This window comes from Hyphomicrobium sp. 802, from assembly GCF_000526135.1.
GTDB lineage: Bacteria > Pseudomonadota > Alphaproteobacteria > Rhizobiales > Hyphomicrobiaceae > Hyphomicrobium_B.
Window position 1 is genome coordinate 2,796,739 of sequence record NZ_JAFM01000001.1, and the last position, 47,512, is coordinate 2,844,250.

General features: G+C 59.5%; 80 protein-coding genes and 1 tRNA gene (2 of these 81 running past the window's edge). 30 read left to right on the plus strand and 51 right to left on the minus strand.

Features of this window, described 5'->3' with window-relative positions:
• The 9 genes from HYP802_RS0114095 to HYP802_RS0114140 all read right to left on the minus strand — a co-directional run.
• Positions 1-212, minus strand: partial view of a hypothetical protein gene (locus HYP802_RS0114095; protein WP_024275977.1) — the 5' portion only. Its footprint begins 130 nt before the window's first position; 212 of the gene's 342 nt are visible here — the first part of the coding sequence; it begins with the start codon at positions 210-212; its stop codon lies off the left edge, out of view.
• Entirely contained in the window at positions 209-466 is a 258-nt protein-coding gene (locus HYP802_RS0114100; RefSeq protein ID WP_024275978.1) for a hypothetical protein, read from the minus strand. Before HYP802_RS0114100 ends, HYP802_RS0114095 begins: the two co-directional genes overlap by 4 nt.
• Before the next feature lie 310 nt (positions 467-776).
• Positions 777-1,022, minus strand: a complete 246-nt coding sequence (locus tag HYP802_RS0114110) for a hypothetical protein (protein ID WP_024275980.1) — start codon at positions 1,020-1,022, stop codon at positions 777-779.
• Positions 1,019-1,276 carry a hypothetical protein gene (locus tag HYP802_RS0114115; protein ID WP_024275981.1) on the minus strand — a complete coding sequence of 86 codons (258 nt, stop codon included), beginning with the start codon at positions 1,274-1,276 and terminating at the stop codon, positions 1,019-1,021. The genes HYP802_RS0114110 and HYP802_RS0114115 overlap by 4 nt, the downstream gene beginning before the upstream one ends.
• Positions 1,277-1,325: 49 nt before the next feature.
• Positions 1,326-1,598: a hypothetical protein gene (locus HYP802_RS0114120; protein WP_024275982.1), complete on the minus strand. Its 273-nt coding sequence runs from the start codon at positions 1,596-1,598 to the stop codon at positions 1,326-1,328.
• 366 nt (positions 1,599-1,964) lie between these two features.
• Positions 1,965-2,552 (minus strand): hypothetical protein, encoded by a 588-nt coding sequence (locus HYP802_RS0114130; RefSeq protein ID WP_024275984.1) that lies wholly within the window; start codon positions 2,550-2,552, stop codon positions 1,965-1,967.
• 73 nt (positions 2,553-2,625) lie between these two features.
• Positions 2,626-2,865, minus strand: a complete 240-nt coding sequence (locus tag HYP802_RS0114135; protein ID WP_024275985.1) for a hypothetical protein — start codon at positions 2,863-2,865, stop codon at positions 2,626-2,628.
• Positions 2,862-2,999, minus strand: a complete 138-nt coding sequence (locus tag HYP802_RS23660; RefSeq protein WP_155831229.1) for a hypothetical protein — start codon at positions 2,997-2,999, stop codon at positions 2,862-2,864. The genes HYP802_RS0114135 and HYP802_RS23660 overlap by 4 nt, the downstream gene beginning before the upstream one ends.
• The gene (locus tag HYP802_RS0114140; RefSeq protein ID WP_024275986.1) at positions 2,999-3,196 is read right to left on the minus strand and encodes a hypothetical protein; all 198 of its coding nucleotides are present in this window, start codon (positions 3,194-3,196) and stop codon (positions 2,999-3,001) included. Before HYP802_RS0114140 ends, HYP802_RS23660 begins: the two co-directional genes overlap by 1 nt.
• Positions 3,197-3,539: 343 nt before the next feature.
• Between HYP802_RS0114140 and HYP802_RS0114150 the strand changes: the two genes are divergently transcribed.
• The 3 genes from HYP802_RS0114150 (at position 3,540) to HYP802_RS0114160 (ending at position 4,564) form a co-directional block, all read left to right on the plus strand.
• Positions 3,540-3,818, plus strand: a complete 279-nt coding sequence (locus HYP802_RS0114150) for a hypothetical protein (protein WP_024275988.1) — start codon at positions 3,540-3,542, stop codon at positions 3,816-3,818.
• Between the two features lie 159 nt (positions 3,819-3,977).
• Positions 3,978-4,259 (plus strand): type II toxin-antitoxin system RelE/ParE family toxin, encoded by a 282-nt coding sequence (locus tag HYP802_RS0114155; protein ID WP_024275989.1) that lies wholly within the window; start codon positions 3,978-3,980, stop codon positions 4,257-4,259.
• 14 nt (positions 4,260-4,273) lie between these two features.
• Complete coding sequence (locus HYP802_RS0114160) at positions 4,274-4,564, plus strand: HigA family addiction module antitoxin (RefSeq protein WP_024275990.1); 291 nt, start codon at positions 4,274-4,276, stop codon at positions 4,562-4,564.
• An 86-nt stretch (positions 4,565-4,650) separates the two neighbouring features.
• Here HYP802_RS0114160 and HYP802_RS23665 read toward each other — a convergent pair whose 3' ends face one another.
• The gene (locus tag HYP802_RS23665) at positions 4,651-4,797 is read right to left on the minus strand and encodes a hypothetical protein (RefSeq protein ID WP_155831230.1); all 147 of its coding nucleotides are present in this window, start codon (positions 4,795-4,797) and stop codon (positions 4,651-4,653) included.
• Positions 4,798-5,354: 557 nt separating this feature from the next.
• Between HYP802_RS23665 and HYP802_RS0114170 the strand changes: the two genes are divergently transcribed.
• On the plus strand, positions 5,355-5,909 hold the full coding sequence (locus HYP802_RS0114170) for a hypothetical protein (RefSeq protein WP_024275992.1): 555 nt from the start codon (positions 5,355-5,357) through the stop codon (positions 5,907-5,909).
• A gap of 14 nt (positions 5,910-5,923) precedes the next feature.
• Here HYP802_RS0114170 and HYP802_RS0114175 read toward each other — a convergent pair whose 3' ends face one another.
• From HYP802_RS0114175 to HYP802_RS0114270, 20 genes are all read right to left on the minus strand, one after another.
• Entirely contained in the window at positions 5,924-6,277 is a 354-nt protein-coding gene (locus HYP802_RS0114175; RefSeq protein ID WP_024275993.1) for a DUF4031 domain-containing protein, read from the minus strand.
• Between the two features lie 229 nt (positions 6,278-6,506).
• Positions 6,507-6,923 (minus strand): hypothetical protein, encoded by a 417-nt coding sequence (locus HYP802_RS0114180; RefSeq protein WP_024275994.1) that lies wholly within the window; start codon positions 6,921-6,923, stop codon positions 6,507-6,509.
• A complete protein-coding gene (locus HYP802_RS23855; RefSeq protein WP_197022729.1) occupies positions 6,920-7,444 on the minus strand; it encodes a hypothetical protein in 525 nt (174 codons plus the stop codon). Before HYP802_RS23855 ends, HYP802_RS0114180 begins: the two co-directional genes overlap by 4 nt.
• Entirely contained in the window at positions 7,444-7,752 is a 309-nt protein-coding gene (locus HYP802_RS0114190; RefSeq protein WP_024275996.1) for a hypothetical protein, read from the minus strand. Before HYP802_RS0114190 ends, HYP802_RS23855 begins: the two co-directional genes overlap by 1 nt.
• Positions 7,753-7,773: 21 nt before the next feature.
• Entirely contained in the window at positions 7,774-8,157 is a 384-nt protein-coding gene (locus HYP802_RS22960) for a hypothetical protein (RefSeq protein ID WP_024275997.1), read from the minus strand.
• Complete coding sequence (locus tag HYP802_RS0114200) at positions 8,154-8,513, minus strand: hypothetical protein (RefSeq protein ID WP_024275998.1); 360 nt, start codon at positions 8,511-8,513, stop codon at positions 8,154-8,156. The genes HYP802_RS22960 and HYP802_RS0114200 overlap by 4 nt, the downstream gene beginning before the upstream one ends.
• On the minus strand, positions 8,510-9,127 hold the full coding sequence (locus HYP802_RS0114205) for a hypothetical protein (RefSeq protein WP_024275999.1): 618 nt from the start codon (positions 9,125-9,127) through the stop codon (positions 8,510-8,512). Before HYP802_RS0114205 ends, HYP802_RS0114200 begins: the two co-directional genes overlap by 4 nt.
• Positions 9,124-10,179: a hypothetical protein gene (locus tag HYP802_RS0114210; protein ID WP_155831231.1), complete on the minus strand. Its 1,056-nt coding sequence runs from the start codon at positions 10,177-10,179 to the stop codon at positions 9,124-9,126. Before HYP802_RS0114210 ends, HYP802_RS0114205 begins: the two co-directional genes overlap by 4 nt.
• A complete protein-coding gene (locus HYP802_RS0114215; protein WP_024276001.1) occupies positions 10,176-10,409 on the minus strand; it encodes a hypothetical protein in 234 nt (77 codons plus the stop codon). The genes HYP802_RS0114210 and HYP802_RS0114215 overlap by 4 nt, the downstream gene beginning before the upstream one ends.
• Positions 10,409-10,801 carry a hypothetical protein gene (locus HYP802_RS0114220; protein ID WP_024276002.1) on the minus strand — a complete coding sequence of 131 codons (393 nt, stop codon included), beginning with the start codon at positions 10,799-10,801 and terminating at the stop codon, positions 10,409-10,411. The genes HYP802_RS0114215 and HYP802_RS0114220 overlap by 1 nt, the downstream gene beginning before the upstream one ends.
• Complete coding sequence (locus HYP802_RS0114225) at positions 10,798-11,013, minus strand: hypothetical protein (protein ID WP_024276003.1); 216 nt, start codon at positions 11,011-11,013, stop codon at positions 10,798-10,800. The genes HYP802_RS0114220 and HYP802_RS0114225 overlap by 4 nt, the downstream gene beginning before the upstream one ends.
• Positions 11,010-11,219 (minus strand): hypothetical protein, encoded by a 210-nt coding sequence (locus tag HYP802_RS0114230; RefSeq protein ID WP_155831232.1) that lies wholly within the window; start codon positions 11,217-11,219, stop codon positions 11,010-11,012. Before HYP802_RS0114230 ends, HYP802_RS0114225 begins: the two co-directional genes overlap by 4 nt.
• 9 nt (positions 11,220-11,228) lie before the next feature.
• Positions 11,229-11,633 (minus strand): GapR family DNA-binding domain-containing protein, encoded by a 405-nt coding sequence (locus tag HYP802_RS0114235; RefSeq protein WP_024276005.1) that lies wholly within the window; start codon positions 11,631-11,633, stop codon positions 11,229-11,231.
• A 16-nt stretch (positions 11,634-11,649) separates the two neighbouring features.
• Positions 11,650-11,961 carry a hypothetical protein gene (locus tag HYP802_RS0114240; protein ID WP_024276006.1) on the minus strand — a complete coding sequence of 104 codons (312 nt, stop codon included), beginning with the start codon at positions 11,959-11,961 and terminating at the stop codon, positions 11,650-11,652.
• The gene (locus HYP802_RS22965; protein WP_024276007.1) at positions 11,921-12,682 is read right to left on the minus strand and encodes an SAM-dependent methyltransferase; all 762 of its coding nucleotides are present in this window, start codon (positions 12,680-12,682) and stop codon (positions 11,921-11,923) included. The genes HYP802_RS0114240 and HYP802_RS22965 overlap by 41 nt, the downstream gene beginning before the upstream one ends.
• Entirely contained in the window at positions 12,669-12,998 is a 330-nt protein-coding gene (locus HYP802_RS0114250) for a hypothetical protein (RefSeq protein ID WP_024276008.1), read from the minus strand. The genes HYP802_RS22965 and HYP802_RS0114250 overlap by 14 nt, the downstream gene beginning before the upstream one ends.
• Entirely contained in the window at positions 12,995-13,324 is a 330-nt protein-coding gene (locus HYP802_RS0114255) for a hypothetical protein (RefSeq protein ID WP_024276009.1), read from the minus strand. The genes HYP802_RS0114250 and HYP802_RS0114255 overlap by 4 nt, the downstream gene beginning before the upstream one ends.
• On the minus strand, positions 13,321-14,454 hold the full coding sequence (locus HYP802_RS0114260; protein WP_155831234.1) for a helix-turn-helix domain-containing protein: 1,134 nt from the start codon (positions 14,452-14,454) through the stop codon (positions 13,321-13,323). Before HYP802_RS0114260 ends, HYP802_RS0114255 begins: the two co-directional genes overlap by 4 nt.
• 120 nt (positions 14,455-14,574) lie before the next feature.
• On the minus strand, positions 14,575-15,297 hold the full coding sequence (locus HYP802_RS0114265; RefSeq protein ID WP_155831235.1) for a hypothetical protein: 723 nt from the start codon (positions 15,295-15,297) through the stop codon (positions 14,575-14,577).
• Between the two features lie 130 nt (positions 15,298-15,427).
• A complete protein-coding gene (locus HYP802_RS0114270) occupies positions 15,428-15,700 on the minus strand; it encodes a helix-turn-helix transcriptional regulator (RefSeq protein WP_024276012.1) in 273 nt (90 codons plus the stop codon).
• 116 nt (positions 15,701-15,816) lie between these two features.
• Between HYP802_RS0114270 and HYP802_RS22400 the strand changes: the two genes are divergently transcribed.
• From HYP802_RS22400 to HYP802_RS0114340, 14 genes are all read left to right on the plus strand, one after another.
• Complete coding sequence (locus tag HYP802_RS22400; RefSeq protein WP_024276013.1) at positions 15,817-16,422, plus strand: helix-turn-helix transcriptional regulator; 606 nt, start codon at positions 15,817-15,819, stop codon at positions 16,420-16,422.
• A 259-nt stretch (positions 16,423-16,681) separates the two neighbouring features.
• Positions 16,682-17,035, plus strand: coding sequence for a hypothetical protein (locus HYP802_RS0114280; protein WP_155831236.1), 354 nt, complete (start codon positions 16,682-16,684; stop codon positions 17,033-17,035).
• Positions 17,032-17,274: a hypothetical protein gene (locus HYP802_RS0114285; RefSeq protein WP_024276015.1), complete on the plus strand. Its 243-nt coding sequence runs from the start codon at positions 17,032-17,034 to the stop codon at positions 17,272-17,274. Before HYP802_RS0114280 ends, HYP802_RS0114285 begins: the two co-directional genes overlap by 4 nt.
• Positions 17,271-17,684, plus strand: a complete 414-nt coding sequence (locus HYP802_RS0114290) for a hypothetical protein (RefSeq protein WP_024276016.1) — start codon at positions 17,271-17,273, stop codon at positions 17,682-17,684. Before HYP802_RS0114285 ends, HYP802_RS0114290 begins: the two co-directional genes overlap by 4 nt.
• Positions 17,681-17,923 (plus strand): hypothetical protein, encoded by a 243-nt coding sequence (locus HYP802_RS0114295; protein ID WP_024276017.1) that lies wholly within the window; start codon positions 17,681-17,683, stop codon positions 17,921-17,923. Before HYP802_RS0114290 ends, HYP802_RS0114295 begins: the two co-directional genes overlap by 4 nt.
• Positions 17,923-19,929 (plus strand): ParB/RepB/Spo0J family partition protein, encoded by a 2,007-nt coding sequence (locus tag HYP802_RS0114300; protein ID WP_024276018.1) that lies wholly within the window; start codon positions 17,923-17,925, stop codon positions 19,927-19,929. The genes HYP802_RS0114295 and HYP802_RS0114300 overlap by 1 nt, the downstream gene beginning before the upstream one ends.
• A 5-nt stretch (positions 19,930-19,934) precedes the next feature.
• Complete coding sequence (locus HYP802_RS0114305) at positions 19,935-20,465, plus strand: hypothetical protein (protein ID WP_155831237.1); 531 nt, start codon at positions 19,935-19,937, stop codon at positions 20,463-20,465.
• Between the two features lie 11 nt (positions 20,466-20,476).
• Positions 20,477-20,623, plus strand: a complete 147-nt coding sequence (locus tag HYP802_RS23670; RefSeq protein ID WP_155831238.1) for a hypothetical protein — start codon at positions 20,477-20,479, stop codon at positions 20,621-20,623.
• The gene (locus tag HYP802_RS0114315) at positions 20,620-20,880 is read left to right on the plus strand and encodes a hypothetical protein (RefSeq protein WP_155831239.1); all 261 of its coding nucleotides are present in this window, start codon (positions 20,620-20,622) and stop codon (positions 20,878-20,880) included. The genes HYP802_RS23670 and HYP802_RS0114315 overlap by 4 nt, the downstream gene beginning before the upstream one ends.
• Entirely contained in the window at positions 20,877-21,134 is a 258-nt protein-coding gene (locus tag HYP802_RS0114320; RefSeq protein ID WP_024276021.1) for a hypothetical protein, read from the plus strand. The genes HYP802_RS0114315 and HYP802_RS0114320 overlap by 4 nt, the downstream gene beginning before the upstream one ends.
• The gene (locus HYP802_RS0114325) at positions 21,131-21,397 is read left to right on the plus strand and encodes a hypothetical protein (RefSeq protein WP_024276022.1); all 267 of its coding nucleotides are present in this window, start codon (positions 21,131-21,133) and stop codon (positions 21,395-21,397) included. Before HYP802_RS0114320 ends, HYP802_RS0114325 begins: the two co-directional genes overlap by 4 nt.
• Before the next feature lie 5 nt (positions 21,398-21,402).
• Entirely contained in the window at positions 21,403-21,906 is a 504-nt protein-coding gene (locus HYP802_RS0114330) for a hypothetical protein (protein WP_024276023.1), read from the plus strand.
• On the plus strand, positions 21,903-22,223 hold the full coding sequence (locus HYP802_RS0114335; RefSeq protein ID WP_024276024.1) for a hypothetical protein: 321 nt from the start codon (positions 21,903-21,905) through the stop codon (positions 22,221-22,223). Before HYP802_RS0114330 ends, HYP802_RS0114335 begins: the two co-directional genes overlap by 4 nt.
• The gene (locus HYP802_RS0114340; RefSeq protein WP_024276025.1) at positions 22,210-23,316 is read left to right on the plus strand and encodes a tyrosine-type recombinase/integrase; all 1,107 of its coding nucleotides are present in this window, start codon (positions 22,210-22,212) and stop codon (positions 23,314-23,316) included. Before HYP802_RS0114335 ends, HYP802_RS0114340 begins: the two co-directional genes overlap by 14 nt.
• Positions 23,317-23,331: 15 nt before the next feature.
• Here the strand turns inward: HYP802_RS0114340 and HYP802_RS0114345 are convergent.
• The 6 genes from HYP802_RS0114345 to HYP802_RS22405 form a co-directional block, all read right to left on the minus strand.
• Positions 23,332-23,408, minus strand: a tRNA-Arg gene (locus tag HYP802_RS0114345).
• A gap of 110 nt (positions 23,409-23,518) precedes the next feature.
• A complete protein-coding gene (locus HYP802_RS0114350) occupies positions 23,519-24,319 on the minus strand; it encodes a glycosyltransferase family 2 protein (protein ID WP_024276026.1) in 801 nt (266 codons plus the stop codon).
• 338 nt (positions 24,320-24,657) lie between these two features.
• Positions 24,658-24,918: a GlsB/YeaQ/YmgE family stress response membrane protein gene (locus tag HYP802_RS0114360; RefSeq protein ID WP_013948065.1), complete on the minus strand. Its 261-nt coding sequence runs from the start codon at positions 24,916-24,918 to the stop codon at positions 24,658-24,660.
• Positions 24,919-25,140: 222 nt separating this feature from the next.
• On the minus strand, positions 25,141-27,603 hold the full coding sequence (locus HYP802_RS0114365) for a TonB-dependent receptor (RefSeq protein ID WP_013948066.1): 2,463 nt from the start codon (positions 27,601-27,603) through the stop codon (positions 25,141-25,143).
• A gap of 96 nt (positions 27,604-27,699) precedes the next feature.
• Complete coding sequence (locus tag HYP802_RS0114370) at positions 27,700-28,074, minus strand: DUF2946 family protein (RefSeq protein ID WP_013948067.1); 375 nt, start codon at positions 28,072-28,074, stop codon at positions 27,700-27,702.
• A gap of 35 nt (positions 28,075-28,109) precedes the next feature.
• Positions 28,110-28,682: a hypothetical protein gene (locus HYP802_RS22405; protein ID WP_348623486.1), complete on the minus strand. Its 573-nt coding sequence runs from the start codon at positions 28,680-28,682 to the stop codon at positions 28,110-28,112.
• Between the two features lie 308 nt (positions 28,683-28,990).
• Here HYP802_RS22405 and HYP802_RS0114380 point away from each other — a divergent pair, with 308 nt between their 5' ends.
• From HYP802_RS0114380 to HYP802_RS0114395, 4 genes are all read left to right on the plus strand, one after another.
• On the plus strand, positions 28,991-29,527 hold the full coding sequence (locus HYP802_RS0114380; RefSeq protein WP_013948069.1) for a hypothetical protein: 537 nt from the start codon (positions 28,991-28,993) through the stop codon (positions 29,525-29,527).
• 102 nt (positions 29,528-29,629) lie between these two features.
• Positions 29,630-30,151 carry an isopentenyl-diphosphate Delta-isomerase gene (gene idi / locus HYP802_RS0114385; protein ID WP_013948070.1) on the plus strand — a complete coding sequence of 174 codons (522 nt, stop codon included), beginning with the start codon at positions 29,630-29,632 and terminating at the stop codon, positions 30,149-30,151.
• 260 nt (positions 30,152-30,411) lie between these two features.
• Complete coding sequence (locus HYP802_RS0114390) at positions 30,412-31,740, plus strand: ammonium transporter (protein ID WP_013948071.1); 1,329 nt, start codon at positions 30,412-30,414, stop codon at positions 31,738-31,740.
• Between the two features lie 140 nt (positions 31,741-31,880).
• Complete coding sequence (locus HYP802_RS0114395) at positions 31,881-32,558, plus strand: UdgX family uracil-DNA binding protein (RefSeq protein WP_013948072.1); 678 nt, start codon at positions 31,881-31,883, stop codon at positions 32,556-32,558.
• A gap of 14 nt (positions 32,559-32,572) precedes the next feature.
• On the opposite strand, the gene HYP802_RS0114400 is transcribed toward HYP802_RS0114395, so the two are convergent.
• Both HYP802_RS0114400 and HYP802_RS0114405 read right to left on the minus strand, forming a co-directional pair.
• Positions 32,573-32,932 carry a hypothetical protein gene (locus HYP802_RS0114400; protein WP_013948073.1) on the minus strand — a complete coding sequence of 120 codons (360 nt, stop codon included), beginning with the start codon at positions 32,930-32,932 and terminating at the stop codon, positions 32,573-32,575.
• Positions 32,933-33,042: 110 nt separating this feature from the next.
• Entirely contained in the window at positions 33,043-33,240 is a 198-nt protein-coding gene (locus HYP802_RS0114405) for a CsbD family protein (RefSeq protein WP_013948074.1), read from the minus strand.
• Between the two features lie 466 nt (positions 33,241-33,706).
• On the opposite strand from HYP802_RS0114405, the gene HYP802_RS0114410 reads away from it, so the two are divergent.
• The 3 genes from HYP802_RS0114410 (at position 33,707) to HYP802_RS22410 (ending at position 36,080) form a co-directional block, all read left to right on the plus strand.
• Positions 33,707-34,147, plus strand: a complete 441-nt coding sequence (locus HYP802_RS0114410; protein WP_013948075.1) for a hypothetical protein — start codon at positions 33,707-33,709, stop codon at positions 34,145-34,147.
• 372 nt (positions 34,148-34,519) lie between these two features.
• A complete protein-coding gene (locus tag HYP802_RS0114420) occupies positions 34,520-34,699 on the plus strand; it encodes a hypothetical protein (RefSeq protein ID WP_013948077.1) in 180 nt (59 codons plus the stop codon).
• A 268-nt stretch (positions 34,700-34,967) separates the two neighbouring features.
• On the plus strand, positions 34,968-36,080 hold the full coding sequence (locus HYP802_RS22410; RefSeq protein ID WP_024276030.1) for a mechanosensitive ion channel domain-containing protein: 1,113 nt from the start codon (positions 34,968-34,970) through the stop codon (positions 36,078-36,080).
• 42 nt (positions 36,081-36,122) lie between these two features.
• On the opposite strand, the gene HYP802_RS0114430 is transcribed toward HYP802_RS22410, so the two are convergent.
• From HYP802_RS0114430 to HYP802_RS0114475, 9 genes are all read right to left on the minus strand, one after another.
• Entirely contained in the window at positions 36,123-36,650 is a 528-nt protein-coding gene (locus tag HYP802_RS0114430; protein ID WP_013948079.1) for an HD domain-containing protein, read from the minus strand.
• A 171-nt stretch (positions 36,651-36,821) separates the two neighbouring features.
• On the minus strand, positions 36,822-37,772 hold the full coding sequence (locus HYP802_RS0114435; RefSeq protein ID WP_013948080.1) for a patatin-like phospholipase family protein: 951 nt from the start codon (positions 37,770-37,772) through the stop codon (positions 36,822-36,824).
• 319 nt (positions 37,773-38,091) lie between these two features.
• Positions 38,092-38,286 (minus strand): hypothetical protein, encoded by a 195-nt coding sequence (locus HYP802_RS0114440; RefSeq protein ID WP_013948082.1) that lies wholly within the window; start codon positions 38,284-38,286, stop codon positions 38,092-38,094.
• A gap of 478 nt (positions 38,287-38,764) precedes the next feature.
• Positions 38,765-39,025: a hypothetical protein gene (locus HYP802_RS0114450; protein ID WP_244421020.1), complete on the minus strand. Its 261-nt coding sequence runs from the start codon at positions 39,023-39,025 to the stop codon at positions 38,765-38,767.
• 133 nt (positions 39,026-39,158) lie between these two features.
• The gene (locus HYP802_RS0114455) at positions 39,159-39,521 is read right to left on the minus strand and encodes a PRC-barrel domain-containing protein (RefSeq protein ID WP_013948086.1); all 363 of its coding nucleotides are present in this window, start codon (positions 39,519-39,521) and stop codon (positions 39,159-39,161) included.
• A 96-nt stretch (positions 39,522-39,617) separates the two neighbouring features.
• Positions 39,618-40,052, minus strand: a complete 435-nt coding sequence (locus HYP802_RS22415) for a low affinity iron permease family protein (protein ID WP_013948087.1) — start codon at positions 40,050-40,052, stop codon at positions 39,618-39,620.
• 106 nt (positions 40,053-40,158) lie between these two features.
• On the minus strand, positions 40,159-40,401 hold the full coding sequence (locus HYP802_RS0114465; protein ID WP_013948088.1) for a PsiF family protein: 243 nt from the start codon (positions 40,399-40,401) through the stop codon (positions 40,159-40,161).
• Positions 40,402-40,556: 155 nt separating this feature from the next.
• The gene (locus tag HYP802_RS0114470; protein ID WP_013948089.1) at positions 40,557-40,886 is read right to left on the minus strand and encodes a hypothetical protein; all 330 of its coding nucleotides are present in this window, start codon (positions 40,884-40,886) and stop codon (positions 40,557-40,559) included.
• Between the two features lie 243 nt (positions 40,887-41,129).
• Positions 41,130-41,357, minus strand: coding sequence for a hypothetical protein (locus HYP802_RS0114475; protein WP_155831240.1), 228 nt, complete (start codon positions 41,355-41,357; stop codon positions 41,130-41,132).
• A gap of 254 nt (positions 41,358-41,611) precedes the next feature.
• On the opposite strand from HYP802_RS0114475, the gene HYP802_RS0114480 reads away from it, so the two are divergent.
• Together HYP802_RS0114480 and HYP802_RS0114485 are read left to right on the plus strand one after the other, a co-directional pair.
• Positions 41,612-41,962, plus strand: a complete 351-nt coding sequence (locus tag HYP802_RS0114480) for a hypothetical protein (protein WP_013948091.1) — start codon at positions 41,612-41,614, stop codon at positions 41,960-41,962.
• A gap of 88 nt (positions 41,963-42,050) precedes the next feature.
• Positions 42,051-42,236 carry a hypothetical protein gene (locus tag HYP802_RS0114485; protein ID WP_013948092.1) on the plus strand — a complete coding sequence of 62 codons (186 nt, stop codon included), beginning with the start codon at positions 42,051-42,053 and terminating at the stop codon, positions 42,234-42,236.
• 87 nt (positions 42,237-42,323) lie between these two features.
• Here HYP802_RS0114485 and HYP802_RS0114490 read toward each other — a convergent pair whose 3' ends face one another.
• From HYP802_RS0114490 to HYP802_RS0114500, 3 genes are all read right to left on the minus strand, one after another.
• On the minus strand, positions 42,324-42,677 hold the full coding sequence (locus HYP802_RS0114490) for a hypothetical protein (RefSeq protein ID WP_013948093.1): 354 nt from the start codon (positions 42,675-42,677) through the stop codon (positions 42,324-42,326).
• A gap of 245 nt (positions 42,678-42,922) precedes the next feature.
• A complete protein-coding gene (locus tag HYP802_RS0114495) occupies positions 42,923-43,582 on the minus strand; it encodes a response regulator transcription factor (RefSeq protein WP_013948094.1) in 660 nt (219 codons plus the stop codon).
• Positions 43,579-44,955 (minus strand): sensor histidine kinase, encoded by a 1,377-nt coding sequence (locus tag HYP802_RS0114500; protein ID WP_013948095.1) that lies wholly within the window; start codon positions 44,953-44,955, stop codon positions 43,579-43,581. The genes HYP802_RS0114495 and HYP802_RS0114500 overlap by 4 nt, the downstream gene beginning before the upstream one ends.
• Positions 44,956-45,159: 204 nt before the next feature.
• Between HYP802_RS0114500 and HYP802_RS0114505 the strand changes: the two genes are divergently transcribed.
• Together HYP802_RS0114505 and yghU are read left to right on the plus strand one after the other, a co-directional pair.
• Complete coding sequence (locus HYP802_RS0114505; RefSeq protein ID WP_013948096.1) at positions 45,160-45,615, plus strand: hypothetical protein; 456 nt, start codon at positions 45,160-45,162, stop codon at positions 45,613-45,615.
• A gap of 233 nt (positions 45,616-45,848) precedes the next feature.
• Complete coding sequence (gene yghU, locus HYP802_RS0114510; protein ID WP_024276035.1) at positions 45,849-46,718, plus strand: glutathione-dependent disulfide-bond oxidoreductase; 870 nt, start codon at positions 45,849-45,851, stop codon at positions 46,716-46,718.
• A 35-nt stretch (positions 46,719-46,753) separates the two neighbouring features.
• Here yghU and HYP802_RS0114515 read toward each other — a convergent pair whose 3' ends face one another.
• Positions 46,754-47,053, minus strand: coding sequence for a hypothetical protein (locus HYP802_RS0114515; protein ID WP_013948098.1), 300 nt, complete (start codon positions 47,051-47,053; stop codon positions 46,754-46,756).
• Between the two features lie 291 nt (positions 47,054-47,344).
• Here HYP802_RS0114515 and HYP802_RS0114520 point away from each other — a divergent pair, with 291 nt between their 5' ends.
• Positions 47,345-47,512: the 5' portion of a hypothetical protein gene (locus HYP802_RS0114520; protein ID WP_013948099.1), read on the plus strand. 90 nt of this gene lie beyond the right edge of the window; only the first 168 of its 258 coding nucleotides appear in the window; it begins with the start codon at positions 47,345-47,347; its stop codon lies off the right edge, out of view.

Below are 47,512 nucleotides of genomic sequence, written 5' to 3' on the forward strand. Positions count from 1 at the left end.
TGCACCATATCGACATTCAATTCGCCGTCGATCAGCCGGAATGTGGCGCTTTCAATGTCACCGGACCGCACGCGATCGACGATGGCGTAAATCTGAAATTTGAGGGAATCGTCGGGGTCCATCCGCCCCATTCGCTCAAGAGCGCGCGCGATGACTTGCGTCGCTTCGCGGTGAGCGTCGCGCGGCGTTTTAAGTTGTGGTGCTTCTGTCATGACCTGCCATCGCCTCCGATTGCGTCGACCAGCACGAGCGTCCGGGCAGCTTCTGCCCAGGCGCCCACGGCGTCAAGACTGCGCTTGAGCGTCACGAATTTGAGGCGGACGCCGTGCTGGCCCGCCGCCCGTTTCATCTGCTGCAACGTCTCGCGCGGATTTCCATTGGCAAGTGCCGCCGAGTGTCGCTCGAACGGCTGGCCGTCCCGGTGCGCGAAGAAATTTTCGCAAACGACGTAGATGTCAGCGCTCATTCATCGACCCTTGTCCCGTCAGCTTTCGCTTTTATCAATTCGGCAATCCAAGGGTAAGGCGCTGCGTTCGTGCGCTGTCTGGCGTCGACGATCGCATTCAAATCCTCGAGCGTCGCGCGGAGCTTTGCCCATTTGAGCACGATCTGCCGGGCGCGCTTTGCAGTTACATTGAGTTCAGGAGCTACCCCGGAAATCGAACCTCCCTCCAGCAAATGCCGCCGCACGGACGCGTATCGACGACAGGTCGGGCAATTCCCGCAAGGTTCACCAAACGCCGACACCATTGCCTTGCACGGGCGAGAAGGCGAACTCATGTCCGGTTTTTCTCGTCGCTTTGAGCTATCGACATTGGGTCTTGCTGAAGCGCGACCATTGCGACCCACGATGCGAATTCACGAAACGAGGCACTGTCGACGTGCAGACCGTCATTGCCGACCTTTATTCCTACCGACCCATCGCCAAGGGCCATCATTGTAAGCCACACGTCGCGGCCGTCGCTGAGTTGAAGTTGCGCAGGCCGCGTTTTCGAACCGGGCCTCGCATTAATGAGGGTCATGTCGATTTTTCTCCGCCGTTAGCAGGTTCAGAGACAGCGACAAGCCACGAATGACGGTCAAACAGCCTTGCCGCCTCCGCTCTCAATTTCTCGGTTACCTCGAATGCCTCGCTAATGCGCTCGCTGCGGCCTTCAGGCGGAAGTTCGGGACTGTCGGCTTCCGTAAATAGCTCTCCTATCCTCTGACAAAGATCGTTGAATGACGCCTCGATTTCAGGCGACGACCATTTGCGCTTCGTCTCAGGAATTTTCATCGTTAGTCTCCTACATCCGACGTACCAAGCCCAGCGCCCGGCGCTTCGATCAATGAACCGTGCTCGGACTTACTGGCGCTGGCGCGCCCCCAGCGACGCCGACCTTTCCTCGACCTAGGCAGAAGCAACACCGATCGCCCTTTTTCATCGTGACCGTCTCGTCGGTTGTTTCGTTCGTTTGCGGGTCGATCCTGCGGACTTGGGCAGACATATCGGCGCCCAGGATGCCGGTGCCATCGCACCTCTCGCATTCGACCGCGGGGATCTCGTGCGTGGTTCCATCGCCCATCTTGATCGTCATCGTGGTTGTCTTGCGGGTCATGTCAATTTTTCCGCCCCCTCGTTTTGAGGCTCGTCAGTGACCACGACGACGCCGAGGTTTATCGGTCTGGTTCGCGGCACTCTAACCAACACTACATCGATCTCGGGCTCCCGATCGCCCCAGACCGGCCGCGCTTCGAACCTTTTGAGCAACCACTCGTGCTGAATTTCGAATAAATCGAAGTGTCTGACAAAATCGGCTGGCGCAAAAGCAGGCGTCGTGTTGGCCGCCTTTTTCAGGCCCTCAACGAGAGACAAATCATCTTTCGAAAGCGTAATGCGAAGTTCGTCAGGGCTGTGCATGCTGTTCCTTTCAACTCTCCTACGTCAGGTTTTTACGTACCAAGCCCAGCGCCGGAAGGTTTGCTCATTTCGACTTCATAATGTCGTTGTAGAGGCTGTCTCCGTCCGATTTGTCGTCAGACTTTGACGCCTCTGGTGTGTCGTCCTCCGGCTTTAAGTTGCAGCCCTTAATCAAAGCGCTCACCGCCCGTGTCGAGCCGTCAACGTCGAACGTGTGGGTTTCCGCCGCCTTTCCATTGATCACCCCCGCTACTGCGACGCGACGCGACGCACCCGCAACAGAAGCCGCCACGTTTGCAATGCTCTCGTTCTTTGCTTCGAAGCGGAGATTATCGCCATCCGGCGTCTGGTCCGCTTCGGCTTCGAATTCAACTTTCGGCTGGTCATCGACGATGACGGCGATTTTCGGCCCAAGCGTATTTAAGCCCAGGATCATGACAGGATCGGGCTTGTCCGGCATGATGAGCATCAACGTCACGTCCTGCTGGCTCGTGCATCGGAACGCCACCGTGAAGCCGCTGAAGTCTGCGCCCAGCGCTATATGTTGATCGCCGTTGAACGGGTCCTCGCTTTTCTGGTGTATCCAATCTGCCGACGCAGGTGCCGTCATGGCTGCCAACGCGACTGCGATGCCTGCGATTGCTTTCTTCACGTCCCCAGTCTCCCCACTGTTTTCAATTTCATCCGAAATTTTGCCCGCCTTTTTTTGCGGGGTAGTACCTTGTCTAGGTAAGACGGCGAACAGCGTTGGCGCCCCGCGCCGTAAGAATGGCCATTGAGCCGCTTTGCGTCCACCAACCCTCAAGAACGCCGAATTGCCATCCATCTTCGAATTGCTCGGGTGTTCGGCCCTCATGCCTCACGAAATCGAAGTTGATGGCCCCGAACGGTTGAATCTCGTTTGTGCCCACGTTCCGCGCCACAAAAATGCGCAGGATGATCTCGGCGGCTTGCTCCGGCGTCATCTCGCTTTTTCCTCTTCACTCCCCAAACGATTGCGTGTTGCGCTGATTTTTCGGATCAGCACAAGAGCACGCACCAAAGCCGTCAGCGCGGGCGCTTCGGCTGTCAGTTTGATTTGGTAAGTAGTGCCCGCCATCAGCGCCTGACCTCGTTTAGCTTTTCAAGCTCGCGCTGCAGCATCGGTTCAACGACATGCCGCGGAAGCAGTGATTGCTCGCCCCGAGCGATGGCCTCCGCGTCAAAGATCAGATCCCATAGCCCATGCGCCGGCCCGACCGGTGCTGCGACTGCACGCAATTGCTTTGCCGCGACCAGAATTTCTTCGTCGGTCATTGCTTCGCTCTCCGAAAAACCCCACGTTCGCCTGCGATTTCTCGGCCGACGTCGCGCAATTCTGGGCGCTTCTGAAACATCCGCACCGCAAAGGCAACCGCGGCGGGAACCGCCACGCGCGCCCAATATTGGCCCGTTCGTGGCGCAGCGCCGAGCAGTTCGGCAAATCCTTTTTGCGTAAATCCGAGCGATTTAATCGCGGCTCGGTATTCTGCGGGTTGCAAATGAAATATTTCCGCGTTCCAATCTGAATGCGCAATCTTTAGCGGCAATCCCCGACGTTTCAACTCATTTAAGCGCAATCCTTGCGCATTATCACCTATGGCATTTGGAGGGACGAAACATGGCCCGACGTAAAGGTGAATTGAGCCGCTTCAGAATAGATCAAGGGTGGCCGCACCAGATCGCGCTGCCCGAGCACGCAACGACAGGGAAAAACCTCGATCGCGTTCATGCGTTCTGCAAGAACCTCACGCTGTGCCCCCTGCAGCAAGCGTTCGTGCGCGACGGCAAGTATTGGTACGCGTGGTGCTTCGCCGAGGTCGAGCACGCGGAAGCGTTTCAGAAGAAGTTCGGCGGCGAAGCTATGACGCCGAAGACGCGCCCGCGCTGGCCGGGCTGAACGCGGCCTAAGTCAAGCATTCTGTTCAGTTTGCGATTTTTTGAATTTCTGACGATTGAGCCCCGAACCATCGCCGATTTCCTCGCCCATTTTGTAAAATAACACTTTACATTTGTATAGCGACGCTTTACATATCATGCATCGGGTTGAGGACGGCAAATGATCAAGAATTTTACATCTCGGGCGCTGAAACGGTTCTGGTTCGACGCCGATGCCCGTGGCCTTAAGGTCGAGCACGTCGAGAGAATCGCTCTGATCCTCGCCGATCTCGACGCCGCGAAGCAGCCAGAAGACATGAATAATCCCGGCTACAAATTTCACGGCCTGCAAGGCAAGCCGAAGCGCTACGCGGTCACGGTCAACAAAAACTGGCGGATTACATTCGCTTGGTCGAAAGACGGTGCAGACGCAGTCGATGTCGATTATATCGACTACCATTGAGAGGAACGAAGGCCATGAGCAAAGCAACAGCGAAGACGGGGCCGCATCCGGATTTTCCCTTGCCGCATCCCGGCGTTTCGATCGCCGTCGCGCTCGACGCTATGGACGACTCCAAGACCGCAATCGCCGAGCGCTTGGGCATCAGCCGCCGGGCGCTTTACGATCTGCTCGACGGAAAGACGGCTATCACGGCACAGATGGCGTTGCGGCTCGAGCGTGTGATCGGCGGTTCCGCCGAGTTCTGGCTCACCCGTCAGGTGCAATATGATCTGTGGAAGGCCCGGAAAGAACTCGAAGCCGCCTGATGCACCGGCGCTGCGCCCAGCGCGCCGGTTCTCGCCCGCGTTCCTGATAGGCGGCCAGACCCACGACCGGCCGCCTATAGACGGCCCTATATCGCGCGCATGACGCGCAGCGCCTGCTTCAGCACGACATATCCGGTTTCCGGATTGCCGAAAACGCGGTCGTTTGCCATGACGGCGAGCCCTGTCACCATGCATAGCAGGGGCAGCGGCTCGTCTTCACCTTCCCCGATCATCAAGAGATCGGGATTCTCCGATCGGACCTTCTGAATGAATTTTCGGTCTTCGGCCGTCGCAGCGGTGCGGCGAGTTTCGATTGCTCGCTCGAGCTGGTCTAGGGCGCGAGCCGCGACGCGCGACAACCTGCGCCAACGATAGATCAAAGCTATAACATGAGGGTCGTCGTTAAATGCCGTAGCAGACGATGCGGCCTCAATTCTCCTGGCTGCTCGGCCGATTTCTTTACGCAAGTCGTACTTATCTAACACGTGGCAATTCCCCACCTTAATTACGCCGGTGGACATCCCGGCGAGGCGGAGCCATATCGAGCATAATCGAAATCGTACAACTTTCTTTGAAGTTTCGGTAAGTTGTCTTTATGCGCCCTACTTGCGGCAGTTGTATCCGCGCCGAAGCGCCGCCGAGCCCTCTTCCACTTTTCCCGCGGCAGAGTTGAGGCGGTCCCGCCGTCGCAGATCACGACGTCCGCGAGTAAATTTTCAATCGTTTGTTCATCCGGATTTAAAGCGACCGTTGGATTATGCACGCTCAAAGCACAACGCGAGTTTGCGCCATGTCAGGAACCAAGTCGTTTTCGCAACGTGTCTCCGAATGGCTGAATGAAGATGTCTTCGTTCAAAGCCAAAACGGCAGAACGCCCTCCCGTGCGAAGGAATCCGCACCATCGCGCCCTTTCGTGACCCGCCCTGTTTTTGCGGAGGCGTTGAAGGTGATCACGGGCGATTTTTACAAGTCGGAAGGCTGCTTAAAAAAGGGCGACATTTACCTGCCCGTGACGTGGTCGAAGTTCGTCAAGTATCACCTCGGAGAGATCGCCAACATAGAAATTGTCGGCACTGACCAAGGGCAGGCCAACTCGGTAGGTGCCGCAATGCTCGGCGGTCTACTGCTCGGCGGTGCCGGGCTCATTGCGGGTGCGGTCGCCGGGAAAAAATCGCAAGTCCATTTCGCCGTTGCCTTCCGTGATGGAAAACGCGCGCTATTGAGCTGCCAAGCGGACGTCTATGCGCGAATTAAATTCGAACACGACGGCTTAACGCCCCCTCCAATTCCGGAGAGCGCAGGCAACAACGAGATCACTGCGCGCCATCGCGTGCGCCGAGGCTGAAACTTCCGCCTGTTTCAAAACAGACGCGGCTGCTCGTGCGCGACGAGAATGCCATTCAACGGCAGGCCGCGCCTCTTTCGCGCGACGATGATCGAGTCCACCATGCGCAGGTTTCCAACCTGGCGCGCGACGTGCTCGGCCGGACCGAACATATCGGTGACGACGGCGCCCAGCGCGACCGCCTTCGTCTTCTTTGTGAGCGAGATATCGAAATGTACCCAGGACGCTTTCGGCGGCTCCTGTAGCCATTTGCGAGCCACGCCGATGCGGTCCGCCATCGCCAGAAGCTCGTCTAGCGTATCCGCCCACATATGACACATGACCATGCGGCCGAACGGGTTGCGCACGTCGTCGACATAGACCGTCATCGGCTTTGCTCCAAAGGTCGCACTTCGACGCTCGCGATCTCAATGGGGCAATCGCAAGCCGGATCTTCGCATCTTGTGAAACGGTCGCCGACGAACCCACCCATCGCCCCCTCGAACGCTGCCGATGCGTCTTCGCTCAATTCGACCGCGAGTTCTCGGCCGCACCACGGGCAGGAAACCGCCCACCCCGTGGCGTATGGTGTCGCCCTCTCGAAGTCGGCAGCGGCCGTCATGGCTTCGGCCCCGGCAGCAGCGGCGGCATCTTGCCGTCTTTGTACATCGACTTGATCTGCGGCCGTGCCCACTGGCCGACCGTCTGCCCGTCGGCCATGACCGTGTGCGCTAAGAACTCGTCTTCGAGCAGCGCAATGCCGGAAGCGACGGCTTCGAGCTTCGCCTTGATGACGAGCAGCAGCGCCCGCCAGCGGCGACGTTCCTCCTTTGCATCCTTTGCTGTCGTGCCGGTTGGCATCCCGAGCACGATCTTGACCTGCAAGCCCTGAATGCGGAATCCGACCATTGCCTGCCCGCGCATCGTTCCGGACAGGAATTGATCCGCGCCGTGCTTTTGCAGCAATTCCTCGATCTCTCGCCGCGACTGCATCGCGGGAACTTTGGTGTCTTCGGCGTATCTGCGAACGCTCATACCGGCTTCACCCCCGCGTTGTGCGCTTCGATCGCTTCGCGGAGCGACTGCCCGCGCGGTCCGGCGTAGTCGCACCCCTCGTTTGCACACCCAACGCCTCGAAACGGAACGTGCGGGGTCGGGCTGCGGACAACAAAGATGTATTGATCCTTGTTGCTTCCGCATTTCGGGCACGGTGCGATTTCCGGCAGCGGCAGCAGATCGGCTTTGACACAGCGGTACTCGACCGGCCGCCCCGCGGCCTCGGCATCCTTGATGCCCTGCTTCATGCCGGGAGATATTCCTCGATCGACGTAGACAATCGTTGCGTCCGCGTTCCGGCCCCACGCAAACCCGGCCGCAATACCGAGCGCACGCTCCGCCGGTTTCTCGTCGCGAAGGATACCCGGCTGCGTATAGAGCAAATGCGAAGCAAACGGTGCTTCGCCGCGCTCGATGCTGTCGCGCATCGCAAGCCGGGCATAGGTGACGTTGGCTTCAATATCGCCCGCATAGGGCGTTTCTACGATGACAAGGCGCATCAGGATTGCACCTCGTCGGCGGCGGCGGCTTCCTCTTTACTCTCGGCCAAGTCGGCAACGGTGTTTTGCTCGTCGCACCATGCGAGGCAATCAGGCTCGTCGTCCCAAAGCGTATACGACGTCAAATCGAGCCGTTCGAGATTTGTCCCGTCGGCTCGATCACTCGTCCCCACGAGCACAACCGCGTCGTCGGCGTCGCCATCGACGATCCGCACGATACTGCGCGGCTCTAAATCACCGCCATCGGCAGGCGAAAACGCGAGCCATTTCCCGATGAGTACGGCATTCAAATGATCTAGTGCGTCCATCTTTTTTCCCTCCGTTGGTTGCTAGAAAAGTGACAGTTGCGCGGGCGCGGACGGCTCGCGAGATTTCGGATCGAACGGGTCGATCCAATGTTCGGCAGGCCGCTGCGGCGGCCCCTTGCGCAGCAGGCTTTCGGCGGCGTCCATCGAGATCAGCGGCCAACGTCCGCGGATCGCGAGGGCGGATTTCAGATACGACCGTTGCAGCAGATGCTTGTGCCGATGCGTTATCGTCTCCCATTCTCGATCGAGGCGCTCGGCGATCTCGTCGAACAGTGCGTCGGAGATCAGCGCGTCGCCGCCCAGCCGCTGATCGTAGACCCACGCCGCCATGATCCACCACGGCACCAGCATGTTCGGGCTCGATGCGATGCGCTCGCGGCAATAGGATTCGATCTCGGCCGTCATCGCGTCGCCTCGCGATGTTTCATCGGTAGGCACAATGGCGTGCCGTCGGCGCCGAGCCTGGGCGTCGCTCCGCGGTTGTTGAAAATAAGATACTGGCAACCCGAAGCCATGTCGGTGAACACGGCCACACCCGATGAAAAGGGATAATACTGCTGAGCGGTTTCGCCCGACGCCTTCGAGAAGTTCGCAGCCGCGACGCCCGCCGCGATAATAATCGCGGCGCCGAGCCAAACCATGAGGCTGAACCTGCTGCTGCTGCGGCTCCATTCGCGATCGACGTCGGCAGGCCCGTATCCGAGCGCGCGTTCGCGCCGCCGCATTTGGTCGAGCGCTTCGCTGTCATTGACCTTGCTCATTTGCGACCGAACGCCCGTGCCATCGCAACTTCGAGGGGATCGTAACGACCGCCGCGCGACTTTGCGGCGATAACGTCGGCGTCTCTGATCACCTGATCAAGAAACGCGAGCAGCCCGGCGTCATCCCAGAAAAATACCTTCAGGTCGCGAGCCAGCGCGCATAGCTCCAACTCCAAGAACTTGAAATCAAGTTTTGGGCCGAGGTCGCTGAAGCCATCCGGAAGCTCATCGAGCCCACCATCACGCTGTTCGATCATATCGATAAGCTCTTGGACCGGCTTTACCAATTGATCGCGGTCCCACGTCGTTCGAAACCAAAGGCTGAACTGGCGTCGCGCCGGGAAGGCGTAGGTCTTGTGGGTTCGTTTCGCGGGGTCTTCCTTGGGCCGCTTGCCGCCTGCCTTTATTATTTTCCCCGGCCACACGCCTCTGTTGTGACCGATACGGCGAATAATTTCTTCGCCGCGCCACATCTGCATTGACACTGGACCCTCCGTGGCGATGAACGATAGCGCCGCCGGCGCCAAGAATTTCATAGCCTCGTCGCGCTTCTTATCGCGGGCGCTCACGTCATCGTCATTTGCGGCCGTTAGCAGCGGTGCCTCAATGCTCATCGTTCCCCTCGTGCGCGACGATTGCCCTCTTGCAACTGCGCGAGCGCGTCTGCGCGTTTCGCTCGGCCGATGTCGGAAAATTCATTGGCGATCACCCAAACGGCCTCGATCGCCTCTTGATAAATTTGCGCCACGCGGCGGGGCGTGATCTTGCGCCCTTCGATGATCAGCAAATTGCTTGCGATCTTCCGGAACGACAGCGCCCGGTCGCGCGATGCGTACAGCAGCACCCATTGCGACGTCGTATAGCTGCCGACACGGCGACCCAGCGCCCAGCCGTTCGACGATGCAGCCTGCCCCACCATCAGCTCGCGCGCGCCCAGCGCCGCGAACCACGTCATGGCGACGGGGTAATCTTCGACGTCGGCCTTCACCTTCTCAAACTGAGCGTAGATATCCGGCAGCGCGTTCGCCTCCATTTCGGCGAGTTCGCGGATCTGCGCGTCGTTGAGACCGTAGAGCGGGTTCCGGTGCATCCCGAGGCCGTCGGCGCGAGCCTCAAGAGGCTCCTGAGCGAGCGCGCGCATGATCCGCCCCTCGGCGTCGTCGCGCTTGATATGGCCCGGCTGCGCGTATCGGACGGCCGCTCCGTTGAGCCACCAAAGCTGCCGCTTCTGGCCGCGCTTGCGCTTTCCCTCGCCGTCCCCCTCCGCTTCCTCGTCTTCGGCATCCTCGACGGACTTGTATCGCTGGCGCGTGCTCCACATCCTCGGCGGCGCGTCTTCGGGCAAAGTCAGAGCAACCGGCGGCAGCTTGAACAGGCGGAAGTCATCCGGATCGCGCGGCGCCCAAAAGTCCGGCCGGTCGCCTTTGATCGTGTGCCAGCCAATCCATCCTTCATCAGGATGACGGCGACGCCGTTTCGGGCAGGGCAGATAGACCGGATAGCCGTTCTCGTATGTTGCCCATGTGGGCGCGCCCGTCTGAGGGTGTCGCAATATCGCGGCCTCGAATGGCCCCCGGCCGTCCCATAGAACGCGAACGGGAAACCGGAGAGGCAACCGGATTCCGTCGAAACGATAGAACTGCCGAAGCTTCAAAGGGAGCGTCACGCGGCGAGCCTCCGCGCCGAGCATTCGCCATCGCCGGTCGATGCCGGTTCACGCCACGCCTCGGGGTCGATCATGTGCGATCCACGTCCGAAGTCGCGTGTCCAATACGACCGCACGACGCCCGGCATGCCCTGAAACAGCCAGCCCGTGACGATGCGGCCGTCCTTCAGCCGCATGTCCACCGGGTTCGTGTGGTCGAGTTCGGCCATGGGCCGGAAACGGGTCGGCATCAGTGAACTCCCGAGCGCTCGATGATGCGGTCCATTTCGTCGCGCGGGACTCCGCCAGCCGGGAACGGCGGCGGGCGCAGTCGCGCCTTGCCCTGCTCCGGCACCGGTGGCGGTGTCGGTTCCGTCTGCGCGCTTTCCTGCACGGCCTGCTGCGCGGCGACGATTTGCGCCGGCGACGGTACGTGGCCGATACGCGCCGCGATGGTCATCAGGCCGGTGATTAGCTCTGTGCCCTGCAACGCCTGGATGGCTGTGATCTCTTGGATCTTCGCCATCATTTCCGGATGCCGGGCGACCAGCCGCTTATGCAGATGGTCGAGTTGGTTCATCGTAAAGTCGGCTTCCTCGACCATGCTTCGACGCATCGCTTCAATCTGTTCGTGCAGCTTCATTGAAAGTCCCCATTTTCGATTGCTTCGCGTGTGCCGCGGCAAAGTTCGGCGCCGGTCATCGGATCGCGTTCGATCCAAATGTCGCCATCCCAATCGAGCGCCAGCCGCGTCGGCGTCTCGATCGGCGAGTGTTCCGGGTGCACGAGAGCGAAGACAGCCAGGCCCTCACCCACGATCAGCGTGTCGTCGACGTGCGCGTGCTTCGCCGTCATGGCTTCGCCTTGACGCCCGCCGCGCGTGGGCGGCGAGCGATTTCGTTTTTGAGCGCCGAGATTTCGTCGAGAAACATCCGACGCAGTTGAGCGACGCCGCCTGATCCTGAGCGCGTCAAGGCGACTTGCCGCTCAAGTTTGTCGATGACGGCCTTAAGGTGCGCTTCCTCGGCGGCGGACATTGGCAGCGGTGCGGGTGATTGCATCGAACCGCCTCAATGCTTCGTCTTGTCGGAGCGTGATCGGCCACGCGGCTTGCCGTCACTTTTCTTTTTCTTTTCGGATTTGGTTTCAGGCTCGGCCTCGGCGCGCTCCTGCACGATCTTGCTGATGGCTTCGATATCCGTCGATAGCCCAACCGCTTTGCGGGCTGCTTCGACCTCGGCTTCATAGACCAGCTTGTCGAGGAACTTTTCCGGATCGTCGCGAAGCTCCTTCACGATCTGCTTAATCAGCTTGACGTTCAGGCCATCCGATTTGTCTTCGGTGTCGTAATCCTTCAGCGTCTTCGCCAGCCCATCCGCCTGCTCGAACAGATCGACGCGCCGCTGTACGCGATCCTTAAAAACCGGCCCGGAATTGTCGCCGATGCCCGGCGCGCTTTCGTAATCGTCGCTCATTAGTGCCCCCGTGGTTTCAGCCGATGCCGCGCATCATCGCGTTGCGAACCTTGCCCGCCGCCATTGTCTGACCGCCGGCAGTGCGAACTTTCTTTTCGATTTCGTAGGCGAGGTCGCCGACGCTCGGAAGACCGCGGAAGATGCGCAGGTGCTCGCCTTCCTCGTACCGGCCGTTCCAGTTTTGCTTTGCCAGCGCTTCCTTCTCGATCGCGATGCGCAGGTTCGTCGCCTCGCGCAGATACCGCTTGCGCAGGCCGCGCAGCGAGAACGTCACCGCCATCGCGCGCTTAAGCGGCTTTCCGTCTTTGTCTTTTGCGCTGTAGTTCACCCGATACCTCGGGACGCGCTTCTTCTGCCGTGTGTGAAGCTGTGCCATAGACCCCTCTTTTCAGCTTGCGGATTTTTTCGCGGATATCGGCGTGCACTTCGTCCGGCGCGCGGCCGTAGTGCATCTGGCGGTCGCCCGTGTTGCGCCAATCCCAGATGAACCACGCGTGATCTTCGCTCGGGCCGTTGACTTTGCCGTTGGCGTCGAGTTTCGGCTCGAACCACCAGATGCGGTCCAGCAGCGTGATTTTCATTCCCCACGCCGGATGCTCGTCGAAAATGTCGGCGCGCGTCTTCGCGCTATCGAACTTCACGCCGAGCAACATCGCGACGAGGCCGCGGCGTTCCTTCGTGAGCGCTAGCGCGCGGCGCACGAACTTTTCGGCGAGGCCGTCTTTGTACGGTGGATTCGTCATGATCGCGTCGAACTCGAATGGCAGGAACGGCTGAACGGGGTCGAGGAAATCGCCGACGAGGACGCGGTCGCCAGGGAAAAATAGATCATCCGGCGGCTGCGCGTGAATGTCAGAAGCGATGACCTTGAGTCCATGCGCTTCAAGCTCAGCGACCATCAAGCCAGTGCCGGCGGCGCATTCCCAAACCGTCATTCCACGCCGGAAGCGCGGGCCTAATATTTTCTCGAGTGCAACGCCCGTCACCCACCGCGGGGTATTGTAGGCATCGCGCTCAACGCGCTCGTATCCGGACTCACGCTGCGCCATTGGCGACGGCCTCCGCAGCGATGCGCTCGGCAATGTCGAGCAGGATGAGGTAGCCAAGGAAATCCGTGGGCGTGTTCTCGCCCATGAATTCCAGGCCGCGGACGAGGCGGCTGATCTTGTCGTCGATGCGAACGCGGAGTTGCTCAACGGCGTCGGTCTTGGCGAACAGCCGCACCGGATCGAGCGCGCTGTTGCCGTAAGATCGGTTCTTCTCGATCAGCAATGCCCGGAGCTTTTCGAGCGTCTTATCGAGCTGGGCCTCGAACGTGAGCCCGCCGATCATCTGAGATCGCGCCGCGGTTTCGATGCTCGTCATACCGCCGCCTTTCGTGCCTTCATCGCTGCATCGAGATCGGCGCGCGCCTTGGCGGCGACGCGCCGGAGCGCGTTCTGCGCGCCCGCCGCCGTCACCGACCTCTCGGCGCTCTTGCAGGCGTCGATCAGCATGCGCGTTTCGAGCAGGTCGACGGTCTGCAGCTCGACGGGCTCGTCGATCGGCGCGGGCAGGAACTTCGCGAACCGGGCCCGCATCTGCGCCTCGTAGCCGGTGGCGACTAGCAGCCGCGCGATGCTTTCGAAAGCTTCGAGCGCTTCGTTGAGCGGTTCCTCGCGCTCGATTTCGTTTGTGGGTTTCACGGTCATGCCGCGGCCTTTCGCGTTTCGATCCAAATGTCCGACACACCGGGAAACACCGCATTCATTGCGGCCCGGAACTGAGAACTCAGGTTCGTCTCGACGTGGCGCTTGGCCCAATCGGCATGCGTTGAGACGCGCGCGACGATCTTCCCGGCGGGGTTCGGTTCGGTGATGCGATCGAGGGCGAACGTCGAAAAAACCTGCCGCGTGGTGTCGGCGCCGATCATCTTTTCTAGTTCAGCCAGCACCGCCGGCCAGTTGCGCATAAGCTCGGCATCGCCCTCGCATTTGCGCGGCAGCGGTCGGTGAGCGATGGCGGTCTTGACGGCGGTTTCGATATCGGACGGCTTCACCGTCGATTTGCGTCGTTCGAGCAGTTGATCGAGGATCTTGCGACCTTCGTCCACGCCGAGCCCCTTGGCGGCAATCCAACGTGCGAGCGACTGGACGGCTCCGACGAGGCTCGGGGCATCGAGGTGGCGCATGCGGATCAACGGCGCCAGGAAATCGACGAGCACCGATTGAAAGGCCTCGTCGTCGGGGCGCTCGGCGGAAACCGCGACGATCACTTCCTCAATTTCGTTCGAAGGCATCGCCCGCCCCCTTCGCCCCCTTGGGGGCTTTGGGGGAGAGGGATCTCCCGATCTCTGATCTTTCTTTTGTGTCTTTATAGGTGACACAGGTGTCACCTGGGACCTGACACACGTGTCATCTATGGATGACACTGCGGCATTCTGTGACGTGTCATCTATGGATGACACCCCCCCTTCGTCGCCTTTCGGTTCGGGTGACGATTTCACCGGCGCAGGCTTCTCGGGCTTGTCGATCAGCAGGCGATAGAGGCAAAGCGCGGTGTTCGTTTCCGCCTGCGATTTCTTCTCGACGTAGCCCCACGCGACGAGCTGCTTAATCGCGCCGTTGAGCGCCGGGCGCGCGTAGTTCCAGCGCTCCGCCGTCGCCTTCTGGCTAAGCTCGGTCCAGCCGTTGTTGTTGTTGACGCGTCCGAGGTAGACGAGCAGCCGCAGATGCACGAGCGTCAGCCGCAGATCGTCCGCGGCGCGCGCTGGCATGAAAGAATAGCGGGCGTCGTCCCAATCGGTGATCCGCTGGACCCGCTGTCGTTCTTCCCCCGTCACAAGACAAACCTCTCCCGTGCGGAGAAACACGGTCTCCGCGCGTATTTCGAAATTTCTGGAACTCACCCCGAAACTAAATCCGCCCGCCGAGCCCCCTCGGCGAGCGGTACGCAACATTCCTTATGCGGCCACGTCAAAGGCAGGCGCATCCACGCCCAAGCCCTTGTTCTGCGGCTCTATTTCGTTTGCTCGCGTCCGCTGTGGATGTGGCCGGACGCCACCGTCTAACCGCGCCTTGGGCATGCGCATCCGATGACGGGCCTCGGCATCCTTCAGCGCCCGTTTGTGCTTCGCGGCGGCCAATTCTTCGGCGGTCGGGATGCGATATATGGTGGCTCGCCCTTGCGAGCGCGCCGCGGCGCGCAGATGCCGGAACGTATCGTTTTTGTCGATGTAGGCGCGCCGCTTCTCGACTCCGAGTTCAACGGTGAGCAATGACAGGAACGTGCCTCGGCTAAGTTCCTCGTAGCGTTCTTCCCAAGCGAAGTCCTTGAAGACGTCGTAAGCACCGGAGGACGTATGCCATCCGGAATAACCTTGCGAGATCATCCAAGCGATAAACCGCTCCATGATTTTCTCGTCGGCAATGCCGCTCTTGCGCAGATGCACCGGCCGCAGCGCAAAGCGTGCGGGAATTTCGTTCGTCCAATCGTCCAGGTCCGCGGCTGGCGCGTCAGCTTTCTGGGCCTCTTCCGGCATCCGAGGCGGCGTCAGCACGGGCTCGATGTGCGGCACCGGGGCAGCGGTCGCCTTCAGCTTGGCCGGGAACCGGCGCAGCAGGATCTGCCCAAAACCGGCGAGCGTGACGCCGGCAAAGCTGACTTGCGTGAATAGCTCAAACATCAATCCCCCTTTTCCTCCCCAGCGCCGCCGCGTGGTGTGAATACGCGGCGGCGCGATCGAGAAGGAAACGACCGTGGCAAGGACGCAAAGCAACTAACGCAACAACACCCGACGGCTTGATCGCCGGGACTTAGACCGCCAGAGCGGTGGGCTCGTCCGCAACGGCGGCCGAAGCGGTTGCAACCGGCGCGACGCCGACGCTCGCCGTCAGAGTCGGTAGGTCGTAAAAACTGTTTGGTGGAACCTCGCCGTTCGTGACGACGTAGATTTTCACCATCGTATCGGAACGAGGAATGGCCTTGCCGGCGACGTACCGGGCCACTGCGCCATGATCGCGGTCGATGAGTTCACCGAACCGCTCGTAAGTGACGCCATTCTTCTTCAGCCATTGGCGCAGGCGCATTATCCACCCCGAATCCACAGGTTGCGCAGAATTGTGTTTCTTACGCACATTTGTCAACGGCATATTTTGCGTATGACGCTCTGTTGCGGAGGCGGCCCTTTGTTTCAAATGACGAAATGCAGCCTCCGCACCCACCTAACGGCCTCAAAAAGCTTCGCAAGAAGCATGGCCTTACCTTGGAAGAATTAGCGGAAAAGCTCGGCGCTTCGCATTCGCACGTCCAACGTGTGGAGACACGTCAGACCGCCCTGACGATGAAATTCGCCAAGCGCATCGCAGACGTTCTGAATGAAGATCTGGCCGATGTTCTCGCTCTCGACGAAGGAAAAGGGGTTAACGGCCCCGCTTCGGTGCCAGGACCATCGGACGCCATACCGTTCAAGGATTCCAAGTACGCCGGACTCGTCACGCCCGCCAAGGGTAATCCCCCACTCGAACGATGGCGCATTCTGCGGCCAGTCCTAGACAAAGCGGGCGTTCCCAATGGAGCCATTGCCTTTGTCGACACGTCGGTGCGCGCAGCGATGGTGGTGAAGCCGCTCTTGTGCGTACTGGCCTCGATCCCGGATTCCGAGCAGATTATAGCCCGGCAGTTTGTACCGCCTGGGCTGCTGATCACCAACACGACCGGCACTAACGAGCCAAGTCTCGATATCGAAAAGGGCGAAGCCAAAATTATCGGCGTCATCCGCGGTCAGTTCGTTCTAATGGACGCCGAGTAAAGCAGCCGCGCGCCCCACCGGACCGGCCTCACTCTGATAAATCGCGCCACGCCACCCCGTAGATCTAAAAACCCTCACTGCCCCGCCTTTCCCGTTTCAAAACGTGGATAATTGCGCAGGAAAAAGCAGTGCGACATTTCCAGTTTTGCTTTTAAAGCACATTTTGATTGACTATTGTGTTTATTAAACACAATTTCATGCCCGTTCGCTCGCGGCCATATCCGTGGCGGAGAGTGCGCGTTCTCCCGAGGGCGGGTTGATGGAAGAAATCAGAGCACGAGAAGAAATGGCGGCGGGCGCGATTGCGGCCGATCGTCGGGAACCGTTTCAGCGCTACACAACGCGCCGGTGGCAGCGGGGTTTCACTGACCGTAAGCGCGTGATGCTCGCCGAGGAAATCGGCATCGAGCACTACCAGATTTCGCTGCCTCTGTTCGAAGCGCTCGCCGCTGTTTGCAAAGCAATCCGCACCAAGGGCGATAGCGCCTCTGATCTCGCGCAGGCGATCGCGTTCCGCGTTCTTGAGGGCGAGGATCTGTCGCTCGAGTTGGCGTTCGACCCGAACGCGCCAAAAGCCGTTGCTGCCACGCGCACCACGAAGGTGCCGGCATGACGCGGCGCGATACCAGCGCCGATGCCTTCGAGGCCTTCGTTCGCGGTACGGACCTCCCGTCCGTCACCCTGGACGGTCGGGATATGCGCACGATCCAGCAGGCGCTTGAGGAAGCCGACACAGCGCTTCGGCATGCGGAAACGTCAAAGGTTTCCTATATCAGCCGCGCCGCTCGCTCGGCGCGCGCAAGGGTGCAGCACGCTTGGGCCATCGTCAAACCGAAGGCGGCGTCAGGATGACCGAGACGCCCCGCGCCATAGTCCCCTTGCGCATTCAGGCCGACGAAGCGCATCGCGAACTCACGATGCGCCACAAGGTTTATCCCGGCCAAGTGAAGCGCGGGAAGATGACCGAGGCGGAAGCCCAGGTCGGCTATGACGTGATGCGGGCGATCCGCGACACACTCCGCTTGTTCGCGGAATACGAAACCGAGATCCGTTCCGCGCTCCGCAATGCGATCGAGGCACGTCGCACGCTCGAAAGCGATCCCGTCGCGCAAAGCATCGCGAAGGAACTGGACGCGCGCGCCGTCGAAGTGCGCGAGCGCGAGGAACAATTCGAATTCATGGAGCCGGGCTCAGAAGGCAGCGGCGGATTAGTTGGAGTGCCCCCCTCCGACCGTCTCGCGGGAGAGGGTCCGGCTCCATGAAACCACACGAATTGCTGGCCGACGCGATCGAGGCGTGGCTCCAAAACGAAATCACCAAAGGCACGCCGCCCGCGTCGCTCGGCGATGCTCTCGGGAATGGCGTCGGCCTTGGCATTCAGCGGTTCGTCGCGGTCGCAGCAAAGCGTGGACACGAAAACGATGCCGCGCTGTCGATCGCAAAACGCGCCCTCAAGGTCGCGATCTACGCAACACCCAAAGGCACGCTCACGGAGCACTGATGGCAATCGTCACCGTCATCGTTCGCGCCACGTCGGCAAGAGGCATCGCGCTCTATCAGGGCGCAACGCGCGAATACGTCGACGAGTCCACCGGCGAAATCCTCGAAAAAGAGCACTGGCATTGGGTCGCGCAAAAATTTGTTGAGCGTATCGACGGGCCGCAGAGAGCTGCCCGAGCGGGTGAAGCTGCCGGATTGGCTGGCACAAAAAGAGGGGTTGATATGAGCGAGTTAAAGATGGTGCCGTTTTCAAAATTGACGGCATCCGACGAGATCAACGCACGCGCAAAAAGCAAGGAAGGCATCGACGAACTGGCGGCGTCGATAGCGGCGAAGGGCCTAATTCAGCCGCTCGCGGTGCGAGCAGGCGACGGCGGCAAGTTCGAAGTTATCGACGGGCGGCGGCGCTTCATGGCGCTGCAGAAGCTTGTCAAGGACGGAGCAATGAAGCGCACCGAGGGCGTGCCGGTTCTTGAACGCGATGACGACGACACTGAGGCGCTTGAGACGTCGCTAATGGCGAACACCGTGCGCCTGCCCATGCACCCGGTCGACCAGCACATCGTGTTTGATCGCCTTGTTAGTCAGGGAAAATCGGAAGCGGAGATCGCCGCTCGGTTCGGCATCGGCGAGCGGATCGTCAAGCAGCACCTGGCGCTCGGTCGCCTCGCGCCGTCGATCCGCGATGCGTGGAAGAAAGACAAGATCAGCCCCGACGTCGCGAAAGCTTTCGCGCGACACGGCAACGTCGAGGTTCAGGAAGCAATTTGCGAGAAGCTTCGCAAGGATCACGGCGGCTATCGCTTCGGCGTGCATCAGGTCACGCATGCGCTTTCGGATCAGCGTATCGCGCTCGCTGCCTGCTTTCCGATCAAGGTCATCGGGCTTGATGCTTACCTCGCAGCCGGCGGCAAGATCAGCGACGATCTGTTTGACGACCAGAAATACGTCGACGACGTGCCGCTGGCTCAAAAGCTCGTCGACGACAAGGTGGCCGCGAAATGCGCCGAGTTGCTGGCGGACGGTTGGGCCTTCGCGATGCCCGAGAGCGAAGTTCAGCAAAAGTTCGGTTACGGCTGGGAAAGCTGGGACAACGTCAAGGACATGCCGCCCGACGCCCCCTTCGATATTGCTGCCGCTTTCGATCCCTCGATTTGGTCGGCCGATGAAAAGGCAGCGTCCGGCTGCATCGTCGAAATCCTGAGCAGCGGAGAGTTTCACGTCAACGCCGGCATGATCTCGCCCGCCGGCTGCGCTCAAAAGGCGCTCGACGCCTACGAAAGCGATGACGATGACTTTGAAGATGACGAGGGGTTCGACAAAGATCCGGTTAGTGATGAAACCGTCGCAGAAATTGGCGACGAGGCCGACGGCGCGGGCATATCCGCAACGTTGATGCGGTCGATCACAGAGTCGCTCACGCTTGCTGCATCTGATGCGATCAAACGACAGCCCGATATCGCACTGCGCGCCGCAGTCGCGTGTCTCAGGTGCCGGGCCGGCAGCAACGGCTATCCTGTTAAGCTGACGGCCAATGGCTGGCCGGAAAATTCCCGCCCCATTCCGTTGGCGAAGGTCAGCTTTGCCGATACCTTTAACGAATTGGCCAAGTCCACGCGCGAAGATCTCCTGATCAATCTCGGAAGCCTGCTCGGCGATGCGCTGGACTTGCGGAGCTTCGGCAGCGCCGGTCCGAACGCACACGATAAGGCGCTGATCTCGGCCCTGGACGGCGCGATCTTCACCGCCGAGGCGCGCCGGTACTTCAACGCCTCCGACTACTTCACGCGCATCAAAAAGGCGCTTGTTCTCGATGCCATCGATGAAATGCGCGAAGGCGGCTTCGGCGAAGGCCTCGCGCCGGAAGACGTTCTGGCGGGCATGAAGAAATCCGAACTCGCCTCGGCCGCCGCGGATCTCGCCATTAAATGCGGCTGGCTTCCGCCTGAGCTTCGCCACCCGAGCTACGCGCTCGGCGCGGTCAAGATCGCTGTCGCTGCGGAGTGATGACCATGCCGATCATTCCCAATGACAAAATCAGCCGCGTGGCCGATCTCGCGGGCAGGTACGGGAAAGCATGGCGCGTCGACTTCGCCGCGCTCTGCAAAAAGCACGGCGTCGCTCCGGAGCACGATTCCGGAATTGCTGGCTGGGTCGTTGAGGCACCGTGGGCGCATCCGTTGTGGCATAGCTACGAACTCGTGCTGATCCATCTGCGTGAGATCGCCGGCACAAGCGCCCCGATTATTCATTTGCCGGATGCAACGCACGAGCTTTGGCTCAATGCACTCGACCCCGATCATCCACGCGAACCGTTCATTATCGGCGAGTCTCCGTCGTATCCACTGCGGCCTGGAAATTTTGCGGCCCAGATCATCGCCGAGAATGACGAGGCCGCAAGGGCGCGCGTGTTCGCGGCAGTCGAGCAGATCTGCGCCGGGACACTCAGCCCCGACACTGACTGCCTCGCGCAATGGATTGCGCTCTTTGGCGACAACATGATCCGGCCAGCGTTTCGGCCTTCCGCAGCGACGTTCCATTGAGGGAGAGCGGGATGACGAAACGAGGAATAACGCCGCGCGCCCAGCGCATTCGTCGAATGATCAGCGGCGCAGTCGGTCCGCTGATCATCTTCGCGATCGCCGGCGTCGCCTTCGAGACGATGTGGCTGCTCGCGAAGTGGCTTGAGGCGAAGCCATGAACCCAGCCACCGAAGCTCACCACCTTACTCTCCGCGCCGGTCTACAGCCGATGTGGACCATATACGAGCGGCCAACGGATTATCCGAACGGCTTCATTGCCCGCCTGTTCGTTCACGGTCCGGGCATCTTCGGGCCGTCGCTTGAAACCGTCAAAGGCGCGACGCTTCAGGAGGTCCGCGCCGGACTTCCTAAAGGCCTCTTTTGCATGCCCCGCTTTCCGGAAGATGACCCCAAAATCGTAGAGGTTTGGATATGATCGGAGCGACTTCCAAGAAAGCGCGCATTGTCCGTTCGCTGTCCCGCGGCCTTTCAATCGACAAATGCGCCCGACTGGCGGGGACAACGCTCGGCTATGCCCGCATCGTCAGCAGCGAAGCGGGCTTGTCGAAACGTCGCTTTGTCAGCGGTCCGCCTAAGTTGCCCCCAGTCGAAGATCCTGACATTGCCGCCCGGCGCACGCACGTCGAGCGTCAGAAGGCCCTGTTCCGGATGGGGGCTCGGCAGTCATGACCTTCCGCTCGATCTATTGGGACGACAAAGACGCGCGGCTGAAAGGCTTTTCCTCGGTGACGAAGGACAGCACCGTTGCGGTCCTGAAAATCGAAATCGTTGTGCGCGATACTTACCGTCTCAGCGCGCTTCTGGACGGGCTTGCCGAAATCAAACGCGAGCAGGCCGCGGCCGACAAAGCAGCCGCTGCGGAAGTGAAGCGTCCAAAACGGCGAGCGATTGAGAACAAGCCGCCCCTACTTCTGACATTTCGCGAGGATTGACCGGCATGCTGAAACTTCGTTTCACCGCCGACGACGCGCAGCGCGCCTCGGACGATTGGGGCGCAAACTGCGGACCCGGCGCGATCGCCGCGATCATGGGTATGACACTCGACGAGGTCCGGCCGCACCTGGGCGACTTCGAAGCCAAGCGCTACATGAACCCGACCCTGATGCGCGAAGTTCTCGACCGCATCGGCCGCGGTTATTTCTACATGAAGCCGCCGCTGGCATGGCCGCAGTACGGCCTCGCCCGCATTCAATGGCATGGTCCGTGGATGCTGGACGGCGTGCCGATCGGCGCGCGCTATCGCATGACGCATTGGGTCGCGTCGCACCGCACCGCCCAGCGCGGCATCGGCATTTTCGACATTAACGCGATAGCGTCCGGCGGATGGATTTCGCTCAGCGATTGGGCCGGAACGCTCGTTCCGTGGCTGCTCAAAGAGGCCGTGCCCCGCGCCGACGGCCAATGGTCGATCACCCACGCAATCGAGGTCAGCCGGGCATGACACAAGCTGCATTGAAACGCCGCTCCAAGGGCTCCGCACGTGAAAAGCTGGCCGCGGCGGGCATCATCCCGCGCGGCCTCTCGCTCGATGAGGCGGCGGCTTATGTAAACCTTTCGCCGAAGTCGTTTCTTGCCGAGGTTGATGCGGGCCGATACCCTGCCGCGCTGCCGCACAAAGCGGACCGGCTCATATGGGATCGGCACGCGCTCGATCGGGCGCTCGATCGGATTTCGGGCCTCATTGGAGAGATGAGCGATGGCGTTCACATCTCGAACGCCGCGGCGATGGACGAAGCGATCGAGAATGCCGTCATCTAAGCTGCCCAGGTATGTTTGGAGACGAAAGGACCGCAAGGGCCGGTGGAATTATTATTTCCGCTATCAGGGCACGTTTCAGCGTCTGCCCGATGATCCGGACAGCGCAGAGTTCCATATCCGCTACGGGCAACTAAAGGCCAACATCGAACGCGAACCGACGGTGGGCGCCGTTACAGTTCGCGCCGGGACGCTGGCCGCGCTCATTCGCGATTTCAAAGAAAGTCCGGAGTTCGCCAAGCTCGGCGAAAAATCGAAGGTCTATTATCGGTTTCAGCTTGATCGGCTGTCTTCACTCGGCCCGTTCGCCGCCAAGGATATCGGCCGGGCGCAGATCTTGAAACTTCGCGACAAGATTTCCGCTCGGGGCTATCGAACAGCGGACCAATTCATTCAGGTCGCCAGCCGCCTTTTTACGTTCGGGATCGATCGCGAGGTCGTCTTTAAAAACCCCGCCGCTGGCGTGAAAAAGTTGAATGATGAGGAAAGCTATTTGCCTTGGAGCGACGACGAGGCGAAGAAATTCGAGGAATCGAAGCCGCCGCAATGGATGATGACGGCCTATATGCTCGGCCGCTGGACCACACAACGGCGCGGCGACATTCTCAAGATGACGCGCGACCAATATGACGGCTCCGCAATCAGCATCCTGCAAGGCAAAACGAAAAAGGCCAAAGACGCCGACGTCCTGGTGATCGCTTGCCATTCGGAGTTGAAAAAGTACCTCGACGCGCTGTCGATCGAGGTCGGGCTTTTGGTGCCGGGTCCGAAAGGCCAATGGGATGAAAGCGCGTTCTCAAAGCAGTTTCGCGCGCACCTCGACGGCATCGGCCTGCAACATCTGAATTTCCACGGGCTGCGCCACAAGACGGCAACCGAGCTTGCGGAGAGCGACGCAACCGACGCGGAGATCATGGCCGTCACCGGGCATTCGACGACCGCGATGGTCCGCAAATACACGCGGCGCGCCCGCCAGAAGAAACTGGCGGCGTCGGCGATGGCAAAGCTTGAGCGTCCCGCCGGAACGCCGCGAGAACATGAAAGTGAGACACAGCCTGAAAAAAGTGAGACACAGAGGTCTGAAAAAGACGCGTAACCTATTGAAATTAGTTGGCGATCCCGGCAGGACTTGAACCTGCGACCCTCTGCTTAGAAGGCAGATGCTCTATCCAACTGAGCTACGGGACCGTGCGCGGCTGTTCTATAACCGCAATTGGCGGCGAGGTGGAAGACGTCTTGTTGGTCGATGGCCCCTTCCGTGCGCCCCCGTCGCAGTGAAGGCTGGTCACAGCGGAAATTCAGGCCGCGGGCGCTTCCGGCGCGGGCATCCGTCTGGTCTTGTGACCCGCCTCACCCCAGATCCGATAGATCTTCAGGAAGCGGTACCAAGCTTGGATTGAAGCGTACCGGAGGCCAGTAAAGCCGCCCATGCAGTGACGGCGAACAATGTAGTACTTGAAGAAATTCATCGGCAGCTCCGTAAACAACCGAAGCGAGACCGATCCAGTTGTAGTCACATCTGAGTTCTCGACGAGAAGCCAGGTGCGGTCATTCAACTTGCGCTTCATGTCTGGGAACGAGCGCATCGAATAATGATGCATCGGCGCCCGCAATTGGCCGACCGGGTGGTCGTCAGTCACGACGGCATCGTGAATGTTGGATTGGCGAAAGCGCACGAAGCGGCGATCGTAAAGACGCACGTACCAATGATCGCGCGCAAACAGACGAGGCTTGGAGGCCGACGGATAGACCATTTGCAGCGGCATACCATACGCCACGAATTTCGGATCGCCGCCGGCGAAGACGTCAAGGATCTCACGCTCCAATGCAGGCGTGACGACCTCGTCGGCATCGACATTGAAAACCCAATCGTTGCGGCACTGCTCCTCGGCAAAGCGCTTTTGACCGCCGAAGCCGAGCCAACGCTGCGTGATCACGCGAGCGCCCTCTGCAAGCGCAACGCTGACGGTGTCATCGGTGCTCTCGCTGTCGACGACAACAACCTCGTCCACCCACGGCCGGACCGAGCGAATGGTGCGTCCAATCCGGTCGGCTTCGTTTTTCGAAATGATAAAACAGGAAACCGGAGCCCTGCGCATGCTGTTGTATTTCGTCACTGGGGAAGCAATCCGACTGGCGTTTTAAAGACTGCCATTTTTCAATTCAGGACCGCGACGCTGGCATTCGTAATGCGTCTGGCGCCGCGAGCGCAAGCTAATCGCACGCGGCGACCCTGACCCTAAATCATGATTATTTTCGGACGAAGGATTTTCTTATTTTTCAAGAATGTGCATGCTCGGCCCACAGATGCTGCGCCTTCAGCCGGTCCCGGCCGTGGTACCGCAATCGCGGCTTTTCGACGTTTAATGGGCCGGGGCCGCCCGCTGTCTCCCCCGAGTGACGAGCGGCCCGCGGTGTCGTGGTAAAGTTCCCTTCGCTACGCTCGTTTCACGAGCCGCAAGACAAAGAGCAGAATGATAGCGCCGATGGCGGCTGCGATGATCTCGCCCAGAATGCCGCCACCCAGCCGGAGACCGAGAAACGGAAACAACCAACCGGCAATAACCGCGCCGATGATTCCGACGACGATATCACCGAGCAATCCGAATCCGCCGCCACTCATGATCTGCCCTGCAAGCCAACCGGCCGCGGCGCCGATCAAGAGCCAGATAATCAATGCCATTAAGGTGGGATCCATTTTTTTCTCTCCCGTTCAGCACGCGCACGAATCGAAATGAGAATTATGATCTGCGTCAAAACGACTGCTGGCAAGTTCGACCTGCGATTGCAATCGCACGCGGAGCTGATTCGGCGCCGATCTGGCGCGATGTGTCCGCGTGCGAAAACATGCTGTGGCGGGCTGTGTCCATAGCGGTATCAAGCTCATAAGGCTCGCACGGAATATCCGCAGGCCCGGACGTCAGAACTTGAGCTTCATGCCGCCGTAGAACGTGCGCGGTGCGCCAGCATAGATCGAGCCGGATGTAGCGGCTAGATCGTCGGCTCCGGCGCCGACGCGATCGGTGATGTTGTTCGCTGAGGCGATGTAGGTTTCGTCGAGCACGTTCTGGACTTCGAAATAGGCCATCAGCGACTTGATCGGACCGCCGCCACTGAGATCCTTGTTGTAGTGAATGTTGAGGTTCACCAAGTCGTAGCCCGGCGCCTTCAGCAGGTTGGCATTCTCCATGAAGAAGCTGTCGTGCCACTCATATTCCGCGTATGCGCCAACGCCCTTGAATGCGCCGCTCGGCACATCATAGCTCAAACGCGTCGACACTTCGTTTGGCGCAACGCCAGGGATTTTGTTGCCGTTGCGGCTGACAGCTTCGGTCGCGCCCGACAGGCGCTCGGCATAGTCGGTATAAATTTGGTCATCGAAAGTATATGATGCCGTCAGCCGGAAGCCGTGCCCCAGCGCGACGTTAGCAGAGGCTTCGATGCCGCGATGTTCCGACGCTGGTGCGTTGAAGGTGAAGTTCGGCAGTCCCGCCCCCGGCGACTGCGAGACAAGCTCGTTCTTGAAGAACTCATAGAAGCCCGTCACGCTTAATACGACGCCCGGCGTCGGCGTCCAATCCGCGCCGACATCGAAGCCGACATTGGTTTGCGATTTAAGCTCGGTATTATTGCCGGGCAATCCTTCCGGCGTGACGAAGAGGTTTGAGAACTGCGGCGTGCCATAGCCCGTTCCGACGCGCGCGCGCCATTGCCATTCGCGGCTCGGCGCATAGAGAACGCCGACTTCCGGTGCGATGTTCGTCAAGTCGCGATCGGCAGAGACGAAGTTGATTTTGTTGATCGTCCCGTCGGCGTTGTAAACGTAGCCGCGCTGCGAGCCATCGAGCGATGTACGTTCGACAGTTGCGCCTGCGATGACGGAAACATCGTCCGTCAGCTTCACTTCCTGACGTGCGCGTGCACCGACATTCGTCGTCGAGCCGGTCTGCTCCGACTGCAACAGCCCGCGCTGCGCGTCGCCACCCGGCGCGACGTTGAAGGTCTTGCCGTCAACGGGCAGGTAATTCCAGAACGCGCCGAGATAGCCTAGCGTCGGCAAACCCGCGATCGTCGAGCGATGCGTCACGCCAGAGATGACGTTGTAGGAAAGATAGTCGCCGACCGAACTCGTCGTGCCTGTCGGCTGATTGATGTTGCGATCGTCGACCACGACCTGCGTCTGCCCGGTCGTTGCAGCATCGAAGGCGTGCTCCCAGCGAAAACCTCCGATCGTGCGGCGATCGTCGCGGCCGGCGCCTGCCTGCTCGGCGGTTTGCGCGATGCCCGTGCTCGTATTGCCTGTGCCCGAGAATTTGTTCGTGGCGCAGCCTTCCGCGGCAGTCGCTGCGGTCTGGCAGCCCTTCTGAAACGGGTTCTCTCTGAACTGCTGCAGCGACGTGCGAAACGGCAATTCGGCGTCAACGTTGTTGTTGATGAACTTGAAGGTGAACGTGTCGGTCGATGATGGTTGATATGTTAGCAGCGCATTGACGGTCTGAGTATTGAAACCGCTGTAGCCGAAGTAGCCGTCGCCGCGCACGTCGCTGGTGAAGACAGAGGCTTCCCAGTTGTCGCCCTTCTTGCCGCCGAGGACGTAATTGTTGAGGTAGTTGAAGCTGCCGACATCCAGACCGTACTCGATGCCGTTGATCGCGCCGCCAGGATAGGTCCGGAAATTGATGGCGCCGCCGGTCGCGTAATTGCCAAACAGCGCAGAGGACGGACCGCGCCATACATCGACGTCCGCATAGGCGTGCGGATCGATGAGGTCGCTGCGCGAGAGACCGTCCGGCTGTGTTACAGGGAATCCGTCATCGAGGATGACGATATTGCGGATCGCAAAACCGTTACGCGCGTTCGAACCTCGAATGGAAATGCCCATGTCGCGCGGACCATTGCCCTGCTTAAGCGACACGCCAGGAACGGTATCGAGAATGTCAGTAACGGAAAAAACCGGCGTGTCTTCGAAGACCTTCATATCGACGGCCGTCGCCGTTTGAGCCCCAGCGCCGGATGCTCCGGGGACGCCGGCAACACCTGCCGACGGTGTGCCCGGATTGCCGGAGAACGGATTTGCATTGGAATTGGTTCGCAGAGACGAACCTGCGACCTCGTCCGGCAACGACTGGGCTGCGCGGGGACGCTTTGCTGCATTCGCGGTCTTTGACGTGGTCGCCGGTTTGGTCTTGGGCTTCCCTGCTGTTGTCTTTGCCTGTTCCGGCTTCGTCTGTTCGATGTTGACATCGGGCAGTTGCACGGCCTCCGGATCTGCGTCCTGGGCGTGGGCGATGGTTGTCGCGATGAAACACAGTAAAGCAATGGATGCGCCCGCCGCGCAGACAGGCACAGGCGCCGCGCGATCGCGGCCCTTCAAGAGTTGCATTTGTAGATTCCTAACTGATCCGAAGCATGCGGGAGCGCGTACGCCGACGGCCCGAGGCGCGCGGCAAAGCCACCCGACAAAAACGCTGAAGAAAGGTCAGATCAGGAGGGACGGCGGCCCGCGCGCAGACTGCGCTCCAGGTTTCGGAGTCGCGCGGAAGATCTCGGTCGCAATGGCATACCGAACCGCGGCATAGCGGACCGTTTGCGCAAGAAGTTGCGGCGCGGTTTGATTGATGCCGACTGCACCTGCAGGAGCATAGGGGCAGGTCGTTTTCTTATCCGCCGTCGAGTTGGATGGGTGGGGCACGCCCTTCTCATCCAGGACCCAGTTTTGCGGTCCGTGCCCGGTACAAATGACGATCTGGGGCATGCCGTCAGCATCCGGCGAAGCCGCAAGCATAAAGCCCACAGGCAAAAGACTGCGCACCGCGAACGCAAGGCCGATCAGCAAATTCAAGTAGCGGCGCATCAGCGTTCGCGTTTCCTGCAGATGAAACGAGCCCTTTATATCGAGGTTACTGGCGCATCAAGGGCATCGCAACACTTTCGCGCGCTCGCGGGCATAACGCCATCGCCGCGTAACCGATGGGTCACGCCGCCGGATGGCGCGCTGGCCGCGTGAAACCGGCGAACGGCGATGAAGCCGAGAGCGATAAAGATTGCGAGCGTCAGCCCCTGCGCCGCAACGAACGGCGTTTCAGACTGCGTCGGCGCTACGGCGTGGAGGGCTGGGACTTTCTGAAAAAGCTGTACGACGAGAACGAAGACGTTGAGATAGGGCGCGCACGACGCTGTCACGAGGTAAATCCATCGCCAGGAGCCGGACAGCCGCGCGACATACAGGGCGTAGAGAGCGGCGGCCAGCACGACCAGCGAGATGATGCCGACGATATGCGACGGCAGCAGCTTGGAGAATGGAAAGGCAAATCCCGTCACGCTCGTCAAAACGGTCGTAACGAGAAAAATGGCGGTCAAGGTGGGCATTTCAGCGTCGGCAACGAAGCCCAGGAATACGATCAGGCCAGTGGCAATGCCAATCAAGCTCAATACGACGTGCACGAACGTAAGCGAGTCCATTCCTAGGATCATATCGACGCCCCCTTGCTGCTGACGTGACCTCTTTCTCCGTCTCACCTCAGACTAAGGGTACCACGATGCACGCGAGCATGACAGTGATTGGATGGTCATCATCATGCGAGCGCTGACGTGGCCATAGAGATGCGCACAGATTGCCTGAATTATCAGCACGGCGCCCTCGGCGGATCGCTCACACATATTTTTCGGCGGCCTGGCGCTGCAAAAATTGCGCGAAGCTCGTCAGGGACTTAACGGCGGCCGATGTTCGTGGCACAGTCCGTGATTGGGCGGCCGCATCGGAAATAGACATGCAAGACCGTGTTCCCGTGAGCCAAGAAGATATGCACGGCTACACGGTGGCCTACGAACGGGAAGAAATTCAATTTCCGGTTTATGTCGTCGGCCTGATCGGAGCTGTCCTGGCGACGCTCGGTATCGTCCATCACAACAGCATCCTGTTCGCGCTGGCGCTCATCACGCTGGGATATGCCTATTATAATTTTCCGCTCCTCGAAACGGGCAGGCCGCGGATCGGCGCCAGCCAGTACGGCATCTTCGCCGAGGGCCTCGGCATCATCGCCTGGCGCTCGATCAAACAACTCGATCTGGTCTCGCTCAATCTCAGGGGAGCGGAGGTCAACGAACTGCACATCATTCTCGAGGAACCGCTGAACCGGGCGCTACTCGCCGACTGGCGCAAGCGGCCTTATTACCGTTTCCTGATGCGGTTGCCCTGGGCCATGCCTGCGCCCAACCACATCCGCATTCCACTGGAAGTCTTTGATCGACCCGCCGATGAAATCATGCGCAACTTCACCCGCATGATGGGATTTTTCCGTCGCTGAGGAAGGGCCTGTCTGCGCCCGACGCCATTTCGCCTCAATGAGCGGGCGCTATCCTCCCGGCTGGGTGATGTGCTAATGGGCCGGCTGGGGGGAACCGCGACCATGCTTCGAGAAGAAGTCGTCCTTGTCGACAGCGAGGACAATCCAACAGGTATCGCTGAAAAGCTCGATGCGCACCGGCAGGGCAGCCTGCACCGGGCGTTTTCGGTGATGATTTGGGACCGGAAAGGCCGCCTGCTATTACAGCGGCGCCAGATCGACAAATATCATTCGGGTGGTCTGTGGACGAACACGTGCTGCGGGCACCCTCGCCCCGGCGAAACGTCGTCGGAAGCCGCTGCCCGGCGCCTCAACGAAGAAATGCGGATCATCTGCCCGCTGACGGCAATCGGAACCTTCACGTACCGGGCGGAGCTCGACGCAGGCCTCGTCGAACATGAGTTCGTCCATGTCTTTCGTGGGATCTACGAGGGCGTCATCGCTCCGGACCCGATCGAATGCGATGGCTATAGCTGGTCGACCCCCGATGCGATCCGGAAGCAAATCGCGGCAGCCCCGCAGTGCTTCAGCGCCTGGTTCCGCAAATACGTCGAAGCCGACTGGCCGATTTCGCCGCCAGATTGAAAGGCGATTGCGCCGCTGAGTGATGGCGATCAGCGTTTCTGGATCGCGTTCACTCGGGGTCTGCCTAAGAACGTTTCTCTTAGCCTAATTAACAGGCAATCACCGTAAAACTGAGCAAGTGTTATCCCCTGTTTTTGCTGCACTGCGCCATTTGGCACATTACTTGCGGGAAACTTTCATGCCCTCCGAGAATGCAGTCGATTGCGCCTGCCTATCGAGCGGCAGTCGATGATCGTGTCCTAGTTTTGGGGGAATACATAATGACTTCAAGAATTCGGGCGTCGCTGGGGGCCTCGGCTCTCAGCGTCGCGATGCTCCTTGCGTCTTCGGCGGCCGTCCTCGCACAGGCTGCCGCCCCGCCGCCGGCCATCAACTCGGGCGACACCGCATGGATGCTGACGTCGTCCGTATTGGTGCTGGCGATGCTCGTTCCCGGCCTCGCGCTCTTCTACGGCGGCATGGTTCGCAAGAAAAACGCCCTCGCCATTCTGATGCAGTGCACGTTCGCAGCCGGTATCCTTTCGGTGATCTGGTGCGTCGTCGGCTATTCGCTGGCCTTCACGGAAGGCAACGCGTTCTTCGGCGGTTTTTCGAAGGTCATGCTCGCTGGCATTGCGCCGGATACTCCGGCTCCGGCAGCGCCGACCATCCCGGAATTTCTCTTCATCATGTTCCAGGGCACGTTTGCGATCATCACGCCAGTCATCGCCTTGGGCGGTCCGGCTGACCGCATGAAGTTCTCGGCCGCGATGATTTTCGTGTCGCTCTGGCTGCTCTTCGCTTACGTGCCGATTGCCCACATGGTCTGGGGACCGGGCGGCTATCTCGGCGGCGCCGGCGTTCTCGACTTCGCGGGCGGCACCGTCGTTCACATCAACTCGGCCATCGCGGGCCTCGTCGCGGCAATCGTGATCGGAAAGCGCAAGGGCTACGGCACCGTTCAGATGGCGCCGCATAACCTGGCGCTGACGATGGTCGGCGGCTCGCTGCTGTGGGTCGGCTGGTTCGGCTTCAACGTCGGCTCGGTGCTGAGCGCCGGCGCTTCGACCGGTATCACGATGATCAACACGCATCTCGCAACGGCCGCCGCGCTCGTGTCGTGGACGCTGCTCGAATGGGTCGTCAAAGGCAAACCGAGTCTGCTTGGCGCCATTTCCGGCGCTATCGCCGGCCTCGTAGCGATCACGCCGGCTTGCGGCTTCGTCTCAGTCAACGGCGCTTTCATCATCGGTCTTGCGGCGGGCGTCGTCTGCTACTGGGGCGTGACCGGCTTCAAGCATATGTTTGGATATGACGATGCCCTCGACGTTTGGGGCGTTCACGGCCTTGGCGGCATCCTCGGCGCGATCCTGACCGGCGTCTATGCCGTGCAGTCGGTCGGCGGCGCGGGCAAATCGGGGCTGCTCGACGGCAATCCCGGTCAGATGATGCTGCAGGTCGAGGGCGTTGCCATAACGCTGGTCTGGTCCGGCGTCGTAAGCCTCATCATTCTTCTCCTCATCAAGTACACGATTGGCTTGAGGGTGAGCGAAGCCGAAGAGGCCGAAGGCCTCGACCTCGCTCTCCATGGGGAGACCTTCCACGACTGAGGTTGGCAGTGCTCCCTGACTTGCCTCAGACGAGGGCGCCGGAACCCCACGTTCCGGCGCCCATTTCATTTGATGGGAACCAATCGCCCGTTGGCGCGTGATGGACTAAACTCGCCTTTCATCTGCGCGTTGAGCCCGCCATGCCGAAGGAAGCTTCCAAACCGTCTGTGCGCAAGCGCGCTTCGCCGAGTCCCTCGACCGGCGATCTTTTTGAGCCTACGGTCGGGAACGAGCCTCGCACTCTCGCCGAACTCAACGAAGATATGGCGGCCGCTGGCCCAATGGTCGAGGGTGGAACGCGCGCCGTCTTCGGCGAGGGGCCGATTGGAGCAGCGCTTGCGTTCGTCGGTGAACAGCCGGGCGACCAGGAAGATCTCGAAGGCCATCCGTTCGTCGGACCGGCAGGCAAGCTGCTCGATAAAGCGCTCGGTGAAGCCGGAATAGATCGCGCGCAATCTTACGTCACGAATGCGGTAAAGCACTTCAAGTTTCAGCAGCGCGGCAAGCGACGCCTTCACGAGAAGCCGACGATGGGAGAAGTGAAGCACTATCGCTGGTGGCTGATGAAGGAGCTGGACTTCGTCCACCCGCATCTCGTCGTAGCGCTTGGCGGGACTGCCGCATATGCGCTGGCCGGTGCGCCCGTGGTTATCGGGCGCTCACGTGGACCGGCAGACTTCGGGACGATGGCTGGCTTCATCACCGTGCATCCGTCTTCGATCCTGCGTATTCGCGATCACGATGAGAAAGAGTCAGCCTACGCCGATTTCGTGCATGATTTGAAAAGCGCGCGAAAGCTTGTCGCCCGGCATACCTGATGAATATACGCCGTCTACTGGCGCACCGTGTATTTCATCTTAGTAGCGACGGTCTCGGCCTCTTCCAGCAGCGCTTCGCCAAGGCCAAACGCTTGTTCCGCCGTCAGGCCGTAGGCCGGGTCATCCTCGAAGCGCAACATGACGACCGGTTCGTGACGACCGTGACCGACTGCAAAATTATCCGGGATTTTGGTCAGTGCCGCGCTCTGTTGCTGTGCGTCAGCAATCAGCGATGCAAGAGCGGCGACCGCATCGGTACTGAGTGAAATCGTCTGACAGTCCCCGGCCGCATTGCACAGCGAGATTTCCAACCGTCCGTTGGCGCGATCTTGCTCGGAACGCGTGAGAATTTCGGCGTAAAACGTTTCGGTCATGCCTGATGTCCCCCGACGCAGAATCGTCTGTGGTCCCATTCTAGACGCCGAAGCCAAAAAGAAAGGCCCAAAATTTGGGCCCTTCCATTGCAAGACTGCTAATATCGGCGTCACAGTGAATCCGACCAGCGATCGAGTTCCTGCTTGGCCTGGTCTTTTGCATACCCGTAGCGCTTCTGGAGAATTCCTTCGAGCTGCTCGCGATTGCCGTTCACCTGGGCAAGATCATCGTCGGTCAATTGTCCCCACTTCTCTTTGACCTTGCCACTGAACTGCTTCCAGTTACCTTCGATACGATCCCAATTCATAACTATCCTCCTGTCGTTGTGCGGCTTCAACGCCTCTCGGAATTGAGAGGTTCCGCAGTTGCCTGCGTTCAAAAATAAAAAGCCTCGGCTTCGCTTGAGGCAAAAACCGAGGCTTTTTACGGCTCCGCTCGACGAAGCCACGCGCCGGGAGGGTGGACCGGCACAGGATCGAACTCCAACGACTATCGAGGATCCGCGGAGCGGTGTTTGTGAAGACAGATAGTCTCTGGGGCTCGCGATACCGAGCGTAAAACGCCAGATATCGTTCTTATTACCTGCGGGTCAGAGGAAAGTTGCAGCACCAGCCGATCTTCGCATCGATCCTTTCGCCAGCTCGTTGGAAATAAGCCAAATTCTTCCGCGAAGAATGGAACAAAAGCCGGCGATGGCGCGTCGTTCGAACGGCGGAGGATCGCCCAAGAGAAACGCTCACATGGCGTAGAATATGTTCAGGGAGGGCTCAGCGATGGCGGCGGACGGCAATCATCCCCTGCCCGCATTTGGCAGCACCCATCCTTCGTGGCTGATCCGCAAGCTGGTCGACCACATGAAAGGCGGCGCGCTTTTGCATGCGCTTCGCTTGCGGCGCGGTTTTTTTCGCGACACGTCTTCAAACCTGCGTTCCGACGAGCCGGATGCGAACATGATGAAAGCTAGCGAATATCTGGAAATCTGCGTGGAAAATGCGCTGGACGCTTATACCGTCGAGGACGCACTTTATTGGCACAATGAGATCATCACCGAGCTCTCAATCGAGCTCAACCTCATTCATGCGCGTCGATGGCCGCAAACCGTGAAGTCCAACATGATGGCGGCGCTGGAAGACAGATTAAATCAACATGCGGAGGCGGTGGCGCGGCTTGCTGCCGTTCTTGAAAGCAACGAAACTTTCAAGTGGCAACCGTAACGCGCGACGACCGCCCCGCGTTGTGCGCACTTTAGGCGTTACGCTCTTTCTTCGCGATCTTCCCCGTCCGCTTCTTCAAGTTTTCCAGCTTGCGCTGACGGGCAATAATGCGTCGGCGACGATTGTCTGACATCGTTGGCATCGTTTTATCCTTCCATTCAAATGCGATGATTTCCGGCGCGACATCCGCCGCGGCCGGGATCAGTGCGGGTGTCCTATCAGAGCGACCGGCGCTCGTCACCGAATTCCTAACAGTGGTGCCGTTTTCGATATTCCGGGCCGAGATCAATCGAATTTCAGGCAAATGATTGGAAACACTTTTCGCGTATTCTTCTCGTGTTGGATTTGAATGCAGGAGAAGGAACGATCGCGATGGGCAAGTTCGCACAAGTTACCTGTTCCTTACACGACGACTGGGTGCTCGAGTTCAAGGATCGCGCCGCGCCGCGTCTGAGAAAACTCTTCACCTCAGAACGGAATTTCACGGTTCTGCCCGACATCATCGCTGAGCCGCTGAAACGCTTGGCTCTGGTCGAGCAGGAACGCCGCTGATCCTTTGAAAAAAGAACACCCTGGCTGGGGGGAAGCCAGGGTGTGCGGGTTTGGCCACGGCTTGAGGGACGGCACCTGGGGGGAAGGTGCGGGCCGTGGTACCAGGATTACGTTCCCACGCCGCCGATTGTTCCTGCGACATTCCGGCACGATACGGGTGCCTGCAGGTCTCGGCCCCCTCCTGCCGCTTGGCATCGTCTGGACGACGAAACTCTCCTCTTCCCTTGGCGTTACGCTGCAAAGCAGCAATTGGCCCGCGGGGAGATTTATGCTCCAAGCCGTTACTTCTTTCCAATTCGGTGCGATGCCGGATTGGCTCTTGCCGGTGGGATTGGCGCTCGGCGCGATCGCCGTCGCTATCGTCTTGCATAGCGCACTGGTTGCCACGATGCGCCGCTGGATCGGCGTCAATCACCCTTACCTGCGGTCGGTTTTCACCAACACGAAGGGCGCGACAAGGCTTGCGCTCATCATCATTATCGTTTCGCTGGCCGTTCCCGTTGCGCAGCTCAGCGACAGCGTCCAGTCCTTTTTCAGCAGGGCGCTCGGTCTTGCTTTCATCATCCTCGCAGGCTGGGTCGCCTTGATTGCAACGAAGATCGCTGCGGACTTCTATCTGCGCAGGTTCGACGTGCTGGCTGACGACAACCTGCTTGCCCGCAAGCATTACACGCAGGTTCGCATACTCCAGCGCGCGGCCGAGACGCTTATCGTCATCGTAACGGTCGGCGCGGCATTGATGACGTTCGAAGCGGTTCGGCAATACGGCATCAGCCTCTTTGCCTCCGCCGGCGTTGCAGGTCTCGTCGTTGCGCTTGCGGCGCGTCCGGTTTTCGCCAACCTCATCGCCGGCGTCCAGATCGCCATGACGCAACCAATCCGCGTCTATGATGCGGTTGTCGTCGAAGGTGAATGGGGATGGATCGAAGAGATCACGTCGGCCTTCGTCGTCATCAAGCTTTGGGATTGGCGGCGCCTGGTGGTGCCGCTCTCGTATTTCATCGAGAAACCCTTTCAAAACTGGACGCGCGAGAATGCATCAATCATCGGCACGGTTTTCGTGCACGCCGATTACACTGTGCCGGTCGATCGCGTGCGCGAGAAACTGAAGGAGATCGCCAAGGCGTCGCCGCTCTGGGACGGGCAGGTCGTCAATCTGCAGGTGACGGACGCGACGGAAGGAACGGTCGAACTCCGAGCGCTCGTCAGCGCACGCACTTCGCCTGCGGCGTGGGACCTTAGATGCGAAGTTCGAGAGAAGCTGATTGCGTTTCTGCAGGAGGAACTGCCGGGCTCCCTGCCGCGCGTACGCGCCAGCATGTCCGATGGCACCGTTCGCCGGCAGCGTGTTTCTGAGGCCAACGGCGTGCACGCGAATTGAATGTCTCGACGGGGCGCGATGCATTCGCGCCGTGTGCGGATTTTACAGGGAAGCAGATTCCGTGACGATGGCAGCCTTCTGGAACAGCGGAAGGCGCAGCAGCCTGCTACTTTCAACCTCTGCCATCTTTTTCAATTGCAACCTCTTCTCATCGAGGAACGTCGGTCCGAAATCGGGATTGCACATGATGATGGCTGTACCGTTATCGATGATGTCAGCCAGCTTGATGAGCTTCGCATCCCAGGGCGCGCGGGAAAGGCGCCACGCCGCCTCCAACGCACGGGCCTCGCGGCTGCCCTGCTCCGTATCGGTCAGCCAGAATACGAGTTCGGCGACGACCATCCCAAACTTCTCGATCAACTCTTCGAGCGTCGTATCGGTTTTCTCCAGCGTATCGTGCAGGAACGCGGCTGCGATCACTTCCGGCGCCGTATATCCGTGCTCTCTCAAGATCGACGCAACGCCGTCCAAATGTGCGATATAGGGCTTGCCGTCGTGCGTGCGCGTTTGCCCTTCGTGCTTGGCGAGAGCGAAATCCCTGACGTCTTGAATGGTTGCGACTACGGTCATCAAACGCCCGCTCTCTCCTGAGAAAGCCCACGCAGCCAAGGCCGAAGAAAACCACGAGACATAGACGCGCGCGAGCCTAAAACGGTTTCCCATGCGTGACGATGTGCCGTACACGGACGCACGGGGCGCTATTCACCGTTGAATGCGTGCTGAAAAACTGCTGGCCTGGCCTCAACCGGCAAAAAGTCGGGTGTTGATCAATGCCGGAGGCGGAGCGTTCAAATAACTCTCAATCATTGGAATATGTGGTTCTATCGCTGCCCGCCCGCTCGCGATCATTTCATCAGCGCGGTGGAAGTCGAGAACGCCGATATCGGCAAGGTTCGGCGCAACAAGCAGATCGGGCGGATCGCCCATCAGCCGCGCGCGAGAGATCCGATCATGGAAAATGCTGAAGGAGTTCAGAATAACCGAGGTGATTCCCGGCGCGCCGTCGCTGCGGCCGAACAATTGACGGTGCAGAAGCTGGAACGCGCCGCGGCCATTCCAGCGCGTGATGGGCGCCTCATCGACGATGACCTCCTCTGAAATCTCGTCATCGTCGTCGCCAATCGAAATGCCACCGCGTCCAAACTCCGTCGTCAGGTTGACCCCGATGACGACGCGCGCGCCCAGTGCGCGGCACACCGAGACCGGAATCGGGTTGACGAGACAGCCGTCGACCAGCCAACGGCCATTGATGTTGACCGGCTTCACGATGCCCGGAATTGCCGACGAAGCACGAACCGCGTCGATCACGTTGCCGCGACGCAACCACACTTCCTGCCCGGACGACAGATCCGTCGCAATTGCAGCAAAGCGCGTTGGGAGATCTTCGATCTTGTATCCGCGCAAATGATCGTCGAAGCGGTCGAACAGGCGTTGCCCCGCGATAAGGCCCGATCCGGAAACGCTCAGATCAAGAAAGCTGAACACCCGCCGACGGGTAAGGCTTCGGGCAAATTCCTCCAGCGTGTCGAGACGTCCTGACGCATAGTGACCGCCGACAATGGCGCCAATCGATGTACCGACGACGATTTCGGGCTCTAACCCAGCCTCCGCCAAGCCTCGCAAAATACCGATATGCGCCCAGCCCCGTGCGGCTCCACCGCCCAAGGCCAGCGCGAATTTCTGCTTCGACATGGGAAACCACCTCTCGCCGTGACCCGTAACGGCCATTGTCACAACGCACGTAGCCCCTACTTTGTTCGATATGGGCAAGGCGCGCAATCATACTCGCGGATTATCGCAAATGGACGATATCGGGCCCTGAGGCAGGTTTATTGGGGCGCCCTTTGCTGTCCCTCCGTAGCTCTGCGGCCATTAAATTATAGTCATGCTGCGTCTTGCCGATGGCAGGGTACTCGGGGTTTCGACCGATCTCATTGGGATGCTCTGACGTAGCCGAGAGCCATTGCCTGCGCACGGCCGCATATTATCGCGGTGCAGCTCGTCTGCTCGATCAATCGAGCCGGCCGTCCTCGCGAAGCTCGTACAAAAATTGCCGTAGATGGAAGCACTCGTCTTTGATCGTCTTAAGAGCGAGCTTCGCCTCGAACGATCTGCCCTCCGCCCGGGCGGTATCGAGACGCGCCGCTTCACCGCGAATGAGATTTAAGCCGTGAACGATCCGCTCTGCCGCTTTGTCCTTGTCCATCACGCACCCCGCTTTGCACGTTTGCGAGTGTTGTCGAAGGGGAATGCGGCGGTCGGGTGACGACAGCGTAACGTTCTATTTCATGATGTTAACCAAACAATCCGCAGCAGCGCTTCGTTCAAACAGCGCAAAACGCCGGTCGAAGGCAAACGCCGAGCGTCGAGGTGCGCAAGAGGTTTGCGCCCTTCTGCGCGCTCGCTTCGTCGTGCGTCCAAAGCGCCAGGAACAGCATTCCAACGTATACGTTACGAATGCAAACACGGATTAAAAAAGATTGGATGGGCGCGTGCGAGATATCGATGACTGGATGTTTCATTTCGAGCGACAGGTAGCGGTGCGATTGAGAAAATTGTTCTCAAATGATGTCCAAGAGCTACCCGACGCTCTAATGCAGCGGCTTAAGCGGTTGGCTGAGGTCGACCATAAGGATGAGCGAACCGGTAACAGGCCAAAGCCTTCCCAGTGACAGGGCTCACCCTCAGATCGCGAGTTCCGCGTCGCGTTCCGCCCAATAGAGATCGGCCAGCCGATCCAGCAGGACATCGGGAAGCGGCTTTTCGGCGACCTCAAAATGCAGATAATCATTCGCCGGGACGAGGCGAATGTCATAATTCGCGATACGCGTACGAGGCTGTATCGTTGCTGGCGCGGTATCCAGCGACAGACCTAAATTGCCGCCTTCCCACATCGATGATTGCCATGCGCGCAGCATGGCTACCGACCAAATCCAAACTGCCATTGCGGGATGCATCATCGTTCTCCTGCGAAGATCGATGATAAGAACGCGCAGCCATGCGGTTGAGTTTCGCTCTGCGACAGAGCGCCCGAACTCCCTTCACGGCTGCGCGATTAGACTTCCGTAGAGCGTGGTTTTATCCCCTCGGCTCCAGCTCCCAATAGCCAGGCGCACCATAGGCTTCATGCAGGCGCGTCTCCGCCTCGCGATTGCGCAGCGAAAGCGGATCGAGATTGGGCGAAGATTGAAGCTGCTCTTCGGTAATGCCCGTCACATAGCCATCGAGATCCGAATCCCATTTCAGCGCGGTCCACGGAATGACGTATTGGCTTTTTCCGAGCCCGAGAAATCCGCCGAAGCTCAATACGGCATAGCGTACCTTTCCCGTCATCGTGTCGACGATGAGATCATCGACAGCGCCGATCTCGGCATGACTGCCGTCGTAGACAGACGTGCCGGGCACCTCGGTGGTGTTAAGAAATCTGTTTTCGGCTTGCATGGTCGACATCCTTTCCGTTTCGACCCCGTACTGCCGTGGAACGCCACGTGCAGCCCACGGTTCCGCCGCCCGAGGATGTGCGCGATCTTGCGAAGCTTACGAATTTCTGCGCCGGGCAAATTCTTGCTGAAGATGCTCGATCTCTTCATCAGTGCAATGCTCAAGGTCGATCAGCCGATTGCGCGCCTTCTGCGTGCTACGAATGAGTTCGTCGAGCTTGAGTTGGATGGCCTTGCCGTCTCTGTTCTGGCTGTGTTGAATGAGAAAGACGGCCAGGAACGTCACCAACGTCGTTCCGGTATTTATGATGAGCTGCCAGGTATCGGAATAATGAAAAAGCGGGCCGGTGGCAGCCCAAACAATCACGGATAATGTCGCAACGACGAAGGCCGACGCCGATCCGATAAGAAGTGCCGACCAGCCGGCAAACTCCGTGAACCAGCAGAGCAGTTTTTTCTTCCACGACTGCTGCTGCTCGCATCCGCTGGACTTCGACATATCGCCGATGACTTGAGGGCTAACATCGCTCATTTTTGCGCAGACCACCGGAAAGCAGCGCGCCTCTTACTTGAGTCCAAAGCACGCCGCTGCTGTTCTTTGAAGCCGAGAACGCGCTACTTGCTTGTCCGGTTCCGTGTCACGCGCCTGTAGCGTCGCGTACGCATTTCTTGGTGAAGCTTGTCTCGGCTGCACCGTGAAGTTTCTTGCCTTTCGCGTCAGCGGTGCACTTCGTATTCGCGTCTTTCGTGCATTTCGTCATAAAACTTTTCAGCGCGGCACCGGCGAGCTTCTTTTCTTTCGCGGTTGCACTACATGTTGCATCGGCCATTGCCGCGCTGCAGAGGCCAAGGCTGATCAAAGCTGCAAGAACAATTTTCATCGCATCTACTCTCCATTTTTTCGACCTTCGCGAAGGGCGGTTACAGCCTTCGTTTGTAGACGAATGATATGCCAACATTCTCTTCGAAGATTGCCAATTCGCGATCGACGAGCTTACCGAAAAGTAAAGGGACGCGGCATGATCCGTGCGCGGCATTATTTGGGTTGGACGCTTTGATCGCCTCCCGGCTCGCCCGGCGGGATGATGACCGGCATTTTATCGCCGGTGCTCGCCGGGGGTGCCTGATGAATTTCAGGATCAATGCCGTGGGGCGGCTTGATTACGCCGTCATTCCTATCGAGCTTCTTACTCAGCGGGACATCGCCGGATTGCTTTGCCAGGCCCGGTTTTTGAGAGTCTGGTTTTTGAGACGGCGTGGGCTCCGTTGTTTGTGCCTCCGCAGCGGTCACAGCTGCTGCGAGACAGCAAATCGAAATGGCACCAAACAACCATCGCCCTGCCTGCACCATTGAGAAACTTTCCATATACCCACCTCTTCCTGAAGATGAGGCAACGGCCCGCGCTCGCTGGGAGTTCCCCGTTGTGTCCTCAAGACACCCGTCCAGAAGCGCTTGCTTTCACGCTGATGGAACCGAAACCACCGCAGTTGGTAAAGCCGGGGCTACGGCACGCACGATCCCTCAGTGCGACTGCCCCAAAAGGCCGTAGCGGAATGGAGCACCCCGATTGGCAGGGATCGGGGTGCGTCCAGACTTATGGGGAATTGCTCAAGCTGCGCTCGAACCCGAACTCGACGGACGGGCCGCGTTGCGCGACGCGTGGCCATTCGATTTTTTCATGAGAGTGTTCAGTTGGCTAAACAGAGACGGCCCTTCCACTTGGTCGTCCATATAACCTTCTTCACGCAACTTGCGCTTGATGTCCGCGACCGAGGCACAACGGCCCGAGCTTGCAAGCTCGAATGCGCGCTCCAATTGTGAAATGCGACTATCCACTGCGATGCTCCTTGGCTTGGGTATCCTACTTTCGTCAGACCTTCTTGTCGTTTTGAGCATGAGCCACAGCGTATGCAGGCCGCGCGACACCGTGGCGTCCCGCTGACAGCATTTTTTCACTCGCCTAATCACTGGCTTGGCCGCTATGTGCGTTCGCCGCACCTCGTGATCAGTACGCTCATGCCTGTCATAGGCCATGCGCAAAATGGTTCGAGGCGCGTTCGAGTTCCGACAACATCGCGGAATTGTTTAACATGAGCCGTCACAAGTCCCCCCCGAGCGCACTGCGCATCCTTGTTGCCTGTAGCCCGACCTATCGCAATCGGCGCGCCATTATGGAGGCACTCGGGTCGATCTTCATCGACACGATCGAGCAGCAGCGGGAGTATTATTATTACGCCTGTCCGGCGATCGCGGAGATCTTGGACGACGGTATGTTCAACCGCTCTGTCTTTCACGAATTGACGCCTGGCGCCGGCGCCGAAGCGGCAAAAGCCAAGGCGCTGAAATTCGCCTATATCGTTGTCGGCGGAGACGATGCGTTTGCCACTAAGATCGTTTCCGACATCGGAGGTCCTGACACGATGCTGGTGCGTCTGACGTAACTCAAAGGACGCGTATGCCGGCCCACTGGATCTAATCCCAGAACGCACAATATTTCAGGTAAGGCGTTTTCGAGAGCGAGGAGAGACAATGGACAAGCGGAAGCAGCAAGTCGTCGAGCCGGAAGAATTCGATCCGGACGAGCCCTCGCCGGTGCCCGTGCAGATGCCCGGCGAGCCTTTGGAAGCACCATCCTATCCGGGCGACGATGACGATTCTGACGATGAACGGGAAGACGAGAACGAGGCCGTCCCCGACGAGGACGCGGAAGACTAGTCAACCTTCGCGCGCCCACGTGTCGGTTTGTGCGATAGCTGAAAGACGACGCCGAGCGCACTCCGCGCTCGGCTTTTTTTTGCGATGTCAATTGATGGAGTGGTAAGTCTGCAGACCACTCTCGTCGATCAGGCCTTTGACGGCGATGATCGCGCCTGACATCTGCTGACGCGTCGGATAGCGCGCAGGTGGCTCTGACGTAAAGACGGACGGAATATTGCGCACAGAGAGCATGCGGCAGAAGCCGATCGTCTGCGGATCCTGCGAATACGGCAGCACCACAGCGTCTATATTTTTTGCATCGAGAAGACGCTCTGCGAATGCAAGGCTCTCGACGACGTGTGCTTTCGCACCCGCAGCAATAAACGACTGCCGTAGTCCAAACGCTGCTTCGCCATTCGGGTCGACGATCAAAATAGAAAGGTCTTGAAGTGACGTCATAGTGGGTACCTTGCGGCGCGATACGGTCGCGCTTTCCGCGTGGAGCCAAGCCTTTACGGCCAAGCAGTCCCAGGATGACAGCAACGCAGCGGGGCAACGTAGCTGACAATATTTTGAATAAGCCCCGGTGCCGAGCATGTAGGCAGTTGCACAGAGTTCATGCAAGCGGAAGTTCGCTCGACACGCGAACATTCGTCATTGCATCGCACCACTCCGCAAAGTGAAAAAATTCCCGAAAATTGCGGCTAAATCGATGTCGAAGCCAACACCGATGCGATCAATCCGTGCTTCATGCAAAGGTAGACGAGCTCGATATCGGACTGTACGCCGAGCTTCGATTTGATCGTGTAGTGATGATTTGCAATCGTCTTCGGACTGAGATTGAAAGCGTTCGCGATCTCATCCGTCGCCTTGGCGTCGAGGATCATGCGGAGGATCTCGAACTCGCGGGGAGTCAAGGCATCGATCGGCGAGACGTCATCCATCACGCGGCTCTCGGCGATGATGCGATTGATCTCATCGCACAGCGCCGGCTTACCCGCGTAGACGCTGCGGATCGCATTGATCAGCACATCCGGCGCGCTGCTCTTGGTGATGTAGCCCCGCGCACCGGCCCGGAATGTCTGCTGCGCATAAGTTGCGTCGGCATGCATCGTGAACATCAAAACGCGGGCATGCGGATCGAGCTGACGGATCTGGCGTACGAGATCGATACCCCCACGACCCGGCATAGAGATATCGGCGATGACCACGTCCGGTTTCGCGGCCTTGAAGGCTGCATATCCGGACGAGGCATCGCCGGCCTCGGCGACAACTTCCATGCCGTCATGCTTTTCGATCAGACGCCGATAGCCTTCGCGGACCACGGCGTGGTCATCGACCAGCAGCACACGGATATTTCTCATGCGGCGCTCCCATGCGCGTGCGACGGGAACTGCACATGTAGCCCGAAGCCTCCCTGCTCAAGCGGCCCGGCATCCAACGATCCGCTCAACGCGAGCACGCGTTCGCGCATGCCGATCAATCCCGATCCGGCAAACGTTTTCTGTTTGACGTCGGGCGTCGACCCGATGCCGTCGTCTGTCACCGCCAGTTCGATTTTCTCGCCAGCCGCATTGCGAAACTGGTTGAGCGTTACCTTGACGTTTTGCGCATTGGCGTGTTTGGCAGCGTTGTTCAAGGCTTCTTGGATGATCCGATATACGTGTGCTCTGGTCTCGGAATTGAGGTCTTCAACGTCGCCACTCGTCTCAATGGTATAGCGCGTCCGGCCTTTTGCCTCCGTGTTATAAGCGGCCACAAGGCCTTCCAGGCTCGGAAGCAATCCGAGATCGTCGATTTCCTGCGGACGAAGATACGTCAAGGTTTTGCGCAGAGAGATCATCAGGCTCGAAGCCATGTCTTCCAACGCCCTCGCCTCGCCTTCGAGCTTCGTCGCGTCGTGTTGCACCGCTATTCTGAGACAGGCGGCAAGGGCATTTAGCGCGCTGAGCTTCTGCGCGATTTCGTCATGAAGCTCGCGCGCTATGTGGCGACGCTGCTGTTCCTGAGCGTCGACCAGACGGCGCGCAAGCTCGGCACGCTCCGACGACGCGCGCTTGAGGTCGGCGACGAGCGCATTGAAGACTTCGCTGATGCGATTGATTTCGACGACACGGAAGGACGGCAACTGGCTGGAAAGATCGCCCTTCGCCAGGCGATTGATGCGGTCTAGAATTACCGTCGTGGGGCGCAGTGCGCGCTCGATCACGTAGTACGTGACGAAGCAAAGCAGGGCGACGAGTAGAGCCGAGAAGCTGAATACCGGCGCAATGGTATGCCATGTCTCGCCGGCAATCGCGGCAGGATTGAAGGTTGCGACCACGCTGCCCGCAACTTTGTTGCGATATGAAACCGGACGAGATACCCGCGTCTCACCACCGACGAGAGATCTGTACGCATCGATGAACCATTGCGGCGACGGGTTCGAAACCGTGTCAACGCCGGAACAGCTCGTTCTCCATTCCGACCCGTCCTGCTTCAACAGCTGCACACACTGTCCCGGCTGAAGAGCGTAGCTGGTGACCAAGTCCCAATCGGGAAATCTCTTCGGAATGTCGAGCATCGTGTCGATCCGAAGGAGTTGCAGATTGAGTTGCCGGCTGACGGATTGCGCCAGCTCTTCATTCTGGTGCTTTGCGATGCTCGCCACGCGATAGATGGCGATGAGCGATCCGGCGAAAAGACAGGCTATCGCGACCAGCGTGATCCGGCGAACGAGCAGCCACTTCAGCGTCATTGCAAACTCCGGCGATAGCGGTCTCAAGCTGCGCACAATCTATCGGGACGCCGACAGCGCGTGAAGCGCCGGCTTGCTTCGTCGGGAAATTTGCCCGGCGGCCGCTGGGCTTTTCGCCGTAGTCGGCGCTGGCTTGCTAGCCGATGTTCCGTTCAGGACGCTGTATTGCGCCCAGACATCATCCTGAAACAACGGAGGAACGTCGTGTCCGGCAACACATTCGATGACAGCAATATTGCTTGGCGGCAACTTGAGGGTTTCGATGACCTCTGGTTCTACGTCTACAATGTCGACCGCAAAAACGGCATCGTCGACGCCATTTTCAAGTTCGGTGCGCAGTCGAGAATAATGCTTCACCAGCACAAGGTGCCCTACATCACGCTGGTGCTGCAGGGAGAGCTGAGGTTCTACAAACCGAACGGCGACATGAAAGAAATCCGCCCCGTCGGCAGTTATGTCGTCGGCGTCGCCAATGGCGATCCGCATCTCGAAGGCGGCGGCGAGGACGACGTGATCGTGTTTTTCAGCTTCCGAAACGCCGAGGACGTTCTGTTCGTCTTTCTCGACGACCAACTGCAGCCGGTTCTGCCATTCGGCGTGGGCGATTTCGAAGAACAGCTCAAGGCCCAGGGACCCGCGAAATGGCAGAAAGCAGCATAACGCTGCTGGTGTCCGCTTAAGCGGACAAATGCGTACCCGCTCCGGATGTCCGGCCTACATGCCGGCGCCGGGGCGGGCGGCGTTGCAAAACGACGCGCTTGTCGTCTCGGCGTGCGGCTGGTGCCAATGGATGATAAGGGTCATGTTGGGTGCGCTCCGGCGCATGAAGCGGCTTCCAGTCCACTTGTTACGACCGAAGCGGCGCCATGTCCTTCAATCCAAGAATCCCAGCCATGACAAACTCATCCGATTATACCCCGCCGAAAATCTGGACTTGGGAAGCACCAAGCGGTGGGCAATTCGCCAACATCAATCGTCCGATCGCCGGAGCGACGCACGACAAGGAGCTTCCGATCGGACGGCATCCGCTGCAGCTTTATTCGCTCGCGACGCCGAATGGCCAGAAGGTCACGATCATGCTCGAAGAGCTGCTTGCGCTCGGCCATAAAGGCGCTGAGTACGATGCTTGGCTGATCCGCATCGACAAGGGCGATCAGTTCGGCAGCGGCTTCGTCGAGGTCAATCCGAACTCGAAAATTCCAGCTCTCATGGATCGCAGTGGGCCTAAGCCGCGACGTGTCTTCGAGTCGGGCGCCATTCTTCTTTATCTTGCGGAAAAATTCGGCGCGCTGCTGCCTCCCGATCCAGATGCGCGCACAGAAGCGCTGAACTGGCTGTTCTGGCAGATGGGTAGCGCACCCTATCTCGGCGGCGGCCTCGGTCACTTCTACAGCTATGCGCCGATCAAGATCGAATATGCGATCAATCGTTTCGCGATGGAGACCAAGCGACAGCTCGACGTCCTGGAGCGCCATCTCGCGGCACATGCCTTCATGGCAGGGCACGACTACTCGATTGCAGATATCGCGATCTGGCCATGGTACGGCAATCTTGTCCGCGGTGATCTCTATGGTGTGGCCGAGTTCCTGCAGGTTCAGGACTACACCAACGTCAACCGCTGGGCGAATACCATCGCGGAACGTCCTGCCGTCAAACGCGGACGCATGGTCAATCGCATTTCCGGGCCGCTCAATCAGCAATTGCGCGAGCGCCACGACGCCAGCGATTTCGAGACGAAAACGCAAGATAAAGTGGTGGCGTAAACGGACGTGCTGCGCGCCCGGAAGGGTTTACAGCATCAGCAGCCGCGGCTTGCCATGCACTGGCCATAGCCCGGCTCGCTCACGCCAAACTGATCGAAGCAGCTGTGACGGACGTCGCGACAGTGGATCTCATAGTCGCTGCGCGGCGGAATGCCGGAATTGTTGCCATTGTTGATCGCCGACCAGGGCACATCGACAAAGACGCCAGAGTTTTGGCTCCAGGGGTTCTGCCCGCCGCCACCCGGGCCGCCAGGGCGACGACCATCCATCTCGCCGGCCGCTGCCGCTCCGGCAAACATCGTGCAGGCAACCGCTACGGTCACGAGCCATTTCATGGCAATCTCCGCCTTTCCGCATTCATCGCCGCGAATGTGCCTGACGAAGCTTGCCGGAGGGTGTCTTGGCGCGGCTATTTCGTGGGGCGGTTACCGGCCTGCGAAGGTGCGCTTCAGAAAGAGACAGCCTGGCCGGGAGGTCGAAAGGCGCGCCGTATCAGAACTACGCAGCTTCGGTTACGAGAATTTATAAGATCGGAATGTTCGTTTCCGGCCATTGACTTATCGCAGCGTGGCGGACGCCGCCGGTGCCGTCCGGGAACCTCCGTCCGTAGACGGCATTACCCGTCAATGAGCGATAAAAATTCGAGTTTGCGTAGGTCCCTCGACCCGTTGCCGCACAGTTCTGCGGAGCCGGCGCATTGGGTCGAAATTTTCGCCGAACGGGCGGCCGAAGATCTCAAACGCATCTTGCAGGACGACATGGATTGGACGACCTCCATTCCGATCCTCGAGCGA

Excerpts from the sequence above, each read along its gene's own strand:
- HYP802_RS0114100 (WP_024275978.1), bottom strand. The coding sequence starts at position 466 with ATGAGCGCTGACATCTACGTCGTTTGCGAAAATTTCTTCGCGCACCGG.
- HYP802_RS0114110 (WP_024275980.1), bottom strand. The coding sequence starts at position 1,022 with ATGACCCTCATTAATGCGAGGCCCGGTTCGAAAACGCGGCCTGCGCAA.
- HYP802_RS0114115 (WP_024275981.1), bottom strand. The coding sequence starts at position 1,276 with ATGAAAATTCCTGAGACGAAGCGCAAATGGTCGTCGCCTGAAATCGAG.
- HYP802_RS0114120 (WP_024275982.1), bottom strand. The coding sequence starts at position 1,598 with ATGACCCGCAAGACAACCACGATGACGATCAAGATGGGCGATGGAACC.
- HYP802_RS0114135 (WP_024275985.1), bottom strand. The coding sequence starts at position 2,865 with ATGACGCCGGAGCAAGCCGCCGAGATCATCCTGCGCATTTTTGTGGCG.
- HYP802_RS23660 (WP_155831229.1), bottom strand. The coding sequence starts at position 2,999 with ATGGCGGGCACTACTTACCAAATCAAACTGACAGCCGAAGCGCCCGCG.
- HYP802_RS0114140 (WP_024275986.1), bottom strand. The coding sequence starts at position 3,196 with ATGACCGACGAAGAAATTCTGGTCGCGGCAAAGCAATTGCGTGCAGTC.
- HYP802_RS0114150 (WP_024275988.1), top strand. The coding sequence starts at position 3,540 with ATGGCCCGACGTAAAGGTGAATTGAGCCGCTTCAGAATAGATCAAGGG.
- HYP802_RS0114155 (WP_024275989.1), top strand. The coding sequence starts at position 3,978 with ATGATCAAGAATTTTACATCTCGGGCGCTGAAACGGTTCTGGTTCGAC.
- HYP802_RS0114160 (WP_024275990.1), top strand. The coding sequence starts at position 4,274 with ATGAGCAAAGCAACAGCGAAGACGGGGCCGCATCCGGATTTTCCCTTG.
- HYP802_RS23665 (WP_155831230.1), bottom strand. The coding sequence starts at position 4,797 with ATGATCGGGGAAGGTGAAGACGAGCCGCTGCCCCTGCTATGCATGGTG.
- HYP802_RS0114170 (WP_024275992.1), top strand. The coding sequence starts at position 5,355 with ATGTCAGGAACCAAGTCGTTTTCGCAACGTGTCTCCGAATGGCTGAAT.
- HYP802_RS0114175 (WP_024275993.1), bottom strand. The coding sequence starts at position 6,277 with ATGACGGTCTATGTCGACGACGTGCGCAACCCGTTCGGCCGCATGGTC.
- HYP802_RS0114180 (WP_024275994.1), bottom strand. The coding sequence starts at position 6,923 with ATGAGCGTTCGCAGATACGCCGAAGACACCAAAGTTCCCGCGATGCAG.
- HYP802_RS23855 (WP_197022729.1), bottom strand. The coding sequence starts at position 7,444 with ATGCGCCTTGTCATCGTAGAAACGCCCTATGCGGGCGATATTGAAGCC.
- HYP802_RS0114190 (WP_024275996.1), bottom strand. The coding sequence starts at position 7,752 with ATGGACGCACTAGATCATTTGAATGCCGTACTCATCGGGAAATGGCTC.
- HYP802_RS22960 (WP_024275997.1), bottom strand. The coding sequence starts at position 8,157 with ATGACGGCCGAGATCGAATCCTATTGCCGCGAGCGCATCGCATCGAGC.
- HYP802_RS0114200 (WP_024275998.1), bottom strand. The coding sequence starts at position 8,513 with ATGAGCAAGGTCAATGACAGCGAAGCGCTCGACCAAATGCGGCGGCGC.
- HYP802_RS0114205 (WP_024275999.1), bottom strand. The coding sequence starts at position 9,127 with ATGAGCATTGAGGCACCGCTGCTAACGGCCGCAAATGACGATGACGTG.
- HYP802_RS0114215 (WP_024276001.1), bottom strand. The coding sequence starts at position 10,409 with ATGCCGACCCGTTTCCGGCCCATGGCCGAACTCGACCACACGAACCCG.
- HYP802_RS0114220 (WP_024276002.1), bottom strand. The coding sequence starts at position 10,801 with ATGAAGCTGCACGAACAGATTGAAGCGATGCGTCGAAGCATGGTCGAG.
- HYP802_RS0114225 (WP_024276003.1), bottom strand. The coding sequence starts at position 11,013 with ATGACGGCGAAGCACGCGCACGTCGACGACACGCTGATCGTGGGTGAG.
- HYP802_RS0114230 (WP_155831232.1), bottom strand. The coding sequence starts at position 11,219 with ATGCAATCACCCGCACCGCTGCCAATGTCCGCCGCCGAGGAAGCGCAC.
- HYP802_RS0114235 (WP_024276005.1), bottom strand. The coding sequence starts at position 11,633 with ATGAGCGACGATTACGAAAGCGCGCCGGGCATCGGCGACAATTCCGGG.
- HYP802_RS22965 (WP_024276007.1), bottom strand. The coding sequence starts at position 12,682 with ATGGCGCAGCGTGAGTCCGGATACGAGCGCGTTGAGCGCGATGCCTAC.
- HYP802_RS0114250 (WP_024276008.1), bottom strand. The coding sequence starts at position 12,998 with ATGACGAGCATCGAAACCGCGGCGCGATCTCAGATGATCGGCGGGCTC.
- HYP802_RS0114255 (WP_024276009.1), bottom strand. The coding sequence starts at position 13,324 with ATGACCGTGAAACCCACAAACGAAATCGAGCGCGAGGAACCGCTCAAC.
- HYP802_RS0114265 (WP_155831235.1), bottom strand. The coding sequence starts at position 15,297 with ATGTTTGAGCTATTCACGCAAGTCAGCTTTGCCGGCGTCACGCTCGCC.
- HYP802_RS0114270 (WP_024276012.1), bottom strand. The coding sequence starts at position 15,700 with ATGCGCCTGCGCCAATGGCTGAAGAAGAATGGCGTCACTTACGAGCGG.
- HYP802_RS22400 (WP_024276013.1), top strand. The coding sequence starts at position 15,817 with ATGCAGCCTCCGCACCCACCTAACGGCCTCAAAAAGCTTCGCAAGAAG.
- HYP802_RS0114280 (WP_155831236.1), top strand. The coding sequence starts at position 16,682 with ATGGAAGAAATCAGAGCACGAGAAGAAATGGCGGCGGGCGCGATTGCG.
- HYP802_RS0114285 (WP_024276015.1), top strand. The coding sequence starts at position 17,032 with ATGACGCGGCGCGATACCAGCGCCGATGCCTTCGAGGCCTTCGTTCGC.
- HYP802_RS0114290 (WP_024276016.1), top strand. The coding sequence starts at position 17,271 with ATGACCGAGACGCCCCGCGCCATAGTCCCCTTGCGCATTCAGGCCGAC.
- HYP802_RS0114295 (WP_024276017.1), top strand. The coding sequence starts at position 17,681 with ATGAAACCACACGAATTGCTGGCCGACGCGATCGAGGCGTGGCTCCAA.
- HYP802_RS0114300 (WP_024276018.1), top strand. The coding sequence starts at position 17,923 with ATGGCAATCGTCACCGTCATCGTTCGCGCCACGTCGGCAAGAGGCATC.
- HYP802_RS0114305 (WP_155831237.1), top strand. The coding sequence starts at position 19,935 with ATGCCGATCATTCCCAATGACAAAATCAGCCGCGTGGCCGATCTCGCG.
- HYP802_RS23670 (WP_155831238.1), top strand. The coding sequence starts at position 20,477 with ATGACGAAACGAGGAATAACGCCGCGCGCCCAGCGCATTCGTCGAATG.
- HYP802_RS0114315 (WP_155831239.1), top strand. The coding sequence starts at position 20,620 with ATGAACCCAGCCACCGAAGCTCACCACCTTACTCTCCGCGCCGGTCTA.
- HYP802_RS0114320 (WP_024276021.1), top strand. The coding sequence starts at position 20,877 with ATGATCGGAGCGACTTCCAAGAAAGCGCGCATTGTCCGTTCGCTGTCC.
- HYP802_RS0114325 (WP_024276022.1), top strand. The coding sequence starts at position 21,131 with ATGACCTTCCGCTCGATCTATTGGGACGACAAAGACGCGCGGCTGAAA.
- HYP802_RS0114330 (WP_024276023.1), top strand. The coding sequence starts at position 21,403 with ATGCTGAAACTTCGTTTCACCGCCGACGACGCGCAGCGCGCCTCGGAC.
- HYP802_RS0114335 (WP_024276024.1), top strand. The coding sequence starts at position 21,903 with ATGACACAAGCTGCATTGAAACGCCGCTCCAAGGGCTCCGCACGTGAA.
- HYP802_RS0114340 (WP_024276025.1), top strand. The coding sequence starts at position 22,210 with ATGCCGTCATCTAAGCTGCCCAGGTATGTTTGGAGACGAAAGGACCGC.
- HYP802_RS0114350 (WP_024276026.1), bottom strand. The coding sequence starts at position 24,319 with ATGCGCAGGGCTCCGGTTTCCTGTTTTATCATTTCGAAAAACGAAGCC.
- HYP802_RS0114360 (WP_013948065.1), bottom strand. The coding sequence starts at position 24,918 with ATGGATCCCACCTTAATGGCATTGATTATCTGGCTCTTGATCGGCGCC.
- HYP802_RS0114365 (WP_013948066.1), bottom strand. The coding sequence starts at position 27,603 with ATGCAACTCTTGAAGGGCCGCGATCGCGCGGCGCCTGTGCCTGTCTGC.
- HYP802_RS0114370 (WP_013948067.1), bottom strand. The coding sequence starts at position 28,074 with ATGCGCCGCTACTTGAATTTGCTGATCGGCCTTGCGTTCGCGGTGCGC.
- HYP802_RS22405 (WP_348623486.1), bottom strand. The coding sequence starts at position 28,682 with ATGGACTCGCTTACGTTCGTGCACGTCGTATTGAGCTTGATTGGCATT.
- HYP802_RS0114380 (WP_013948069.1), top strand. The coding sequence starts at position 28,991 with ATGCAAGACCGTGTTCCCGTGAGCCAAGAAGATATGCACGGCTACACG.
- idi (WP_013948070.1), top strand. The coding sequence starts at position 29,630 with ATGCTTCGAGAAGAAGTCGTCCTTGTCGACAGCGAGGACAATCCAACA.
- HYP802_RS0114390 (WP_013948071.1), top strand. The coding sequence starts at position 30,412 with ATGACTTCAAGAATTCGGGCGTCGCTGGGGGCCTCGGCTCTCAGCGTC.
- HYP802_RS0114395 (WP_013948072.1), top strand. The coding sequence starts at position 31,881 with ATGCCGAAGGAAGCTTCCAAACCGTCTGTGCGCAAGCGCGCTTCGCCG.
- HYP802_RS0114400 (WP_013948073.1), bottom strand. The coding sequence starts at position 32,932 with ATGACCGAAACGTTTTACGCCGAAATTCTCACGCGTTCCGAGCAAGAT.
- HYP802_RS0114405 (WP_013948074.1), bottom strand. The coding sequence starts at position 33,240 with ATGAATTGGGATCGTATCGAAGGTAACTGGAAGCAGTTCAGTGGCAAG.
- HYP802_RS0114410 (WP_013948075.1), top strand. The coding sequence starts at position 33,707 with ATGGCGGCGGACGGCAATCATCCCCTGCCCGCATTTGGCAGCACCCAT.
- HYP802_RS0114420 (WP_013948077.1), top strand. The coding sequence starts at position 34,520 with ATGGGCAAGTTCGCACAAGTTACCTGTTCCTTACACGACGACTGGGTG.
- HYP802_RS22410 (WP_024276030.1), top strand. The coding sequence starts at position 34,968 with ATGCTCCAAGCCGTTACTTCTTTCCAATTCGGTGCGATGCCGGATTGG.
- HYP802_RS0114430 (WP_013948079.1), bottom strand. The coding sequence starts at position 36,650 with ATGACCGTAGTCGCAACCATTCAAGACGTCAGGGATTTCGCTCTCGCC.
- HYP802_RS0114435 (WP_013948080.1), bottom strand. The coding sequence starts at position 37,772 with ATGTCGAAGCAGAAATTCGCGCTGGCCTTGGGCGGTGGAGCCGCACGG.
- HYP802_RS0114440 (WP_013948082.1), bottom strand. The coding sequence starts at position 38,286 with ATGGACAAGGACAAAGCGGCAGAGCGGATCGTTCACGGCTTAAATCTC.
- HYP802_RS0114450 (WP_244421020.1), bottom strand. The coding sequence starts at position 39,025 with ATGGCAGTTTGGATTTGGTCGGTAGCCATGCTGCGCGCATGGCAATCA.
- HYP802_RS0114455 (WP_013948086.1), bottom strand. The coding sequence starts at position 39,521 with ATGCAAGCCGAAAACAGATTTCTTAACACCACCGAGGTGCCCGGCACG.
- HYP802_RS22415 (WP_013948087.1), bottom strand. The coding sequence starts at position 40,052 with ATGAGCGATGTTAGCCCTCAAGTCATCGGCGATATGTCGAAGTCCAGC.
- HYP802_RS0114465 (WP_013948088.1), bottom strand. The coding sequence starts at position 40,401 with ATGAAAATTGTTCTTGCAGCTTTGATCAGCCTTGGCCTCTGCAGCGCG.
- HYP802_RS0114470 (WP_013948089.1), bottom strand. The coding sequence starts at position 40,886 with ATGGAAAGTTTCTCAATGGTGCAGGCAGGGCGATGGTTGTTTGGTGCC.
- HYP802_RS0114480 (WP_013948091.1), top strand. The coding sequence starts at position 41,612 with ATGAGCCGTCACAAGTCCCCCCCGAGCGCACTGCGCATCCTTGTTGCC.
- HYP802_RS0114485 (WP_013948092.1), top strand. The coding sequence starts at position 42,051 with ATGGACAAGCGGAAGCAGCAAGTCGTCGAGCCGGAAGAATTCGATCCG.
- HYP802_RS0114490 (WP_013948093.1), bottom strand. The coding sequence starts at position 42,677 with ATGACGTCACTTCAAGACCTTTCTATTTTGATCGTCGACCCGAATGGC.
- HYP802_RS0114495 (WP_013948094.1), bottom strand. The coding sequence starts at position 43,582 with ATGAGAAATATCCGTGTGCTGCTGGTCGATGACCACGCCGTGGTCCGC.
- HYP802_RS0114500 (WP_013948095.1), bottom strand. The coding sequence starts at position 44,955 with ATGACGCTGAAGTGGCTGCTCGTTCGCCGGATCACGCTGGTCGCGATA.
- yghU (WP_024276035.1), top strand. The coding sequence starts at position 45,849 with ATGACAAACTCATCCGATTATACCCCGCCGAAAATCTGGACTTGGGAA.
- HYP802_RS0114515 (WP_013948098.1), bottom strand. The coding sequence starts at position 47,053 with ATGAAATGGCTCGTGACCGTAGCGGTTGCCTGCACGATGTTTGCCGGA.